Source organism: Vibrio genomosp. F6 (assembly GCF_005146325.1).
Lineage (GTDB): Bacteria > Pseudomonadota > Gammaproteobacteria > Enterobacterales > Vibrionaceae > Vibrio > Vibrio cortegadensis.
Map to the genome: position 1 here is coordinate 1 of NZ_SYUT01000051.1, position 57671 is coordinate 57671.

Annotated in this window: 53 protein-coding genes and 1 pseudogene; 33 read left to right on the top strand and 21 right to left on the bottom strand. The window is 40.1% G+C overall.

What is annotated here, in order from left to right; genetic code table 11:
* Nucleotides 1-827 precede the first annotated feature (827 nt).
* The 3 genes and pseudogenes from FCV43_RS16955 to FCV43_RS16965 all read left to right on the top strand — a co-directional run bounded on the left by FCV43_RS16955 (nucleotide 828) and on the right by FCV43_RS16965 (nucleotide 4245).
* Nucleotides 828-1746 (top strand): annotated as a pseudogene (locus FCV43_RS16955) (IS5 family transposase).
* 125 nt (nucleotides 1747-1871) lie between these two features.
* Nucleotides 1872-2903 carry a GlxA family transcriptional regulator gene (locus tag FCV43_RS16960; RefSeq protein WP_136995838.1) on the top strand — a complete coding sequence of 344 codons (1032 nt, stop codon included), beginning with the start codon at nucleotides 1872-1874 and terminating at the stop codon, nucleotides 2901-2903.
* 484 nt (nucleotides 2904-3387) lie between these two features.
* Complete coding sequence (locus FCV43_RS16965; protein ID WP_017053690.1) at nucleotides 3388-4245, top strand: LysR family transcriptional regulator; 858 nt, start codon at nucleotides 3388-3390, stop codon at nucleotides 4243-4245.
* A 30-nt stretch (nucleotides 4246-4275) separates the two neighbouring features.
* On the opposite strand, the gene FCV43_RS16970 is transcribed toward FCV43_RS16965, so the two are convergent.
* On the bottom strand, nucleotides 4276-4722 hold the full coding sequence (locus FCV43_RS16970) for a prepilin peptidase (RefSeq protein ID WP_040887273.1): 447 nt from the start codon (nucleotides 4720-4722) through the stop codon (nucleotides 4276-4278).
* A gap of 206 nt (nucleotides 4723-4928) precedes the next feature.
* Here FCV43_RS16970 and FCV43_RS16975 point away from each other — a divergent pair, with 206 nt between their 5' ends.
* Genes FCV43_RS16975 through FCV43_RS17035 form a run of 13 tightly spaced genes read left to right on the top strand, consistent with a single transcriptional unit; the run spans nucleotide 4929 to nucleotide 16150 of the window.
* Nucleotides 4929-5168 (top strand): Flp family type IVb pilin, encoded by a 240-nt coding sequence (locus FCV43_RS16975; RefSeq protein ID WP_136995839.1) that lies wholly within the window; start codon nucleotides 4929-4931, stop codon nucleotides 5166-5168.
* 28 nt (nucleotides 5169-5196) lie between these two features.
* Complete coding sequence (locus tag FCV43_RS16980) at nucleotides 5197-5979, top strand: pilus assembly protein CpaB (RefSeq protein WP_136995840.1); 783 nt, start codon at nucleotides 5197-5199, stop codon at nucleotides 5977-5979.
* A 2-nt stretch (nucleotides 5980-5981) separates the two neighbouring features.
* The gene (locus FCV43_RS16985; protein WP_136995841.1) at nucleotides 5982-7322 is read left to right on the top strand and encodes a type II and III secretion system protein family protein; all 1341 of its coding nucleotides are present in this window, start codon (nucleotides 5982-5984) and stop codon (nucleotides 7320-7322) included.
* 3 nt (nucleotides 7323-7325) lie between these two features.
* The gene (locus FCV43_RS16990) at nucleotides 7326-7784 is read left to right on the top strand and encodes a hypothetical protein (protein ID WP_136995842.1); all 459 of its coding nucleotides are present in this window, start codon (nucleotides 7326-7328) and stop codon (nucleotides 7782-7784) included.
* A gap of 4 nt (nucleotides 7785-7788) precedes the next feature.
* Entirely contained in the window at nucleotides 7789-8988 is a 1200-nt protein-coding gene (locus FCV43_RS16995; RefSeq protein WP_136995843.1) for an AAA family ATPase, read from the top strand.
* On the top strand, nucleotides 8985-10253 hold the full coding sequence (locus tag FCV43_RS17000) for a CpaF family protein (protein ID WP_136995844.1): 1269 nt from the start codon (nucleotides 8985-8987) through the stop codon (nucleotides 10251-10253). The genes FCV43_RS16995 and FCV43_RS17000 overlap by 4 nt, the downstream gene beginning before the upstream one ends.
* The gene (locus tag FCV43_RS17005) at nucleotides 10247-11161 is read left to right on the top strand and encodes a type II secretion system F family protein (RefSeq protein ID WP_136995845.1); all 915 of its coding nucleotides are present in this window, start codon (nucleotides 10247-10249) and stop codon (nucleotides 11159-11161) included. Before FCV43_RS17000 ends, FCV43_RS17005 begins: the two co-directional genes overlap by 7 nt.
* On the top strand, nucleotides 11158-12033 hold the full coding sequence (locus FCV43_RS17010) for a type II secretion system F family protein (RefSeq protein ID WP_136995846.1): 876 nt from the start codon (nucleotides 11158-11160) through the stop codon (nucleotides 12031-12033). The genes FCV43_RS17005 and FCV43_RS17010 overlap by 4 nt, the downstream gene beginning before the upstream one ends.
* On the top strand, nucleotides 12033-13133 hold the full coding sequence (locus FCV43_RS17015; RefSeq protein WP_017053700.1) for a tetratricopeptide repeat protein: 1101 nt from the start codon (nucleotides 12033-12035) through the stop codon (nucleotides 13131-13133). Before FCV43_RS17010 ends, FCV43_RS17015 begins: the two co-directional genes overlap by 1 nt.
* The gene (locus FCV43_RS17020; RefSeq protein WP_136995847.1) at nucleotides 13130-13669 is read left to right on the top strand and encodes a TadE family protein; all 540 of its coding nucleotides are present in this window, start codon (nucleotides 13130-13132) and stop codon (nucleotides 13667-13669) included. Before FCV43_RS17015 ends, FCV43_RS17020 begins: the two co-directional genes overlap by 4 nt.
* Nucleotides 13659-14228 (top strand): tight adherence pilus pseudopilin TadF, encoded by a 570-nt coding sequence (gene tadF, locus FCV43_RS17025; RefSeq protein ID WP_136995848.1) that lies wholly within the window; start codon nucleotides 13659-13661, stop codon nucleotides 14226-14228. Before FCV43_RS17020 ends, tadF begins: the two co-directional genes overlap by 11 nt.
* Nucleotide 14229: 1 nt before the next feature.
* Nucleotides 14230-15585, top strand: coding sequence for a TadE/TadG family type IV pilus assembly protein (locus FCV43_RS17030; protein WP_136995849.1), 1356 nt, complete (start codon nucleotides 14230-14232; stop codon nucleotides 15583-15585).
* Nucleotide 15586: 1 nt separating this feature from the next.
* Nucleotides 15587-16150: an OmpA family protein gene (locus FCV43_RS17035; protein ID WP_029203485.1), complete on the top strand. Its 564-nt coding sequence runs from the start codon at nucleotides 15587-15589 to the stop codon at nucleotides 16148-16150.
* A gap of 722 nt (nucleotides 16151-16872) precedes the next feature.
* Here FCV43_RS17035 and FCV43_RS17040 read toward each other — a convergent pair.
* A complete protein-coding gene (locus FCV43_RS17040; RefSeq protein ID WP_136995850.1) occupies nucleotides 16873-17319 on the bottom strand; it encodes an META domain-containing protein in 447 nt (148 codons plus the stop codon).
* 228 nt (nucleotides 17320-17547) lie between these two features.
* Here FCV43_RS17040 and FCV43_RS17045 point away from each other — a divergent pair, with 228 nt between their 5' ends.
* Complete coding sequence (locus FCV43_RS17045; RefSeq protein ID WP_017053707.1) at nucleotides 17548-17790, top strand: DUF1289 domain-containing protein; 243 nt, start codon at nucleotides 17548-17550, stop codon at nucleotides 17788-17790.
* A 19-nt stretch (nucleotides 17791-17809) separates the two neighbouring features.
* Here the strand turns inward: FCV43_RS17045 and FCV43_RS17050 are convergent, their stop codons facing one another.
* Nucleotides 17810-19459: an RluA family pseudouridine synthase gene (locus tag FCV43_RS17050; RefSeq protein ID WP_136995851.1), complete on the bottom strand. Its 1650-nt coding sequence runs from the start codon at nucleotides 19457-19459 to the stop codon at nucleotides 17810-17812.
* A 188-nt stretch (nucleotides 19460-19647) separates the two neighbouring features.
* The gene (locus FCV43_RS17055) at nucleotides 19648-20175 is read right to left on the bottom strand and encodes a type II secretion system protein (protein WP_017053709.1); all 528 of its coding nucleotides are present in this window, start codon (nucleotides 20173-20175) and stop codon (nucleotides 19648-19650) included.
* Between the two features lie 323 nt (nucleotides 20176-20498).
* Here FCV43_RS17055 and FCV43_RS17060 point away from each other — a divergent pair, with 323 nt between their 5' ends.
* The 3 genes from FCV43_RS17060 (at nucleotide 20499) to FCV43_RS17070 (ending at nucleotide 23055) form a co-directional block, all read left to right on the top strand.
* Nucleotides 20499-20861: a hypothetical protein gene (locus FCV43_RS17060; protein ID WP_017053710.1), complete on the top strand. Its 363-nt coding sequence runs from the start codon at nucleotides 20499-20501 to the stop codon at nucleotides 20859-20861.
* A 233-nt stretch (nucleotides 20862-21094) separates the two neighbouring features.
* Nucleotides 21095-22126 (top strand): DUF2804 domain-containing protein, encoded by a 1032-nt coding sequence (locus tag FCV43_RS17065; protein WP_017053711.1) that lies wholly within the window; start codon nucleotides 21095-21097, stop codon nucleotides 22124-22126.
* A gap of 14 nt (nucleotides 22127-22140) precedes the next feature.
* Nucleotides 22141-23055: a sterol desaturase family protein gene (locus FCV43_RS17070; RefSeq protein WP_136995852.1), complete on the top strand. Its 915-nt coding sequence runs from the start codon at nucleotides 22141-22143 to the stop codon at nucleotides 23053-23055.
* A gap of 136 nt (nucleotides 23056-23191) precedes the next feature.
* Here FCV43_RS17070 and FCV43_RS17075 read toward each other — a convergent pair whose 3' ends face one another.
* From FCV43_RS17075 to FCV43_RS17095, 5 genes are all read right to left on the bottom strand, one after another.
* Nucleotides 23192-24610: a YfcC family protein gene (locus FCV43_RS17075; protein ID WP_136995853.1), complete on the bottom strand. Its 1419-nt coding sequence runs from the start codon at nucleotides 24608-24610 to the stop codon at nucleotides 23192-23194.
* A gap of 47 nt (nucleotides 24611-24657) precedes the next feature.
* Nucleotides 24658-25722 (bottom strand): alanine/ornithine racemase family PLP-dependent enzyme, encoded by a 1065-nt coding sequence (locus FCV43_RS17080; protein WP_113796012.1) that lies wholly within the window; start codon nucleotides 25720-25722, stop codon nucleotides 24658-24660.
* Nucleotides 25723-25908: 186 nt separating this feature from the next.
* On the bottom strand, nucleotides 25909-26868 hold the full coding sequence (locus FCV43_RS17085; RefSeq protein ID WP_136995854.1) for a LysR family transcriptional regulator: 960 nt from the start codon (nucleotides 26866-26868) through the stop codon (nucleotides 25909-25911).
* A 151-nt stretch (nucleotides 26869-27019) separates the two neighbouring features.
* Nucleotides 27020-27295 (bottom strand): nitrogenase-stabilizing/protective protein NifW, encoded by a 276-nt coding sequence (locus FCV43_RS17090; protein WP_017053717.1) that lies wholly within the window; start codon nucleotides 27293-27295, stop codon nucleotides 27020-27022.
* 108 nt (nucleotides 27296-27403) lie between these two features.
* Nucleotides 27404-28984, bottom strand: coding sequence for a BCCT family transporter (locus tag FCV43_RS17095; RefSeq protein WP_017053718.1), 1581 nt, complete (start codon nucleotides 28982-28984; stop codon nucleotides 27404-27406).
* A gap of 387 nt (nucleotides 28985-29371) precedes the next feature.
* Between FCV43_RS17095 and FCV43_RS17100 the strand changes: the two genes are divergently transcribed.
* Nucleotides 29372-30094 carry a hypothetical protein gene (locus FCV43_RS17100; RefSeq protein WP_113796016.1) on the top strand — a complete coding sequence of 241 codons (723 nt, stop codon included), beginning with the start codon at nucleotides 29372-29374 and terminating at the stop codon, nucleotides 30092-30094.
* 11 nt (nucleotides 30095-30105) lie between these two features.
* Here FCV43_RS17100 and FCV43_RS17105 read toward each other — a convergent pair whose 3' ends face one another.
* Nucleotides 30106-30969 carry a LysR family transcriptional regulator gene (locus FCV43_RS17105; RefSeq protein ID WP_017053720.1) on the bottom strand — a complete coding sequence of 288 codons (864 nt, stop codon included), beginning with the start codon at nucleotides 30967-30969 and terminating at the stop codon, nucleotides 30106-30108.
* A 113-nt stretch (nucleotides 30970-31082) separates the two neighbouring features.
* Here FCV43_RS17105 and FCV43_RS17110 point away from each other — a divergent pair, with 113 nt between their 5' ends.
* A complete protein-coding gene (locus FCV43_RS17110) occupies nucleotides 31083-31457 on the top strand; it encodes a YybH family protein (RefSeq protein WP_136995855.1) in 375 nt (124 codons plus the stop codon).
* 62 nt (nucleotides 31458-31519) lie between these two features.
* Here FCV43_RS17110 and FCV43_RS17115 read toward each other — a convergent pair whose 3' ends face one another.
* The 3 genes from FCV43_RS17115 to FCV43_RS17125 form a co-directional block, all read right to left on the bottom strand.
* Nucleotides 31520-32620: an alkene reductase gene (locus tag FCV43_RS17115; RefSeq protein WP_113796022.1), complete on the bottom strand. Its 1101-nt coding sequence runs from the start codon at nucleotides 32618-32620 to the stop codon at nucleotides 31520-31522.
* 20 nt (nucleotides 32621-32640) lie between these two features.
* The gene (locus tag FCV43_RS17120) at nucleotides 32641-33309 is read right to left on the bottom strand and encodes an SDR family oxidoreductase (protein ID WP_136995856.1); all 669 of its coding nucleotides are present in this window, start codon (nucleotides 33307-33309) and stop codon (nucleotides 32641-32643) included.
* 273 nt (nucleotides 33310-33582) lie between these two features.
* Nucleotides 33583-34770: an MFS transporter gene (locus FCV43_RS17125; RefSeq protein ID WP_136995857.1), complete on the bottom strand. Its 1188-nt coding sequence runs from the start codon at nucleotides 34768-34770 to the stop codon at nucleotides 33583-33585.
* Nucleotides 34771-34932: 162 nt separating this feature from the next.
* Here FCV43_RS17125 and FCV43_RS17130 point away from each other — a divergent pair, with 162 nt between their 5' ends.
* Complete coding sequence (locus FCV43_RS17130; protein ID WP_113796028.1) at nucleotides 34933-35844, top strand: LysR family transcriptional regulator; 912 nt, start codon at nucleotides 34933-34935, stop codon at nucleotides 35842-35844.
* A gap of 198 nt (nucleotides 35845-36042) precedes the next feature.
* On the opposite strand, the gene rplY is transcribed toward FCV43_RS17130, so the two are convergent.
* Nucleotides 36043-36321, bottom strand: a complete 279-nt coding sequence (gene rplY / locus FCV43_RS17135; protein WP_017053727.1) for a 50S ribosomal protein L25 — start codon at nucleotides 36319-36321, stop codon at nucleotides 36043-36045.
* Nucleotides 36322-36815: 494 nt separating this feature from the next.
* Here rplY and FCV43_RS17140 point away from each other — a divergent pair, with 494 nt between their 5' ends.
* Together FCV43_RS17140 and FCV43_RS17145 are read left to right on the top strand one after the other, a co-directional pair.
* Entirely contained in the window at nucleotides 36816-37544 is a 729-nt protein-coding gene (locus FCV43_RS17140) for a glycosyltransferase family 2 protein (RefSeq protein ID WP_136995858.1), read from the top strand.
* Between the two features lie 88 nt (nucleotides 37545-37632).
* Nucleotides 37633-39015, top strand: a complete 1383-nt coding sequence (locus FCV43_RS17145; RefSeq protein WP_136995859.1) for an LssY C-terminal domain-containing protein — start codon at nucleotides 37633-37635, stop codon at nucleotides 39013-39015.
* Between the two features lie 41 nt (nucleotides 39016-39056).
* Here FCV43_RS17145 and FCV43_RS17150 read toward each other — a convergent pair whose 3' ends face one another.
* From FCV43_RS17150 to FCV43_RS17165, 4 genes are all read right to left on the bottom strand, one after another.
* Entirely contained in the window at nucleotides 39057-40409 is a 1353-nt protein-coding gene (locus FCV43_RS17150; protein WP_136995860.1) for an ATP-binding protein, read from the bottom strand.
* Between the two features lie 34 nt (nucleotides 40410-40443).
* Nucleotides 40444-41103 (bottom strand): response regulator transcription factor, encoded by a 660-nt coding sequence (locus FCV43_RS17155; RefSeq protein ID WP_017053731.1) that lies wholly within the window; start codon nucleotides 41101-41103, stop codon nucleotides 40444-40446.
* Nucleotides 41104-41140: 37 nt separating this feature from the next.
* The gene (locus FCV43_RS17160) at nucleotides 41141-41536 is read right to left on the bottom strand and encodes a PepSY domain-containing protein (RefSeq protein ID WP_017053732.1); all 396 of its coding nucleotides are present in this window, start codon (nucleotides 41534-41536) and stop codon (nucleotides 41141-41143) included.
* Between the two features lie 113 nt (nucleotides 41537-41649).
* Nucleotides 41650-43392: a DEAD/DEAH box helicase gene (locus FCV43_RS17165; protein WP_136995861.1), complete on the bottom strand. Its 1743-nt coding sequence runs from the start codon at nucleotides 43390-43392 to the stop codon at nucleotides 41650-41652.
* Between the two features lie 135 nt (nucleotides 43393-43527).
* Between FCV43_RS17165 and rsuA the strand changes: the two genes are divergently transcribed.
* The 3 genes from rsuA to FCV43_RS17180 all read left to right on the top strand — a co-directional run bounded on the left by rsuA (nucleotide 43528) and on the right by FCV43_RS17180 (nucleotide 46312).
* Nucleotides 43528-44223: a 16S rRNA pseudouridine(516) synthase RsuA gene (gene rsuA / locus FCV43_RS17170; protein ID WP_113796033.1), complete on the top strand. Its 696-nt coding sequence runs from the start codon at nucleotides 43528-43530 to the stop codon at nucleotides 44221-44223.
* A gap of 185 nt (nucleotides 44224-44408) precedes the next feature.
* On the top strand, nucleotides 44409-45653 hold the full coding sequence (locus FCV43_RS17175; protein WP_113796035.1) for a Bcr/CflA family multidrug efflux MFS transporter: 1245 nt from the start codon (nucleotides 44409-44411) through the stop codon (nucleotides 45651-45653).
* Nucleotides 45653-46312, top strand: a complete 660-nt coding sequence (locus FCV43_RS17180) for a DUF2913 family protein (protein WP_017051785.1) — start codon at nucleotides 45653-45655, stop codon at nucleotides 46310-46312. The genes FCV43_RS17175 and FCV43_RS17180 overlap by 1 nt, the downstream gene beginning before the upstream one ends.
* Nucleotides 46313-46509: 197 nt before the next feature.
* Here FCV43_RS17180 and FCV43_RS17185 read toward each other — a convergent pair whose 3' ends face one another.
* Nucleotides 46510-47955 (bottom strand): DUF2867 domain-containing protein, encoded by a 1446-nt coding sequence (locus tag FCV43_RS17185; RefSeq protein WP_113796083.1) that lies wholly within the window; start codon nucleotides 47953-47955, stop codon nucleotides 46510-46512.
* A 125-nt stretch (nucleotides 47956-48080) separates the two neighbouring features.
* Here FCV43_RS17185 and FCV43_RS17190 point away from each other — a divergent pair, with 125 nt between their 5' ends.
* The 5 genes from FCV43_RS17190 to nhaA all read left to right on the top strand — a co-directional run bounded on the left by FCV43_RS17190 (nucleotide 48081) and on the right by nhaA (nucleotide 55528).
* Nucleotides 48081-49463: an MATE family efflux transporter gene (locus tag FCV43_RS17190; protein ID WP_170961684.1), complete on the top strand. Its 1383-nt coding sequence runs from the start codon at nucleotides 48081-48083 to the stop codon at nucleotides 49461-49463.
* A gap of 122 nt (nucleotides 49464-49585) precedes the next feature.
* Nucleotides 49586-50257, top strand: a complete 672-nt coding sequence (locus FCV43_RS17195) for an ABC transporter ATP-binding protein (RefSeq protein WP_017051782.1) — start codon at nucleotides 49586-49588, stop codon at nucleotides 50255-50257.
* Nucleotides 50238-52691, top strand: a complete 2454-nt coding sequence (locus tag FCV43_RS17200; protein WP_170961681.1) for an ABC transporter permease — start codon at nucleotides 50238-50240, stop codon at nucleotides 52689-52691. Before FCV43_RS17195 ends, FCV43_RS17200 begins: the two co-directional genes overlap by 20 nt.
* A 141-nt stretch (nucleotides 52692-52832) precedes the next feature.
* Nucleotides 52833-53912, top strand: coding sequence for a lipocalin-like domain-containing protein (locus tag FCV43_RS17205; protein ID WP_170961685.1), 1080 nt, complete (start codon nucleotides 52833-52835; stop codon nucleotides 53910-53912).
* A gap of 470 nt (nucleotides 53913-54382) precedes the next feature.
* Nucleotides 54383-55528, top strand: a complete 1146-nt coding sequence (nhaA, locus tag FCV43_RS17210) for a Na+/H+ antiporter NhaA (protein ID WP_136995865.1) — start codon at nucleotides 54383-54385, stop codon at nucleotides 55526-55528.
* 89 nt (nucleotides 55529-55617) lie between these two features.
* On the opposite strand, the gene FCV43_RS17215 is transcribed toward nhaA, so the two are convergent.
* Entirely contained in the window at nucleotides 55618-56226 is a 609-nt protein-coding gene (locus FCV43_RS17215) for an OmpA family protein (RefSeq protein WP_136995866.1), read from the bottom strand.
* A 2-nt stretch (nucleotides 56227-56228) separates the two neighbouring features.
* Nucleotides 56229-57545 carry a TolC family outer membrane protein gene (locus tag FCV43_RS17220; RefSeq protein WP_431188300.1) on the bottom strand — a complete coding sequence of 439 codons (1317 nt, stop codon included), beginning with the start codon at nucleotides 57543-57545 and terminating at the stop codon, nucleotides 56229-56231.
* Between the last annotated feature and the right edge of the window lie 126 nt (nucleotides 57546-57671).

Genomic DNA, 57671 nt, shown 5'->3' on the forward strand with positions numbered 1-57671 from the left:
ATACATACATACATACATATAAAAATCGTTATAAGAAAACAATATAATACAAAGCGAATAAATAATTTGAAAAACAGTTAAAAAGTTGTTATTTTGTTACTCGTAGTGATTAATTATCAGCTGAAATTTAGCTTTTATTGTGATATGGGTTCTATGTTTGTTAGTCCGTATATAGAGAGGAACAGTACTAGTAGAAAATTGTAATTATATAATATTAGAAATGATGCGAAAATGCATCTTCGGCTACTTGTTGATGAAAATACTTTGATATAAATGACGGGAAGATATAATTTGTATATCTGATGATATTCAACAACTCTGACAAGTCAGAGAGTATGTTATTTCCTTTTCGAAAGGAATTGAAAAACTTAGTATGGTCTCTAAGGAGGCAATACATCAATAATTAATTGTTATTTTGCGCATAAATTGAAATCAGATAGCGATAATATCAGTGTTAAGTTATAAAAACTAGCCGAAAAACTTAAAAATAAACTTCTAAATTGTATAGAGTAGTTGAATTACGCCCCACTTGATTAATTAAGATGGTAGCAATTGAGTTATATTGATAATTTGGTTAAACCACGAGAAAAATTAAATTGTTTGAAATAATAAAATGATTCATTTTGTTCCAAGTGAACTATCATCGATAGTTTTGAATGAAGATGTTAGGCAAAGTGGTGATTAGTTAAGGCGCAGTTATGAGCTGGCAATTCAGCTAATTGAAGCGTGTAACAGTGGTAGAGTGGTTCGCTTTGTTGCGTAATTCAGTGGAACTAAATCCAGAACCTACGATCTGATCAGCTACATTCACTCCCTCTCGTAGCCCTATGCCTAAACCTCGTTATAAAACAACCAACTGGAAGCAATACAATCAATCACTTATTAACCGTGGCTCTCTGACCTTTTGGATTGATGAAGAGGCGATAAGCGGTTGGGCGAAAAGCAAACAGAATAAGCGCGGGAGGCCACGTCGGTTCAGTGATTTGGCTATTACGACAGCACTCATGGTGAAACGAGCTTTTTCTATGCCACTGAGAGCGCTGCAAGGATTTATCGACTCGATATTTAGGTTAGCCCATGTACCGTTAAGTTGTCCGCATTACACCTGCATCAGTCGTAGAGCCAAGCAAGTTTAGGTCTCATTTAAGACTAAAACGAGTGGAGCAATACAACACCTAGCCATTGATGCAACTGGCCTTAAGGTTTATGGCGAAGGTGAATGGAAAGTCAAAAAACACGGGACGGATGGTAAGCGTAGAGTCTGGCGAAAGCTTCATATTGCCGTCGATACAAGCACTCATGAGATCATTGCCGCCGAGCTAAGTTTATCAACGGTCACAGATGGAGAAGTACTCCCGAACTTACTGAAACAAACACGCCGAAGTATCCTTGAGGTGTCTGGTGATGGCTTACGACACAAGAGCATGTCACGCTGCAATTAAGATTAAGGGAGCCATTGCTCTTGTTCCCCCACGAGAAGGGGCAGCCTTTTGGGAGCGTGGTCACCCTCGAAATCTCGCCGTGGGTTGCCAGAAGTTATACGGCTCAAATAAGTATTGGAAAGAGCGGTATGGATACCACAAACGCTCATTGTCAGAAACAGCGATGTATCGAGTTAAACAGTTGCTAGGAGGACGATTGAGCTTAAGAAATTACAATGCACAGGTGGGCGAAACTTACGCGATGATAAAAGCGTTGAACAAGCTTACTGGGTTAGGTATGCCTGAAACTTGTCGTATTGATTAAGAAATACGCGAAACGGGGTAGTTCTATCTTTAAATTTAATTACGCAACAAAGCCAAGTGGTTCACTCGCACCGTGAGTTATTTTTGGACATTAATAATAAGCCCTAATTTTTATAAGTGGAGTAAATGTGTTTGAAGCATATCGAAAATAACAATATAAATGTGGTTGCTCTTTGCGCCTCTGGTCAATTCTTTTCGTCAATCACAGGCCCATTGGAAATTATTGAAACTGCATGTAATATATCTGGGAATGCGAAATTAAATACAAGTATTGTTTCTCCAGATAATAGATCCTTACAAGGAGTTGGTGGAGTACATATTGAAATAAGTAAAAAGTGGGCTGATATACCCTCTACTGATGTACTATTGATTGGTTCGATCGGAGACCCTAATGATGGCCTTAACTGTATATCATTAGATTTAATGCTGTGGATAAAAAAACAATCAGATTCTGGTGCGAGAATTATAAGTATCGATACAGGGATATTTATCCTTGCTAAATGTGGAATTTTAATGGATCAAGAGATTGTTGTACATCCTTATTATTCATCGTTGTTCAAAAAAATGTTTAACAATATAAGGATATTAGAACAAAAAAAAATAATGATTACTGATAAATTGTATATTTCTGTAGGAGTGCATACTTATCAAAACGTGATGATGTCATTGGTCGAGAAGCTCTATGGAAGTCAAGTTAAATATACTTGCCATGAATTAATAAGTGCAAATGGATGTGACAAGGAATCGTTGAGATACAGTGATATTCTTGAGTATATGCAACATAAAGACATAGTTATTCATGATGTTCAGAAGTGGATCATTACAAATGGAACTAAATCAATAACGATAAATCGACTTGCTATAAAGGCTAATTTATCTGAAAGGCAGTTTAAGAGACGATTTAAAGAAGTTACAGGTGTTACACCGCTGAAGTTTATCCAATTTGTACGATTATCTTTAGCTAAGAGTTTACTTAGAACGACCAATTTAACCGTTGAATCCATTGGTCGAAGAGTAGGCTATGAAGATGTGAAGTTCTTCAGGCAAATATTTAAGAGAGAAAACGAATTATCGCCATTAGAGTATAGAAAATACAGAGGTAATCATTCTAATAATGGGATGGCGATGAGTGAAGAATCAGTGTTGTTTGAAGGTTAGTATTTATAAAGATATATCTAATTAAGATTCTTAAAGTGAATAGGCATGATGTCGTGTTTATAATTAAATAAAATGACCAGATAACTAATTGTTATAGTTTAATCTTATTTTATATCGTGAATATAGTTTGTTGATAATATTGAAATAAAAGGGCCTCAGATAATATTAGAGTCATAGCACTATAATTAATGGGGGGGGGTGTGTTTTTTTTTGGGGGGTGTTTGTGCCATACTTAAATATTTTATAACAAATGTACATATTAATTCATAGTGTTAAATAATATTAAAAACAGATACTTATGTCTAATGTTTATGAATTCATCGTATTTGCAATGTCTTTCTTAGTGGTCTAGTTGCATATGTAATTTATGAATGGTAAGGCGTAAGATATCGACCTGAGCATATGAGGTCTCGTTATATCCTCTCCCCCCCGGTATAGCTCTATGCGATAACAATCCAATTATAAAAAATGACGGAATAATTCGATGAACGCCATTAATAGAACTATTGATGCAAAATACCTGCGAACATTTACGCATGTAGCTAGGCACCGCAGTTTTACAGCTGCAGCCGAGAGTTTGTACTTGACTCAACCGGCAGTTTCTCAACATATAAAAAAAATAGAAAAAACAATTGGAGCTCGAATCTTCGATCGGAAAGACGGGTTTATGTTGACAAGTCATGGAAAAATTTTATTAGAATATGCAGATCAAACGATGTTTATGTATGAAAGGCTGTTTAAAGATTTAGCTGAAATAGATACTTGCAAAAAATATTCTATAGCTATCTCCGATTCTTTTAACACGGATTTAGTAGAAAAAGTGGTTAATACATTCTTAACATACAATGATACAGAGTTAGCCATTACAGCGTATAGCAGTTTAGATGATATCAATACTTCGAATTATGATTTGGTGTTTGGTTCAGGAAAGCTAATGTCAGATGAAGGAAAAATTTTCCCTCTAAACAGGGTTAAGTACATTTTGGCTTACAACGAATACATACCGCCAAACCATGAACGCCCAAAAAGAGTCGTATTTTGCAACTCTTTAACGCGCCGTGAAGCTGAAACATTGATTGATTATTCAGGAGTCAATTTATCTGAAATTAAAAGTTGGCTTACAACATCATCGTCACGTTTGATGACAAATGAATTAAAAACTAAAAATACATACGTTATTTGTCCAAGCTGGGCTGTTAGTGGAAAGGGATGCTACCAAGAACGTTTACATAAAGAGTTGGACATGTATGTATGGTGTAATGAATCTGCTGCCCAAAAAATTGATCAAGAAGGTTTAAAACGTTTGATTGCTGATATCTTTAATGAAAATATCAAAAAATAGACTTCCATTCGTAAGTTAATCACCTTATCGCTAACATAGCGATAAGGTGAAGAAAATCCAACCAGAAATTCCTATTGGTATAGTATAAGGTACACCATGCTTGAATGCGGACCTTCTTCTTATCGTGCCATATACCCACATAAGTATTATCTGAACCCCTCCAAATAGCCCTATAACAAGCAATGTTATTTGAGAGTACTCCGGTTTTATACCAATGAAAACACTTCCAATAAGCTTTACATCGCTCCCCCCTAAAACATTCATCAACCATAGTAAGAAAAAAATGGAAAATACAAAAAATGCTGTAAATAGTTGATTAAAAATATTAGCTGAATTTATGATACAGCTCACTGTACAAAGTAATAGTGTGACAAAAATTAATCGATGTTTAACAACTCGGTATATAACATCAACATAAAAAATAGCTAAAAAGTTTGCAAACACCACCAAAGATAAGAATATGTTGAACTTGCTCATTATTAGTGCGAAATATTAAATAAATAGGATTTCGATATATTGACGGTATTGAAGTGTTTAATCAATTGTTTATTTACGACTACAAGAAAAATATAAATAAATTAACCTTATAAGTGCATAATAAATATTAATTGGAGGTGGGAGGGGAATAGGACTATAGTGACGACTGTTTTAATTATTCAATACACATAATAGAGAGAAACACAATGTTTTTAAATATAAACGCTAAAGTTCGTCAAGTTTGTAAGAAGTTCAAATCCGACAAGCGTGGTGTAACAGCAGTGGAATATGCAATTATCGCAGTAACAATGTCGGGTATTATTCTAACTATGCTTAATACTAGCGGACTCGGAGACAGTCTGGAAAGTGCGATGAAAGAAGTAACTTCATCTATGAGTACCAAAGCTGAAACACCAGAAACACCACCAACACCACCAAAGTCATAGTACTATATTAGTTTAAATGAAGTTAATTATGAGAGGCCTAGCCTCTCTATATGGTCGCAATCTAATGAGCAGAATATTTATTTTTTCGTTGATCGCAATTTCTGTTTTTATTTCATTTTTTTATATAAGTGGAGTGCTAACTCCAGAAGAAGTAGTTGTTGAAAAAAAAGAAATAATGATAGAGGTGGCATTCTTAAAACATGATGTAGAAAAAAAACAACCAATTAAAAATGATGATTTTGAACTAGTATTAATACCAGAATCGGAAATGCTTGAAAAAGAAGCGTACTCAAGTATTACTTTAAGTGATGGAGCTCTATGGGCGAGTGATACTTCTGGGGGAGTAAATTTGAAGCAGCAACAAGTTTCAAATCCGGGCGAACGCGATTATATGTTCCTTTCTCTGAGTAATGATCAAGTACCCTATTATTACAAGTCTACTGGTAATAGTATTGTTGAAGCATTGCCTATTAAACCAGGAGATAAAGTAAGCTTCGTAGCGACAACATCTTCGAAATCGAATCTTCTAGAGGATGGCTATTCGGATATTGATAGTCTAAGCAGTGATGTGATTATCAATGATGCGAAAGTTATTCAAGTTATTGAGTCTGCGTTAGAAACTGATTCAGAGAATGAGAACTATAGCCTCATTATTGCATTAACGGTAAAACAAGTTTTGCAGCTGGAAATGGCACAAAAAATAGGTGCGGTTACTTTAGTTCCGGCTAAGTTGGCCTATAAGTACTTGTCAGTAAAAAGTAGTGATCTGATTGAACATCGCTACGGTGTACGTCAGCTTAGAGGAAATTAATAATGCAGAGTATTAAAGTAACTGCGAAAACCTGTTTTATTGTTTTATTGGCTTCATATCAAGTAAGTGCTGGCGAACTTCTCAATTTGGATCTTGGTGCGGCAACAACTGTAAATATTAAACGAAAGATTGATACAGTGTTTGTAACAAATCCTGGAGTTGCCGATTACAAAATTATAGCTAATGGAAAGTTGGTTGTTTATGGCGTGGCTCGAGGTGGAACTTCCATAATTGCATACGACAGAGCAGGAAATGAAATATACAACGCAGAAGTAATTGTTAATAAAAGCCTACGACTATTAAAGCAAATGCTAGTTGCACGTTACCCCGATGAAAGTATTCAGTTGACTAACATTGGTGAACAAGTAGTGCTAGATGGAGTTGTAAGTAGTGAAGAAACAAAAAATCAAGTGTATAGATTAGTTGGTGAAATGCTTAAAAAAAGCAAAGAACGTCATACTTTTGAATTAACAGGAACTGATGGAGAATCAGTAGACGCACTGGATTACACTGCAACATACGTGTTCGATGATATAATAAATAATCTAAAAGTACTCACTACAACTCAGATCAACGTTAAACTTACCGTCGCTGAAGTATCAAGTTCATTCCTTACCGAACTTGGAGTCTCTTATGCTGAAAGTAATGGTAAAAGTATTGGTGATGCAGGTAAATTTGTAAATAAAATTCTTGATTTTTCTGCAGAAGATATTGTGGCTGTAATTTCGGCTAGTGGTAATGATAACATAGGGCAGGTTTTAGCTGAACCAAACCTCTCAGTTATCTCCGGCGAATCTGCTAGTTTTCTCGTCGGTGGAGAAATTCCAATTGCTGTTCGTGATAATGATGGAGTATCAATTACCTATAAAGAGTACGGTGTTAAACTGTCGATGATTGCGAAAGTTACCGATTCAGAGAATATCCGTTTGTCACTACTTCCCGAAGTCAGTTCTATTGATAAAACAAATGGTGTTAATTCAGGCCTTGTTAGTGTTCCATCGTTACGCACTCGAAAAGCACAGACAACAGTACAATTAAAGGATGGGCAAAGCTTTGTTTTAGCGGGTTTATTGACATCAGAAGAACAAGAGTCTCTGAGTAAAATTCCAATTCTTGGGGACATACCGATTTTAGGTGCTTTATTTAGTAAAGCAAACACTGAACGTCGAAAAACAGAGCTTATCATTGTAGCCACAGTGAATTTAGTTGATCCGGTGAAAGAAAATGAAATTAAGCTACCAAAATTCAAACGAACAAGTGATTTAGAGCGTTTACTCAGGATTGACTTATCAAATGTAGATGACGATGAACTTGAAAGTACAATGAAATCTGGAGGTTTCTAGTTTATGAAAATTTTATTACTTATGTGCAGTATTATATCTCTAAGTGCTTGTACAGTAATTACTCCAGAGAACAAAACTGTAGTAAATACTTTAAAGGAAACGTTCGAATTTTCTGCTATTCGTAAAGAAGAAGCGATGAATAATTCATTGGGTTTTATAAAGCGAATTAACAGCAAGCATACCAAATCAAATTTTTTAATTGAATATAATACTGATGAAAGTCAGTTTATCGATGAATTTGTTATAAAAATTAAAAAGTTAGGTGTTAATAAGTTGCGATATAATTTAAAAGTGATAAATAAAACTAGTAGTGATGAGATAAAATTAACAGCTACGTACTATCAACTAGAAGATAAAAACTGTGGGGCTACTTCTTTTTCTAATATTAATAATTACGCATTCGGGTGCGCATTAGAATTTAATCGAAAATTAAGTTTAACGAAACCAGTGAAAGGCCAGTAATAAAATGGATTTAGATAATTTATTCAAAAGCTCAATGTCCAAGGCCGAAACAAAAGTTAAGACCACAGATTTAATAGTTTCTGATGACATTTGTTTTTTAGAGTCAATTGATGAACTTTATGCTATCGAAGGGTTCACCACTCCATTAAAAGTGGCTGATATAGATGATGACAGTTGGCATAAGAATGATTTGACAATAAAGAATGTAATATTAGATTTACGTGAGACTAATGATATTGTTTCAGAGGTGTCTGAGATTTCGTCTAGGCTAGATGTCAGCATCTCACTTATTGTTGTTACTTGTTTAGACTCGATAGTAATGCGCGATCGTGTTTTAGCATTAGGCGCTAATTATGTCCTATGGGATGATGAATTAGATGGTCTTTTAGGTGCAATAAAAATTGAAACTGATGAAACTACTTTTAATGTAAACAAGAAAAAATCACGCGTTGCTAAAAGGGTCTTAATTCTTGGAAGTAAAGGTGGCATCGGCGTGTCATCAATTGGATCTTACTTATCTTATAGCTTGAGTCAACAGGCTAGCTTGAAGACCTTACTCGTTGAACACGATACAACAGCACTTAATTCTGATATTTTTTTAGCGGTTAAGGGACTTAAATCTAAACAGAGTAGTATTGATCTTAATCAATCAGAGTTAGATGCTGCGATAGCTAGTGCTTATGTGCATCGGGTGAAAGACAAACTGGACTTCTTAGCTTTGGAAAAGAATCCAGCATGTTTAATTGATCATGCTGATTCTTTATATAGAATATCTAGTGAACTTATAGATCAGTATAACTTCATCATAGATTCCGTACCATTAAGTGCTCTAGATGAGTTACATGCTGACAATTTTGTTGAACGTTACCATAGAATTTTTGTTGTCTGCGAACCGTCAGTTTCTTCCTTGCGCTCATACAATACAATAAAGAAAAAAATTGGGAAAACACCGCACCAAGTTATATTCTCGATGACTCGTCATCAAAAAGATTATATGGTTCCTTTGCAAAGTGCGAAAGAAAAAATAAAAGCAAAAGAGTCTATAGATATAGCCTATGAGGCCAGTTTAGAGAAAATAATCATTCAGGATGGAATTCATTGTTTGGCTAAAACAAAACTCCACTCTGCGATTGCAATTATGGTAAATAACTTGTCTGGAAAGAAAGTTAAAAAAGAATCTCGTTTAAAGTGGCTTAAAAAATGAACCAATTAAAAACGATTTATATTGAAATTAGAGATGAAATATTTGATGCATTAGATGCAGCATCTTTAGTTGAAATTGAAAATGCTGAACTTGAATTACAGTTAAAAGAATCAGTAAGCATATTGATTGAACGCAAACAGTTACAAATCAGTAATGTAAAACGGTTAGATCTTGTAAAAGCTCTGTTAGATGAGTTGAAGGGGTTAGGTCCATTGCAGGCCCTGGTTGATAATGATGATATATCAGACATCATGATTAATGGACCATCGGATATATTTATTGAGATTAAAGGGAAAATAGAAAAATCTCCTATTCAATTTGTGAATGAGAAACAGTTGAATACGATAGCGAAAAGAATTGCATCAAATGTTGGACGACGTATAGATGAATCTAAACCGTTGTGTGATGCTCGCTTAGAGGATGGGAGTCGTGTAAATATAGTCATTCCACCCCTGGCAATTGATGGAACATCTATTTCAATTCGTAAGTTCAAAGAACAAAAAATTAAATTGGAAAATTTAGTTGAGTTTGGTGCTCTATCCGTTGAGATGGCAAAATTGCTTTCTATAGCAAGTCATTGTAAATGTAATATTCTTATTTCTGGTGGTACAGGCTCGGGTAAAACAACCTTGCTTAATGCATTATCTGGTTTTATTGGAGAAGCAGAGAGAATAGTAACAATAGAAGATGCTGCTGAGTTGCAATTGCAAAAACCACATATCGTGAGATTAGAAACTCGAGAGGCGAGTGTTGAAGGTTCTGGGGCTATAACTGCACGGGATTTGGTTATTAACGGTCTGCGTATGCGACCAGATAGAATAATTGTTGGCGAGTGCCGTGGCGGAGAAGCTTTTGAAATGTTGCAAGCGATGAATACAGGACACGATGGTTCAATGTCTACACTCCATGCCAATACTCCTAGAGATGCAATTGCTCGAGTCGAAAGTATGGTAATGATGGCGACATCTAATCTGCCACTTGAAGCCATACGCAGGACCATTGTCAGTGCAGTTGATTTGATTGTGCAAGTGAGGCGATTACATGATGGCAGTCGTAAAGTTCTGTTTATTAGCGAAATTGTTGGGTTAGAGGGCGATAATGTAGTCATGGAAGATATATTTCGTTATGAAAATACGGGTGGTATGAGTGATGGTAAAATTGTTGGAGAGTACCGAACACCCGGTCTATCAAAGCGTTCAGTGATCTATGAAAGAGCTAAGTTTTTTGGTTTGGACGGTGCTTTACAGGAGCTATTTTCATGTTAGCGCTTCTAATTGGTGCTTGGTCGTTACTTGTTATGGTATTAGTTTTTTCTCACTGGAAGAAAAACCGGAAAATCACAGAACTTATTGATAATAGTGGAAGCTTCGACGGCGTTGTTGGAGTGCGTGCAGTAATCGATTCAGAAAGTTTTAACATCACGTACAAGAAGAAAATTAAAGATAAGTACAAGCAATTGAATAAATTACTTTATCCAAATGGTTTGATAAAACTAATATTGTTTTTTTCGATTAGTTCGACTGTGATTTATTTTATTAATGTTTGGTTTTTCCGACAAGATTATATTCAATTATGGCTTATTTTAGAGCCGATACTTCTTATTGTTTTTTTTGTTAAATTAAGTGCACTTCAAGCTAAGAAATTTCAAGATAATTTCCCTGATGCTCTTAACATTTTAGCCGGAGCATTATCTTCTGGTCAGAGTATAGTCCATGCATTTGAGTATGTAGGTACTCAGTTAGATAATGAAGTAGGCAAAGAATTTAAAAAAATGGCAGAGCGCCTTCTTATTGGTGAGGACCCTGATGGAGTACTGGCTAGAAGTGCTTCAACATTTCCATATGTAGAATACTTTTTCTTTGCTTCTGCTATTAGGATTAATCTTAGCCGAGGTGGGCAGTTAAAAAACGTAATTAACAGAATAAACCGAATCATGTTTGAAGCAAGAGCTATTGATAAAAAGAAAAATGCTCTTACATCAGAAGCTCGTTCATCAGCAAAAATAATTGCAGCACTACCTGTAATATTTCTTATGATATTGAAATTCACAAGCCCGGAAAATTATGATTATGTTATGTTTGAAGATGCAGGTAGACCTCTTTTTTATTATGTTTTGACCAGTGAGTTAATTGGCTTTGCTCTTATATATATGATCCTTAGGGGTGTTAAGTGATTGATTTTACATGGAAAAGAATGATAATTTTAGTTTTAGCGATGTTTGTGTCATTAATTGTAGCAAAATTTGTTCTTAAATTTTTTGATAATACAAAAGCCAATTTATCTACGAGAAAAATAATAGGTTCAACACAAGATAAAGTGTCAATTAGTGAATATATTCTAAAGTTATTATCAAGACTATCTTTTAATAAAGAAGAGACAAAGAATAACCTCATAAAAGCAGGTATACATAATGATGTTTTTTCCCAAGTGTACTACCTTATTAAGATAGTACCTACTGTTATATCTTTATTTGTTGTTTTGTTTTTATATTTTACTGGTGAGGTTAAGTTAGTTAATTGTTTTATATATTTTTCCATCACAATGGTATTCTGTCTCATAGTTCCTGATATGTATATCTCTATGAGAAGTAAAAATAATATTTCTCATATAAGTGGACGATTGCCTTTTTTATTGGACCTAATGAATATTTGCGTCCACACTGGTATGACCTTAGAGGCAAGTCTTGAATATCTTGCCGGTGAATTAAAAATGGTCGACACAAGCCTTGCCTTTGTCGTAAAAAAAACGTCAGAAAGGTCAAAAATAATAGGCTTAGATAAAGCTCTAGGAGAGTTTAGCGACTTGGTTCCGACTAACGAAGCCAGAAGCTTTGTTATGACATTAACGCAAAGCTTAAAATATGGATCTTCTGTTGGTCCTGTCCTTGCTTCTCTAGCATCAGATATACGTGAGATAAATATGCTTCAACTTGAAGAAAAAATTGGGAAAATGGGAGCGAAAATGTCGATACCTATGATTGTTTTTATCATGGTTCCGATAGTTATCTTGATTGCTGCTCCTGGAATTATGAGGATGTTAGGGTAATGATTAAAAAAAGTATAGTTATACTATCATGCTTTGTTTTGTTTGCTTGTTCGTCTATAAATAATGAACTTTTAACCAAAGAAAGACTGCTGGTTAACTCCTCCCAGAGTGAGCAACTTATTGAATTTTATAAAGTTAACCTATCAAAAGTTCCTGAATATAAAGTGAAGTTAATTAATTTATATTTAGACAAAAAAGATAATAAGTCTGCTGAGTTATATATAAATACCTATGGGAAGGATGATTTAGACGAGCCCGAAGTTATTTTAACATTATCTAGATTAGAGTATATAAAGTCCAACTATTCATCAAGTAAGAAATATTTAGATAATTACTTAGACGAAGGTGGTAGTAAATCTGAATATTATTTGCTTAATGGGAAAATTCTAGCTCAACAAAAGCAATATGATTTGGCTATAGAAAGTTTTGATAATAGTAAAAAGAATGGAGCTTCAGATAGAGAGGCTAACAACAATATAGCGGTTGTTAATATGCTTCAAGGTAAGCATGAACAGGCAATGGAAGCATTATATGGTTTATTTGCAATTGATCCAAATGATCAAAAAATTCGTTCAAATTTAATGATGGCGTCAATAAGGGCACAGCGCCCTGATGTAACGCTAGAAGTTCTTAAATTTAGTAATACAGAACAAGAAGCTCGAATTAAATTAGCTAAATTGTCAAAGTCAGTAAAGACAATAAAAGAAAAACAGAAAGTACCACTAAAGCTTAAATCTATTAAACGTATAAAAAAGTCGGCAAAAAAGGATGTTGTAAAAATGGATTCAATTGCCCTTGCTAAAGAAACAAAGATCTCATACATGGAGAATTCTATGTTGGATCCTAATAATCTAAAACCTAAAGCGCCAGCTATTTATAGAATACAAGTTTTAGCAACTTATAAAGTGATACCAAGTGATTATTTGTATTACTTAAAAAGTAACTATGGGAAAGTTTATTCATACACTCATGGCTTATGGAAACGTTACTGTATAGGGGAGTTTAACGATATTGATAACGCAAAACTGTTCTTAGAGAATATGAATGTAAAAGGAGCGTTTATCGTTGATTATACTAAAAAGAGGTATTTGGAGTTGTGATTAAAGCTAACAAAGGAGTGATTACAGTTGAAGCAGCACTTGGGCTACCTGTTCTACTCATGGTTTTATTTACATGGCTTGATCTATCTGTATTAACATATTCAATGTCTTTTATTGATCATGCTTTTACTACAGCCGTAATGAAAAACAAAAAACTCGGTGATTCAAGTAATTCAGTGAATGTTGATTACCAAAAAACACTTCTAGCTTCATTAAATGAAAGTGGTGGTCTACTAGGGAAGGCTGTTGTGGATCAATCATCTATATCTACAAATGTTTATTACTTTAAAAATTTGGATACTTTCACAGAATGCAACATTTCGCACAGTCAGCTATCAGCATGTGCAGATGCGTTTGGTGATAAAGCTGAAAATTCAATAAATATGCCAATTGCTGTTTATAATCTTACCTTTGAATATAATCCACTTTTCAATTACGCACTGCCTAAAATTGACATAAAACGAGAGATTATTGCAGTACAGGAATATGAAAGATGCAGATTTAAATTAGGAAAAGGAGCTGGATGTGGTCATTAAGCAGAAGGGCTCATTTTCAGTCGAACTTGCACTTGTGTTGGTCTTTTTTAGTTCGTTTTTAGCTATTCATATTAATTATACGATTGCTATTAATAAAAAAGGTCAATTAGATAGAGCTACATATTCGTTACTTTCACTTTTAAGCGAAAGAAAGCAGTTTTATTCTGGTGAAATTAATATGTGTGGATTTAATGGCACTCACTGTAATAGTGAAATTAAAAAAGTATTTGATATTGCGAAAAATTCAATGAAGCGAATGGTGCCAAGTTTCGATGAGTCAGAGTTAGGGTTAAAAGTAACACAAGTATCCATATCTTCTGAGGATAAGTTGATTGTCAATTCTGAGACTAGTGGGAATGTAGATAAATGTGAGTTTATGGATTTTAGTAAGATGAATTTAACTAAGGCTAAACAACTACTACCGACTACTACACGAAATCGTAGGCTACCCATGTATCATTTATCTTTATGCTATGTTACGCCATTCAATATTATAGGAGCTGTACGGGGTGACCCTATGAGAATTGTATCTAGCTCATACGCATTTGCGAGGATCTAATATGAGCACCATTGCCAAGCAGAAAGGTGTTGCTGCTATTGTATTTATGCTTTTCTTACCATGCCTTATTATGACCTTTGCGTTTGCTGTTGGATATTCTCAACGTTTGCTTGCACATGCCAAGTTAGAAGAAGCTACTGAAGTGGCGAGTTTAGCGTTAATTGCCAGCCCTAAAAAAAATAATGAGGAAGACAAAGAGTACGCTCGATCACTAATTGATTTGTATGTTGCAGATAACATAAATAATATCGATGTTAAAGTCACGACTGAAACTTGTAAAACGACACAGTGTGTTGAAGACAAGGGAGAGTTGTCACCTTTTACTGACTTCGTTGTTTCAGCATCAACCGAACATAAATCGTGGATCGTCCACAATGATATTGGTGTTAATCCGCAATTTAAAGTATCGGGTTCCTCTGTCACGCGGAAGTTTTTACCTCAACCTGTCGATATCTATTTTATAGTAGATATAAGTCAGTCTATGCATAATATATGGAGTGGTGAAGCAAAGACACAAATGCAAGTTGTTAAAGATACCATCGATAGAGTGGTGAAAGAGCTAAGCTTACTTAAAACAGACAAAAAAAGTAAAGTATCTTTGATTACATACAATGCTTATAACATAAAAGGTGTTTCAAATTCTCGTGAAAGGCAGTTGTATAATTATCGTGTCAATGAAAAAAATAAAAGCCGCACTCCTGCAGAGGTTGTTGAGGCTATGTTTAAACCGGGGGCTCCAATTAAAAATTACCCTTACGCTCACATGTATAATACAGCTGAAGATATTCCTTTAACTGATAAATATATATCATTTAGAGATATGATCAAGTCTAGTAAGATAACTCAAGCTACTGGTGGCGGAACTGAATCTTGGCAAGGAATAATTTCAGCTGCGCAAGAAGCTAATAATGTAAACACTGATGAACGTAACCCTGAGCAAGTTTTTATAATTTTATCTGACGGTGCCGATAGTGAAGTTACTTATACGGATACACACCGAACCAAACAGTATGAAAAAGAGAACCATGTAATCAGTAAATATGATAAGTATAATGGGCGTTGGTATAAGATTTATGATAAATATTTGAAAACTCTAGTTGTAGATAATAAATTATGTGAAAAAATTAAAGAAACAATTGGGAAGAAAAAAAATAGATTTACAAGTGATAATAATAGAAAAACAGTAAAAACAAAGGTTACTATGGGTGTTATTGGTATTAACTATACTGTCAAAGAAGATGATGGTTTCGGTGACTGTGTAGGTAAACAAAATATTTATCATGCGGAAAAAGGAAAAGATGTGTATAAGCATATTTTAAATTTAATTAATGAAGAGACTGGGCGGCTTAAAGACTAATATGAAATGTTTAATAACGATTTTATTTTTTGTGATGTCAGGTAATGCATTGGCAAATTGTGTTAATTATACTAATGAATATACTATCACCAAAGAATTGATAGCCGTCAATACGACGATTACTCAGGTAGCAGGCGCTATGTCCATACATACAACTGATAATAATAGTATTATTCAGGACAGAAAGGTTATAAGAAATAGCGCTATTAATAAAACAGATTATTGTATTTTTAATCAAAAAGCAATGGTGTTAACACTTATTTATCAGACGGATAAATACTCTCTTACACCTCAGCATTACCAGGCTATTAACGAATATTTAGATCTTGTCGATATAGATAAAAGAATTTTAGTTGAAGGGCATGCTGATGATGTAGGCTCAGTATCATATAACGAAAAGCTTTCTAAAAGAAGATCTGCTGAAGTAGGTAAATACCTCAAATCAACCTTAAGTTTAGGTAATAGGATTATTGAAAAATCATTCGGTGAATCTATACCGTTCTGCAATAGCGAAGAAAATAGTATTTCGGGTTGTAATAGAAGAGTTTTAATTAGGGTTTTGTAGTGGGAGGTGTGATTTTTATAACTTTAATCCTTATAATCATGTGTGGAGCACTTAGTGGTGTCTATGTGTAGCTGTACTTGATTTTTCGTTGTGAATTTTTAATTTGCGTTGAGGCTGTAAATGCACATAAATTTTCGAATGTTATGTCTATTCTTTTTGTTATGTTCATCTTGTCTACGTGCAGATGAGAGTATAGTTTCATTTAATGTTTCGGTTCCAAAAATAATCAGTGACTTTGATGTTAGAATAGATGTTAGCAGTTCTCTTGTTGGTTTTGATGCAAATCGTAATAATATAAGAGATGATATAGAGTTTATTCTTAGCAAGTTGTATCTACATGGGAATAGAAAAAAAATTATAGATCGATACGTGAACTATTCATTCAGAATATTATCTCACGACTTTAGTTCAGCTAATATAAGTAACGAACAAATAGCTAATAAGCTATATGATGAATATCGATACATTCGTCATTGTTATCAGAGAGCTGAAATAGATGGAAAAGAACTTTATGATTCGATTAATATCATTGATAGTTTGATATTTAATACTGATGCACGAATTACTGCTTATTTAAATTATGAAAAATACATTAATATACATGCTGTTTACAGTGATGTTACCTATTTGTGTTAATTTATACTTATAAAAAATAAGCCTACTTAATCTTCTATGTAGTAAGGCAGAAACTTTTCTGCCTTAAATTTACATTATTAATCTTATCAATTCTTCCAATCTCGTAATGTATATGTGAGGATATGTGAGTCATTTTTGAGTATGAGTGACTCTTTTGTGAGAGTTAGTTGTGACCAATCTGATAACGTTTGAGAAACGGTACTCTCTATCGCCATCGATTCTTCAGGACACATCTTCATCGTCATCCCCATCTGCTTAATACGAAACTTGCCATTCTCAAGTTCGCTTTGGCCGAAGAAGTTATTGCATCCGGCATTTCCGTTTGCTGTCATCTTTTCGCCTATTTCTAAACTTGCGGCAGGTACTTTCGAATCAGAGTTTACTTGTTTTCCATCAATTTTTGTCAGTTCCCAATGGTGATGCTGCAAATCTTGTTCTGTAACAATACTGTTATCATCCGCATTGCCAGTGCACGCTGATAGCATGATTGGAAGAGAAACTGCTGCGAATAATGTTTTTGAGCTAAACTTCATAGGATGAACTCCAGTAAATATGGCTAGCAAATGCTATTGATTATTATGCTATTTATGTATTAACAATATAGTGGAATAAGTTATCTTGGTGTCAGTATATCGTCATTATTTTTTATAAACTATTTTAGTGCAATGGAAATTGTATTTTGAGAAGTAAATATTAGCTTTATCCGTTTAATGTCATATTTATGGTGTATGAGATTGAGCACTTAGTTTGGGAGGGAAGATATGGAGCAATTGGAGTTTTTTACTGTACCTAACCCTTGTGTTGGAGTTTGTACCGTCGATCCAAAAGGCTATTGCCAAGGGTGCATGCGCAAGCGTAGTGAACGGTTTGAGTGGCTGTCCATGACACCTGCTCAGCAGTTGAATGTTATCCGGTTATGCCGTCAACGCTATCAACGTCAAAAGCTTAAGAAGAAGATAAGCACTGAAACGGAAACCAGTCCTCAGCAGCGCTTATTTGATTGATGAGTGTTTAAAATAATGACTAAAAATTGGCATCAGCAGTGAACACCATTACTTTTTTAGTTACAGGGTGAATCAGACGTAAATATTCAGCATGTAAGTGGAGGCGGTCTTGTTTATAGCCATACAAATCATCGCCAACAATTGAGCAATTAAGCCCTAAACGATGTGCACAGTGGACTCTGAGTTGATGGGTACGGCCTGTTTTCGGGTAGAGTCTGACTCTTGTTCTGCCTTCTATTCGGTTAAGGACTTGCCAAGTCGTTTCCGCTTTTCTTCCTTCCTCAAAGCAGACTAACTGCCGAGGTCGATCGCATAAATCTCCCGCTAGTGGCAGCTTAATGACACCGGACTCTTCTTCTACTTCGCCTTCCAACAGAGCAACATAGTGTTTTTCTACTGTTCGTTCAATAAACTGCTTCTGAATAAATCGATTAGCTTCAGAGGTAAGGGCCAATACAATTAACCCTGATGTAGACATATCAAGTCTATGGACAATCAGAGGGCCAGTCGCATTAGGGTAACGCGATTTTATGCGTGTATAGACAGAATCTAAGATGGTTTTTCCAGGAACAGATAGAAACTCTTCAGGCTTATTTACGATAACCATCACGTCATCTTCATAGATAATATCGAGTTCTTTGCCTTCAGCGGGGTTAACTGTCAATGGACTGGGCTCTGTCTCAATACCATCTAACATATGATTGAGAATTTCATAGCACTTACTTTTGCAGACCGGGTATAAATTTTTATGCTGCCTGATCTCTTTTTCAGGCGCGGGGCCCCACCAAAACTCAGCAAGCGCGAGTGGTTTCATTTGATGTTTGAACGCATACTGCAATAGTTTCGGGGCATTCTCATGCTCTGAATTCACAATAGGTTCGAGTTGTGTATTATCTTTAAATAAATGGTAGAGACTTTGTGTTATGCCATGTTGGTTTAAGAATGTACGTTGCTGTAGGTTTAGTTTTGTTAACTTGCCCAGTTCTAGTCTACAGGCATCTTTTTGAGCATTCACAGTGGCATTCTGATTTCTTAGTTGCTCTTCTACAAACGCAATCTTCTTTAACCATTCATGTTTTAATTTTTTTAGCTGTCGTTTTTCTTGGCTACTTTGTTCACCTAAGGACTTAATGAATGATGCTAGTTGCTCAGGTGACATCTCAGCTTCTGCTTCATTTCGCTGTAACTTCCGATCTTTCTTAGCTTCCTTGATCCGTAGTTGATGACTGTCGAGAGCGATACTCGATTCTGATTTAATGCTCATTAGCTCTAAGTTAAGCTGATGTAAGTCAGGATCATCATTTAATTTATCAAGCTTACAACGAAGGTTATCAATCTTGTTCTGAATGTATTGCAGTTCAGGATTGGTTGAGTCCAAAATGCTAGGAACAAATTTTTCTAATGCAGTAGGTTTTTCACCAGAGACGCTAGATAAATAGCCTACAACACCATCTTGGTCTTTTACGACCAGAACACCAAACATTCGACCCATGTGGAGAACATCTTCTAAAGCGTTTGATTGATCGGTAAGGTACCGTTGTAACCCTTCGATAGCTTGATTCGCTAAAGGGTGTGGTTCGTAATAGTATGGAAAAGTAAAGCGTTTCGGTAATGGTTGAGTTGCGGGATCAAACGCTAGCTGAGAAAAACGTGGGTTAAATGGGAGCATTTCAATATCTGTATCTGAGTTCAGCCCTCATAGAAAGAGGAATGAAAGTGAATGAGTCATCAGATGATGAATATTTGCATTATCGATCTGTTTTTAAGTCGAGCATTTTTATTTCATGCAATGATTAATACCAAAGCCTACACTCTCAGCAAGTATAGGCTTTGATTCATTTTATGGGTATCGAATAATTAAAGGCAAGGTAACACTTCAAGTTGATATTGAGGTGTTGTAGACGTCGGTGGGGCGTAGCGCACAGCACAGGCCGTCATGTCGGTTTCTCCTCTAACTGTGACAAAAAGCTCACGACGAGGATCGCCATCAGGATGACGCAAAATAATCCAATCGGAATCATTTGTTGCAAGCTCTTGAACTAACTGACGAAGGCTGGTGCTATCGGCATCAGGGTAGCCATATATGAAGGTGCAACTTTCAGAACCACCAATATTACAATCGGTAAAAGGAAGGTCATGTTTGGGGGTCTTACCATCTGCATTTATATTTGAGACGTATCTTAAATGCTCTAACCCTTCTATCGCCATTTTTCCATACCCGATGGCCAGTGCTCCTTCGATAGCTCCTTTCATGCCTTCTAATCGAGCATTGCGCGCGTCCGTTTGTAAATTCAAAAATCGAGGGGCAGCTGTGACCGCTAAAATGCCGAGAATGACAATCACGACAACGAGCTCTATAAGAGTAAAACCATTATTTTTTTTCATAAAATTGTTTCGCAGAATTTTGGTAAGGGGTAATGGTGCTGTTTGATTGCCGTATTATACAATAAAGTTCCTATTTTGGTATTTATGAAAAATAATTTTAGGTATTAGTTTTTATTAATTACCCACAAGAGCGAGGTTCGCTTCGATAACCAGAAGAGCATTGCCATGATGAATGTTTTAGTTTTGGCTAGATATGGTATCTATGTCGACAAATGTAAGCTAAAGTTTTGCTAAACCAAGCAGATACATAACTATTCTTATTACAGCGTAGAACCTACGAAGTCAGTTTGAGCGAAAGGGATTGGAAGGAATATTAAGCCCCCATGGAAAAAGAAGTAGCTGAGCAAAAACGTCAATATTATCGGTTAAAATACCCGAAAAAAGCACGACCTTTGATAAGAATCGGAGATCAGTTGATCCCTGTGAGTGAAGTTTCTGAAAAAGGTATACGCATTGTTAGACATGATTTTTCAGCTTTATATAAAGGGCTGATCATGGCTGGAATTTTACGTTTGCATGGTGATCGTCAGATTCCTGTTCAAGGGCCAATACTGCGTTTTGATGGTAATGAAGTCATCATTAAACTAGATGAAGGTATAACCTTTAAAGATATGTTTGAAGAACAGCGTTATATTCGACAAAAATACCCGGTTCATTTTACTAATCAAAATAGGCAAACAGATTAGGTAATGATTGTTGTTTCAAGTCTCTTCAACCTCCTACCGTTCACCTCAGGCCATAAATAAATGTGATTGGGAGTCGCTTTTGGTCATCTTATGAGAGCGTTTCCCCGTTAGCCAAGGTACATGAGTGAATATTTGTGACTCTAGCCCTGCATATTTCAAATAAAAATCTGTCTAAAAGCACAATTAAGCATCAAAATACTGTTATCAAAATGTAAATGGAATTTGATGTGAGCATGAGAATTACCCAAACCGCTCCTAAAAACTTGATGGATAGCTCTGGAAAACCGATGGTTGGTCAATTTGATGGCATACCACAAGATCTTGGTGTTGAGCTCTTTCGCTATAAGAATGAAATGGATAACTCCGCAAGTCGTTGGAGACAATATTTCGATTATAAGCAATTTCAATTTGTTAGTGTGATTTCTGATAATTACATTATCGGAGTCGCACTTGCAGACATTCGTTACCTCGGTTCTGCTTTTTGTTATGTGTATGACATTCAAAATAATGCACTCATCGAGGAGACTTGGCTTCGACCATTTTCTATAGATACGGCAACGTCACCTTCCCCCTACTCATCGGTCGCACACATTGGCGGAAAAGACGTTCAATTTAACATCGTTGACGGACAATGGCAGGTGGTCCTCAACACTAGGAATGTGAAAGCAGATCTTCGTTTACTCCCTTTTCCAAATCAAAGCTTACCACTATCGATGTGTACACCAACTGGCTATAACGGTTGGACCTATACTCAAAAACACAATGCTTTACGTATTGAAGGCAACTTATCGGTTTTAGATAATAACGTTGATTTGACTCGATCATTGGCTAGTTATGACTTCTCTGCTGGTTATATGCGACGTGAAACGAGTTGGCGCTGGGCAAGCATTAATCACAAAGCAAAAGGCACTACATTAGGCTTAAATTTAGCGGCTGGCGTGAACGAAACTGGTAGTTGTGAAAATGTATTTTGGGTGAATGGTGAGCGTCATTTGTTGGGGCCTGTCCATTTTGACTTTGTTCGTTCAAATGATAAAGAAGCTCAAGAACCAACACGGTGGCGAATCTATTCTGATGATGGGCAGGTTGACCTTGAATTTCAATCCATTAATTGTCGCTCAGAGAAACTCAACCTGTGGTTGCTTAAAAGTAATTTTCGCCAGTTTATCGGACACTTTTCTGGATATATTCAAGATGACCAAGGAACGATTCATCGCTTGAATAATGCTATAGGCTTGACTGAAGATCATTTCGCTCGTTGGTAAAAAAGGAGGTTAAAATGGACCTTAACCGTTTGATAGATAATCCTGAGTGGCTTCTAATGCTGCTTGCTCCTCTATTTGTAACGTGCATTTTGGCTGAATATTTTTTGGGTCAAAAAAGAGGAAGCTTGCCAGAAAATGCTCGCTATCATTTCGCAGAGGTAGCATGTAATTTTATGTTAGCTGGAATGCACCAAGCGACAGATATTCTTCTTGGCCTTGCTGTTGCTGGTATCTATTTATGGCTTTTTGATTGGCGTATTTTCGATATCAGTATGAACTGGCAAAGTTTCATTGTTCTGATGATTCTGCAAGATTTCTTCTATTATTGGTTCCATCGTGCAAGCCACCGAGTCCGTTGGATGTGGGCCGCGCATGTTGTACACCACAGCTCTGAGCGAATGAATTTTAGTACGGCTTTTCGTCAAAGCTTAATGTACCCATTAGCCGGAATGTGGATGTTTTGGTTGCCGCTGGTCGTCATCGGTTTCGAGCCTAAATGGGTCGTTTTCGTAGTATTACTGAATCTTGGACTGCAATTTTTCGTGCATACTCAATGGATCAGGTCGTTAGGGGTATTGGAGTATATTTTTAATACACCATCACACCATCGGGTTCATCATGGACGCAATGCTCAATATATCGATAAAAATTACGCGGGCGTGCTGATCATTTGGGATAAAGTGTTCAATACATTTGAGCCTGAAGTTGAAACGGTTCGCTATGGTATTTCAAAACCCGTTAATAGCTTTAATCCTATTGTTGTCACGTTTTCTGAGTGGAAAGCGATGTTCCAAGAGTTGTTCGCGAGTCAGGGTAAACTGAAACATAAGCTGGGAATACTGTTTTCACCGCCATCGGATCATCCTCAAGATCAGCAAAGAGTTGAAGAGGTATCGTCATCAAAAGAACTTGGTTGCAAACATGAGTAGAACTTAGCTTAATGAGGTCGACTTTGGAGTGATACAGCATGAAGCTTTCTGAGTGATGATAAGGCCATGCCGTGGTAATCCATAGCATGGCCTTACTTATGATTGGTGTAATGATTCAATGACTAAGTGTGATCACCTAGCTGTACAGTCCAGCTCCTATAGACAAGATGACGCAGTTTAGAGCAATGAAAAATACCACTAGCGGTGCAATAAATTTCAGCCAAATAATGTAAGGGATACGTGCAATCGCCAGCCCACCCATGAGCACCCCGTAGGTTGGTGTGATGAACAGAATGGTACCGATACCACTCATAAACGCGGTAACCACTAACTCTCTTCCTGTATTTGCAAAGTCACTCAATGGCGCAAGAATTGGCATACTCATTACCGCTAGGCCAGAAGTGGATGGAACGATGAAAGAGAGAAGCATTTCAATCGCGTAGACGGTGTTGATGAATAGAATTGAACTCTTACCTGCCACAATACCTTCAGCGTAATGAAGAATGGTATCAGTGATGTTTCCTGCTTCCATTACCACTACGATCCCACGAGCAACGCCGACAATTAATGCAACGCCAATGAGATCTGCCGCGCCCGCTACAAAAGAGTTAATGAGGTCATCTTCACTCAGGCGGCCAATGATGCCACATAAAATCCCCATAAAAATAAATAGGGTAGCCATTTCGGCCATCCACCAGCCGAGAAGGGAAACGCCATAAATCATGATGCCAAAGGTAAGAATGAAGAGGAAAAGTACACCTTTTTGTGAGCCAGTCAGAAGGGGAAGGGTATCTGTGTTCTCTTTACCACTCAAAAAATGCGCTTCATTATCTTTACGCAGGTGAGCAAGTAGAGAAAGCTCAGGATTGTTCTGAATCTTTTTCGCATAACGCATCACATAACCAATCCCAACCACAAGAGCAATAGCAAGAATGGCAAAGCGCAACTCAACGCCACTCAAAAAATCGACGCTGGCCGCATTGGAGGCGATAACTGTACCGAATGGGTTGATTGTAGAACCTAATGTGCCAACGCCTGTTCCCACAAAAATAACAGCGACTGCCACCAATGGATCAAATCGAGCCGTCATAAAAATGGGGATAAGAAGACCATAGAAGGCGAGAGATTCTTCAGCCATACCATAAGAAGTACCGCCTAGTGCGAACAGAACCATGAGGATTGGGATCATGTAGATCTCTCTGCCTTTTAGTCGCACCATTACTCGCGCAATGCCAGTATCAATAGCGCCTGTTTTAGTCACTATTCCCAGAAAGCCACCCACCATCAGCACAAACAGGCTGACATCGATAGCGCCAATAACCCCGCTGACCGGATCATAAAAGCCGGAGATGGGAGCCATTAAAGTATCGAAGAAACCTTGAGGCGAGGATTCGATGACATGATAAGAGCCTGGTAGTGGAACTTCACGCCCCAATTGCTCATTCATTTCACGAGTGTATTTGCCTGCTGGTAATAGGTAGGTCAGTGAGGCAAAGAACGCGATCAGTAGAAATAAGATCGTGAAGGTGTTTGGAAACTTCTTAATTTTGAACATGTTGTATCCTTAACGAGGCGTTTCTGCTCGCAGTAGTCATAGGGACATTAGATAAAGTGTTTGGTGATATATTCAGAGGTCATGCACTGCAATACACCGCCATAGGAGAGTTCGAAGTCAATTAAACTTCCGATGTGATAGTTGTCATCACAGTCAGTAATATCGAGAATCAAGTGATCGCTACTACCGCCAATGACAATAATATTGCTGTCTTTTGGGGTCATTTGGTCGATATCAATATCTTGTTTACCAATGGCACAAATCGCGCGTTTGCGCAGGCCTCTGTCGATAAACTCAGGTCGTTGACCGAAAGCATCCAGAGCCGTAGAAAGAGTTGGAACAGAAGGTTTAACTTTGATTTCCACCACTTCTGCGGAGAGATCAAACGTATCTTGGCGAGTGTTTGGAATTGGATCGTCATTTAGTCCAATGCCCATCAAAATTGAAGCACCAAGCCTTAGCTGATTAATACCCTGAGGAAGTGCTCCACTTAGCATCAGAGGTAAACCTGCTGAGCTGGCACCAGAGAGGTACATTAAATGGATCTGATGTTCTTGCTCAATCTGTTGGGCTAAAGCGATCAGTTGTTTTTGATTATCGACACTCGGTTCAACTCCGCCATAACAAGCGAGATTAGTCCCAAGTCCGACAAGCTTTAAGCCTTCGAATGTCATGACTTGCCGTGCGAGAGCCAAGGTCTCTTCTTGGTAGAAAGCCCCTTCGCGTAGATCGCCCATGTCATGCATAAGAATCACTTGGTGAATTCTCTGTTGTTTAATGGCTTCAACTGAAAGGGCCTGAAGGGTTTCCAATTCAGAATTGAGAGAGATGTCGGCGTAACGAACCACATCACTGACGTCGCTGATCGCCGGGATTCTCAGTAGCATGGTTTCTGCTTGTAAATGGCGTAACTTTTTCAAGTTTTGCACTCGAGAATCAGCAAGAATACGAATGCCGCCATTCAGGATCGCTTGTCCAACCTGTGGGTATGCGCAGGCTAACTTTGTGACTCCAGTTGGGAAGACACCATATTTTTTGCTGGCGGATACAAGGTTTTTGGCGTTTTGAGTAATGGTATCTAAGTGGATATTAATGCATGGGTAGTCGCTCATGTAATTACCTTTTGGTAACGATATTATTTATATGCATTGAGCGCTTTTTAAGATTGAAGTTAAATAATCAGTTTTAGATACTTACTTTGTTGAAATTCGATGTAATAAATCGCAGTGAATAAAATTCACGGGATAAGCGTAATTATCCCGAAAATATTCATAAGGAGAAGTGGTACTTGAATTGAATTAAGTCGTTATTGCGTGCTGGTTTTCAGGTTTATTTATGTTTTTAGATGTATTTGAATCGTTATTTAAATGCACATTGTAAATTGCAGACATTAATTCTTTTGCCGCTAACGATAACTCTTTTGAGTTTAAGGTGGTTAAATGAAAATCGGCTAAGTACTCCAAAGAGGGGGCATTGATTTTTACCATTTCTCCTCGTTGCTCCCAAATAGCGGCGTAATGATCGGGTAAATACCCGACAAACGTTCCTGATAAAATCAGGTGAGCAGTGGCTTCCATGTTGGTGCTGCTGGCTAAGTGGAGTAAGTTTTCAGTGTCACTGAATGGCGTTATTTTATGGGTTAATCCGCGATCCACAATCGGAAATTGCAGAATGTCTTCAGTGGTAATTTCTCCGAGATTGGCAAGAATTGGGTGTTCAGGGGCACAATATAGACACTGTCTTTCATTAAATAGAAACTGATAATTTAAGCCATCTTTTTGTACTTCAGAGGAAGTAACCCCAAGTTCTATCGTACCTTCGAGTAACATCATTTCAATTTTGTAAGAGTCTAGAGCATCGGTATCGAGAGTCACCTTAGGGTGTTCACTGCAAAACAAACGAATCGCTTGTTGAATTTTGCATTTAGGATTGGTGGCAAGATTATCGGTGAGCGCCAGTCTAATATGACCGTGAGAGACTTTTCGAATGCAATCGAGTTGTTCTTCAAACTCAGAGATATGTTCAAAGATCCCCTTACTGAGTTGATATACTTTTTCACCATCGCTGGTTAAGCGAAACCCACGTCTTCCACGGTGACAGAGTGTCATACCGAGTCGTGTCTCTAAGTCATTCATGCGGGTGCTGATTGTGGATTGATGCATGTTCAATTTAAACTGAGCTGCTGAAAAACCACCTGAGTCTGCAATAGTTAAAAATAGCTGAAGAAGCTTTAAATCAATGTCGTGTATTTTACGCATCTAATATCTCTGCTTTTATCATTATAAGTATCCGAGTGATGGTAATGGTTTAATTAATGAAATTCTGAGAGATATCGCACTGGGTTATAATTATGAATATAGTGAAAGGTTAGAAAATAAATACAGCGGGTAGGGAATCAAAGTGGAACAATTATCGACGTTGACAAGACGTACAGCCTCGGCAAGCGGATCGAGTATGGCGATCCAAACGGCTTCGCTGAATTTTACAATATGCATTCTTTAATGCTCGGCGAGCAGAAAACCAATCATCTGGCTTTTCCAGTAGCAAATTTCCATTGAAGCGTTTTATCAGCGGCAGGCGGTACTCATCAATGAATTGGCTATCAAAACCTATATCGAAATAATCTAACGCTTGCTCAATAGAGGTAAAGCTAGCAATTTTTTGTTGAATATTTATCTGGCTCATATTGATGGGCTACATGAAATAGAAGGAGGTTTTGATGAGGCTAAAGAAAAAATCAGCCTCAGTCAAATGACAGAGGCTGATTAATATTAAGTGTGTTTAGCGTTGCTATTATCGATACATGGAGTATTCAGAGTTCAAACCTTTGATTAGGCTATAACACATAATGAGCAGAACAAAAGTGAAAGGCAAAGCGGTCGCAACAACACCCGATTGCAGTGCTTGAAGTGCTTCTTTACCACCAACCCAAAGTATCACAGCCGCGATAGAACCTTCGACACTTGCCCAGAAAATTCGCTGTGGGATTGGTGTTTCAACTTTACCGCCAGAGGTAATGCTGTCGATAACCAGTGAACCGGAATCTGATGATGTCACAAAGAAGATCAGGATCAATACAACCGATAATATTGAGATCACATTGCCAAATGGTAATACATCGTACACATGGAATAGACTCAGTGAGATATCGGTTAAACCATTGGCTCCAAGTTCACCGACTTTATTGATCATCTGATCAAGAGCAAGGCCACCAAATACAGCCATCCAAATCAATGTTACCAATGTTGGGATAAAGATAACTGCTGCTAAGAACTCACGAACAGTACGGCCTTTAGAGATTCGAGCGATGAACATGCCGACAAATGGGGACCATGAAATCCACCATGCCCAATAGAATACTGTCCAACCATGCATCCAAGTGGTGTCTTCACGGCCATGTGGGTTACTTAGAGGGAAAAAGTTTTCTGCATATGCCATTAGAGTCTCAGGTAATGAGATCATCGCAACGTCAAAGCTCACAACGGTCACGAAAATGAGCAAAGCAAACGCAAACAGCATATTGATGTTACTTAGCAGTTTTACACCACCATCAATACCACGAACCACCGACATAATGGCGACAGAAGTAACGAATGCAATCACAATGAGTTGCATCCCGATGCCACCGTCAGTGCCAAACACGTGGTTAATACCACTTGTGGCTTGTTGTGCGCCTAAACCAAGAGACGTTGCTAAGCCAAACAAGGTGGCTAGAACCGCCATAATATCAATGATATGACCAACCCAGCCCCAAGCTCTATCGCCAAACACAGGATAGAACACAGAGCGAATCGACAGCGGCAACCCTTTATTAAAAGAGAAAAACGCAAGCGCGAGGGCCACGATAGCGTAAATTGCCCATCCGTGAATTCCCCAATGGAAAATCGTTGCACCAAGAGCGAGTGATTTAGCTTCTTCGGTTAATGGTTCAACATTAAATGGCGTTCCCCACCAATCCGTGAAGTAAGCAGCAGGCTCTGCAACTCCCCAGAATAGAAGACCGATACCCATTCCGGCAGCAAATAACATCGCCATCCAAGAGACTCTAGAGTGTTCAGGCGTTGTGTCTTTACCACCAATACGGATTTTACCAAAAGGTGAAACAATCAAAGCAAGGGTGAAGAAAACAAAGAAGTTGGTTGCCCACATAAAGAACACATCGAAATCTTCGATGATGCCATTTTTGAGGTTGTTAAGAACCTCTTTTGCGGTACTAGGTTCAACAATAAGCATTGCTGAAAGGAAAAGGAAAATAAGTCCAGCACTAATGCCGAAGACAGGGTTGTGTATATCAAATCCCCATTTTTGAACGTTATCTTGCCCGACTTGGTAATCGGTTGTGTCGATACTGTATTTCTTAAAACTGCTATCCATAAATGATACTCAAACGTTTAATCCGTAATGCTTTTTGTTCAAAATTAAAAAGCGAAATGGTCTGTAAAAGTTAAAATAATTAGACCACTAAATAAAAATCAGCCGGGATATTAACAATAACCACATTATTATTCAATAAAAACCAGTTTTAGCGCACGTTTTGACTGTTCTATATGCTATTTAATGAAATAAAATGTTATGAGTTCTAATTATTAGTGGTCTATGGTTTGGGTGCGATTGGGCTCGGCCTGGATCAGTGGGCTGCGGTTGGCTAGAGGTAAATTGAGCTCAGAGTTGTTAGGCTATCGAGATATCCACATGGTTCATTATCGCTGCAGCAGAGCGTATACTCTTAAATCACAGACTAATGTAATAGAGTATTGTTATATGAATATTCGTAAGTTAAGTGGGATGCTTTTTCTACTCTCTTTTATGGGCTGTTCTACCGTTGAAACTACGCCGACTAACACCTCTCCTTCTACGGTTGCTGCTGATCCCGATAAAGCAGAAATTGAAACTTGGATAGATAAGAGCATCTTGGCTCCAGAAGGTTTATCGATAGAACAAAATCAGATTAAGTACCTAACGGGGAGCGTAGATCTGAATCGTGATGGAGACGTTGAGCATCTTGTATTAATACAAGATCGTTATTTCTGTGGTAGCGGTGGGTGTACCGCAGTTATGTTCGATAGTGTAGGTAAAGTGATTAATCGAATCACTGTAGCTCGAACGCCAATCACGTTAGCCAACAGCTATCGTAACGGATGGCAAGATTTTATCGTGTGGAGCAATGGAGCTTATCGATTGATGAGCTATAACGGTGAATCGTACCCGAGTAACCCTTCCCTAGAACCTAAAATAGACAGAGAAACAAGCGAAAAACTAGCTCAGATGAAAGTTGCCGAGACAGAATTGTATGCGCAAGATGGATATGATCTTCAGCCTGCCGATTCGACTGTTTTATGGACGCCCGCAGAAACTTATTATTTCACATTCAAACATTATGGTGACCCGTTTAGTTTCTATGATGCGACAGTCAATTTGGAGAGTGGAGAGATCGATATTGTGATAACACCTAAATCGGAATCAGACCTAAACATCAGCCAATAGCATCGTATTGTCTATAGCTCCGCCTCAATAGCTTCTATTGCCATCTTGACACTGATGGGGATTTGGCTGTGGAAAGGGTGTAGCGAATAGACATTGGATGGTGCCATTTCAAAGTTCGGCAGTACTTCTCTTAATCTATCTTGGTGTTTCAAATAGATTAATTGCGGCAATATACCTATACCTAATCCATTCTGAATTAGCGCTAAACTATTTTGAACCGTATTCACTTGGTGAGAGACGGTGAAAGCCAAAACATGAGTCTTGTCAGACCTTTTATTACTCAATTTATGAGTGATTTGTTTTGATTGCCAGTGATTAGCAATGTAAGGCTGCTTCTCTATCTCACTGTCGACAAATGTTGGATAATCTTGAGAAACACATAGCACATCTTGCACCGAACCAATCTTCTTCTGTTTCAAATTACTTAGCTTTGATTCGCCAACTCGAATAGCTAAATCAATCCCTTCTTGCATTAAGTCTAGGTGGCCATCATGGGCGATGAGATTGAGCTTTACGTCTTGATATTGCTTAAATGCAGAGCTTAGAGCAGGGATCACAATACTATTCATCAGCGCGTGTGGGGCCGTCACCGTCAGTTTTCCTTGAGGGGAATCTTGTTGATGTAAAATATCGCTCCATGCTTTTTCGGCTAACCGGTGCATTTCACAACATTGTCGATAAAAGTGTTCACCTGAAGCGGTGAGTATCTGTTTTCTCGTTGTTCGTTTGAGCAGCGGGACATCAAGATCGAGCTCTAATTGTTTGAGATGTTGGCTAATGACCGATTTAGAAAGGTCGAGTTTTTCTGCCGCTTTAGTGATTGAACCTGTCTCGACGATAGTCATGAAGAGAGTCATTTGTTTGAGTTTATTCATGCTAGCTAAATTCCATTGTTCTGTTTTATTAAACAGTATTTTCTAATTGGTCTGTTTTTCTTGCTTAATGATGCGCTTATAGTTGGCTACATACAAACATTTGGAGAAGAATAATGACTCAAGAACAAATTTTATCAGCATGCAAAGCTGGGATTTCAGCATGGCAACAAGCATTTAACGCTCAAGATGCAGCAGGTTGCGCTGCCCAATATGCGGAAGGAACCGTAATGGAAGCACGTCCATTCGGAACGTTTACTGGTCGTGAGGAGATCCAAGCTTTTTGGCAAAATATCATGGACCAAGGGTTTTCAGATGTGGATTATACGGATGTGACATGGGAGCAAATTGGTGATGGTGGCTACCTGTTAAGTGCAAACTGGACGATGAACAAAGCATTTGGCGTTGTTCATCGTGAACATTGGACGATTCAAGAAGATGGAAAAGCACGCTTGGTTGCTGATGACTTTGAAGTACAAGGCGAACGTTAATTACGATTTATGGTTTGAGTACAACGCCTAAAGTGAGAATCTTTAGGCGTTTTGGGTGGGTATTAAAGATCACCACAGTAACGTGGGTAATCAGTATAGCCGTGCTCACTTCCACCAAAGAGAGTGTTACCGTCCAACTCTGCGAGATGGTAACGGTTCTTTAGTCGTGATACCAAATCTGGGTTAGAGACAAACGGGCGACCAAAAGCGACAAGATCAGCATAGCCTTTGTTAAGGATCTCATTAGCGCGTTCTTGTGTGTAACTGCCTGCGACGATAATCGTATTGGTAAATATTTTTCGTAGCTCAATACGGAAGCTTTCAGGGATAATTGGTGCATCGTCCCAATCGGCTTCTGATAAATGTAAATAAGCAATATCACGTGCTTGTAATTCTCTTGAAGCTTCAAGAATAGTTGGCACAATATCTGGACAATCCATGTCTTTAAACGTGATGAAAGGAGCAAGGCGAACCCCAACTTTGTCAGCCCCAATCTCTTTGCTTACCGCATCAACCACTTCAAGCAGAAAACGAATACGGTTTTCACGAGTTTCGCCATATTCATCGATCCTATGGTTGGAGTTAGTTCGAAGGAATTGATCAATCAGGTATCCGTTACCACCGTGTATTTCTACACCATCAAACCCCGCTTCTATTGCACGTCTTGCAGAGTAGGCAAAATCTTGGATGACACGATGGATGTCATCGTGCGTCATTGCCCTCGGCTGAATGCAATCGACCATATTGCCGTTGCCTTGTTCATCTGCAATCCATACTTTGGTTTCAACAGGAGCAAGAGCAGAGGGGGCAATAGGTAATTCCCCTTTCTGGAACGTCGGGTGAGATACTCTTCCTACGTGCCATAATTGACAGAACATCGCAGCACCAGCTTGATGAGCCGCCGATGTGATTGGTTGCCATCCTTTGACTTGTTCATCTGTGTAAACACCAGGAGTGAATGAGTAGCCTTGAGAGTCGTCTGATATTTGTGTTGCTTCAGAAATAATTAACCCTGCAGTGGCTCGTTGCTTGTAATAAGTCGCCATCATTTCATTTGGAATGTTCCCCGGCTGGCTCGTACGTGCCCGAGTCATTGGAGCCATTACGACTCGATTTTGCAAGCCGATGTTTTTTAAGTTGGTTTTCTCAAATAATGTGTTCATGTTATTACCTTTCGCTCGTATTAGTTAATTAATGCGCCGCCATCAATATCGATGATTGAACCTGTCATATATGGATTTGTAATCGCCATCACATAAGCCATCGCAATATCTGAGGCTTGGCCAATGTGACCAACAGGCAAGCTCTGTTTTGCGTTGTCATACATAGATTCACGAGATTTTGTATCCATATTTTGATAAGCGGCTGTTGCTGTTAATCCTGGGCTTACAGCATTCACTCGAATTGGAGCCAATTCTTTGGCGAGCACCTTGGTCACCGCTTCTAAGGCGGCATTTATTGCTGATTTTGTATAAGTGTTGGCCACCACCTTTCGAGATAACATGCCCGTGGTAAGGGTGATTGAGCCATTGGGTTTTAGATAACGAGCTGCATGTTTAGCCGCGTGAATTGAGCCCCAAAATTTGGTATCAAAAGCTGATTTTGCTTCTGTGATAGCAACATCAATTAACCTCCCGGAGGGAGCCGATGACCCTGCTGTAACAACAAGATGATCAATTGGCCCAATCGACTCAAAATAATGATGAACTGATTTTTCATCACTGATATCTAGGCCAGTAGAGCGACTGACCACATGAACAGTATTATTTTCATGAGTGAAGTACTGAGCTACCGCCTCGCCAATCCCAGAAGTGCCTCCAATGATGACAAATGTGGTTTTTTCTTGATTCATAATGTGTACCTTCTAAAAATCGTAATAGGATGATGCGGTTAACCGCTGTTGATTAGAGTAAAAGGAGAAATAGAACACCTAAGAAAATAATAACGAGACTCTCTATTCTCTGAACTAATTTATAATCAAAAATATCGATATTCTTCTTTGAGAAGCAAAAGGGAATGTCGTTAATAGCGAATTGATTTAATGAATTTTTTGTCATTTTTGGATTTAAAACCATCGAACGGCTCCTTTGTAATGAGGCTCAGGTTATGAGCCTTTCTAAAAGAATTAATTTGCGAGACTTGGTGTAACTAGTGCTGATGTTTTTTCTTTTTGATTGGCTTTCGCAATGAATAGTAAGCCTATGACGGGAACTACTACGGCAGCAAAAGGAATCATGCTTGCTCCTAATTGGCTATCGAGTACCATGCCGCCTAGGAAACCACCGAATGCATTGGCTAAGTTGAATGCCGATATGTTTGCTGTTGCTGCGAGTTCTTGGCCTTCACCGCCGTGATTCATCACTCGAAGTTGCATGGCCGGCACGTTTGCAAACGACGCAATCCCAAAGATAAATGCGGTGATGACAAAGAGAATTTTGTTATCAACCACCAAGCCAACGGCAATTAATGAAATAATCATGGCGACAGCCCAGAACATCGATGCTTTTCCTAAGTTTTTGTCAGAAGAGCGGCCACCTAAAATATTGCCAATGATTAAACCAACTCCCACAATAACCAGAATCCATGTCACAGCAGACTCACCATAGCCCGTGATATGCATAGCAATTGGCGCGAGGTAGCCATACAGAGCCATAAAACCAGACCATGATAATGCGGTGATTGCTAAGCTAATGAGCAGCATTGGGTTTTTAAATGCCATCAGCTGAGTTTTAATATCTTTTGCTTCGCTATGACCTGTTGAATTTATTGAAGTTAAAATTGAAATCATAGCGACGGCACCAAATGCAGCAACCGTAAAGAAGGTGGTGTGCCATCCGAACTGCAAACTGATCCAAGTACCCGCGGGAACACCAAGAACATTGGCAAGCGTTAAGCCCGCAAACATTTGGCCAACAGCACGACCTGCCATTTTTTCGGTGACTAAATTGGTTGCGACAACGGCACCAATGCCATAGAACGGCCCCTGAACAAGGCCAGCAATGACACGGCTAATCAGTAATAAATGGTAGGTTGGTGCTAGCGCCGATAATACGTTGCCAATAATAAATAGTGCCATTAAACCAGTTAGAACGACCTTCTTATTAAAACGGGCTAAATAAATGGTTAAGACAGGGCCGCCAATCACAATGGCTAATGCATAGGCGCTGATTAAGTAACCAGCTTGACCTTCAGTGATCGAAAGGGATGTTGCAATTTGCGGTAAGATGCCAGCAATCACAAATTCGGCAGTACCGATGGCGAAAGCAGCCAATGTGAGTATCCAGACTTGAAAGGGCATTTTTTCTTTATTCATGATGTTACCTTTAGCTTATTCTTTGTTGTAATTAACTTATGGCAACTATTTTATCTGTTCGACTTAAATTGATAATTGGGTAAAATGTAAAATCATTATTCGGATTTTCTGAATAGTAGTGATTGAGCGGTAATACTGGCACGAGAAATGAAGAGGTAAGAGATGGATAAATTCTCTGATATGGCGATGTTCGTGAGTGTGGTGAAGCATCAAGGGTTAGCGGCGGCAGGGCGTGAATTAGGGCTTTCTCCTGCAACAATGACGGCAAGGCTACAAGGATTGGAAGAACGCTATGGCGTCAAGTTGCTCAATCGAAGCACAAGGCATATATCTCTCACTGATTCTGGTGATCTTTACCATAAAGCGTGTCTTGAGATCCTTGAAAATGTAAAAGAGACAGAGAATCTCATTTTGAATGGGGTGAAAGAAGTCAAAGGGTCACTTAAAATCAGCGCACCAAAAGACATAGGTAAACAACATATCCTTCCCATCTTGTCTGAATTTTGTGAACAATTCCCAGATGTGGTGCCTTACTTATATTTGAATGACGATGTCTCAAACATCGCTGAATCGGGTATCGATATTGTTATACGTTATGGTGAGCTTGCCGATAGCAGTTTGATATCGCGACGATTATCGTCAAGCCATCGAGTCCTGTGTGCATCACCGAAATACTTAGCGAAGTATGGCACGCCATTAACCCCGCAAGATTTAGTAAATCATCGCTGCCTTGCGATGGTTCGTAGTAATGAAGAGCTTAAAACGTGGCATTTTCAAGATACGGATAAAAAGAATGTAATAACAGTATTGCCTAAACGATTTTCAGATGACGGCGAAGTGGTTCGGCATTGGGCATTAGAAGGTGCGGGGATTGCTTTGAAATCAATACTAGACGTGCAGGACGATATCGATAACTTACGCTTGGTTACGGTACTGAATGGTTATATGACCAATTTTAACACATCGACATCAGTATCAAGTGCTGACCTGAATGTTGTCTATATGAGTAAGAAATACCAGCCTAAGCGAATTCGGCTATTTCTAGACTTTCTTTTTGATAAATTTCGTAAGTAATGAAATGAGCCATAGTCGAAGATAAATACGACAGCATGATTAACTTAATATTTATTAATGAAATTTTAGGCTCTAAAACGGCGAAACCCCGATGTTGGTAGCATCGGGGTTTCTAATTTTTAGATTTCTCGGTTGGTAATGCCGATTATCTTTCTATGCAGCAGGTAATGGTTTTATCCACTTAATTCCAAAAAGGAATTAGATGCGGATGAAATCCATGTGCTCAACTTTTGGCTTGTAAGCGTGACGTTGAACGTCTTGTGGCTTAACCTTAACTTCTGCGCCGTCGATCACTAGAGTGATTTCTTCGTAGAATTCAGGTTTGTCCATTTGGTTCATTACAACGTGGTGCTCAAGCGCGATAGCTACTGCAGCTGCTTCGCCACCGTAAACTACTGCTGGGAATTTACCCGCGTGACGTAGGCGGCGGCTCGCACCCTTACCTAGTTCAGTACGTACTACTGCTTCAAATTTCATAGGTTTTACTCTCAAATAGTAAAATTAAACTTCATCACCAACATAGCGACCTAGTTGATGCGGTATTGCAAGAATAGAAAATTGGTAGTTACTATTCTTGCGAGCGCGGATACTACCATTCTCTATTGGTTCGGGCAAGAGTATTGTCCTGAATCCTTCTCTAATTGAACGACTAATGGCTTAGTTTTTAAAATATGTCAGTAGAGAACTCGTGGTTAAAGCGAAAGGGATGATTATTTAGGCATTGTGATTCGATTTTACTCGTTGTCGTAAGCTGTTTTACTTTCTCAATACTCAATACTCAATACTCAATACTCAATACTCAGTGCGAACTTCAATTTGAATGCTGGTAGGTTGGTGTACGGTATTGATAATCAAACTCAAAAGCATGAACTGAACCTGAATGTCTTACTCACGATAGGTTAAGTCACCGCACGTTAATCTCTTCATCAGAATATAAAAACCAAACATTATTTCAATCGATGGAGAAGATTATGAACCCGATTAGCATTGTTGTGATTACCCTAAATGAAGAAAAACGAATTGGCCGTTTAATGGATGACTTAAGTAAACAGAGCCATCGTGACTTTGAAGTGATTGTGGTGGATTCGAATAGTGACGATTCAACATGTGACGTTGCCGCAGCCTATGAATCAAGCTTGCCTGAGCTTTCCATCCATAAAATGAGCACACGCGGAGTCAGCTTAGGACGAAATACAGGAGCATCATTAGCCAAGCACGAACGTTTACTGTTTCTAGATGCCGATGTTCGTTTGAGTTCAGATTTTCTAGCCATGGCGATTGCTCAGTTGAATGAACGGAAACTTGAAGTTGCTGGTGTCTACATGGGGTCTAAAAATCTGCCACTTTTACATAAAGCGGGTTATGCGATGTTTAATGGTGGCTTATTTATTACGCAGTTCTTTTTTCCAACCGCAGTCGGCGCGTGTATTTTCTCAACAAAAAGAGTTCACCAAGCCTTAGAAGGGTTTGATGAAAATATCACGTTGTGTGAAGACTGTGACTACGTCAAAAGGGCCAGTAAAACGTGGCGATTTCGTTTCCTCTCACTTCGCTTCGAATTCGACCCACGACGTTTAGATCAAGATGGGTTGTTCAAAATGGGACTGACTTACCTTAAAGCGAATGTGCGCCGCTTCTTCATCGGTGAAATGCGTAATAACGAGATGGAATACAAATTTGGTCATTACTCTGAGGGCTAATCAATATTGGCTGCACTGAATGTGTCGGTGTGGCCAGTATCGTAGAGTGGTTTAGAAAGAAGAGAAACAGTAGAGTCATGAGGTGGTTATGTGGGAAAGCGCGGGTTTATTTCTGGGTGCATTGTTAGATGCACTCATTGGCCCTAATTTATTTGTCCCAGGAGAGCCGTTTTTAATTGCGGCGGGTTACCAGTTATACCAAGGCGTATGGCTTGGTGTTATTGCCGTACTATGTGGAGCTCTGGTTGGTGATCAGGCCAGCTATTGGATTGGCCGAAAAGTTGGGAATTCAGCGCAACGAAAATTAATGCGTTTTCAGCCTAAGATTCGTCGTCCTATTGCCCGCTGTCGGATATTGATGCAGAAACGCGGCAATTATGTGCTCGCTTTCTCTCGTTTACTTGGTCCTGTTTCGTGGGTGGTCCCGTTTATGGCGGGTACACAGAATATTGAGTGGCGTAGATTCAGTCTATTTGACACTTTTGGTGTAATGCTTGGCGTTGGGCAGTTTGTCTTTTGGGGTTACCTGTTAGGTGCTGGTATTGAACAAGTCCCTTTTGTTGACGCTGCCAAAACTTTTGTGTTGGAACATCAATATTTGTTGGTGTTATTTGCATGTACCGCTGTTGTGGCTTTTATCGCATACAAGAAAAATTGGCGATTCCCCGTGACTAAAAGTATCGGTTTTTTGCTTATTGGCATATTAGGTGTCAACTATAGCCATTTCTTTTGGTTCAGTGATGATGCAGTGGTAACACCTGGGAATACTCAAACTATGGAGGTCGTTTCTCAGTATAAAGAAAACGCAAACCCTTCCCTTATTTCTATAAAAACAGCATTTCCAGTCGCGTCCGTTACTTTTAGCGACGATTTAATGCCGGCACCGTTGTTGCCATCAGACTTTAAAGTGTATCCGGGAAAGTCTCCCTTTTTTGATGCCCAAGCTCTGAATCTAGTGCTCATTGGTGAGTCACCTCGTACATTAATGGCACAGCTTGGTTGGATTGAGAACAAAACCTTTTCCCGTGATGAGATTGAGTGGAAAGATTACTTACAACTTTTAAGCGATAAAACACCGCCCGTGTCGGATCTTTTTTGGAATGAAGAACCTCAACATATGGCGTTTCAACTTCCAGGAACATTGATGAAACGGAGTCATGTTCGCTGGTGGAAAGCGGGTGTTGATCCTATTAGCCAACAACCTCATTGGGTTGGCGCAATCAGTTATGATGATGGGTTAATACTGACGCCCTATAGCGGTATTGTGACGGTTTTGCACAGCATTGATCCAAATGTTGACCAAGAACGTGACCAATTCGCGGCGAAGGTTGAACTGGCTAACCTTAACTGGAGTACCGAAATGCAAGCTTTAGGGCAAGCCACGGTGTTAGATGACCAGCATGATTATTACAGTGATGGACAAGTCTTAGTGATTAAAGAGAAGACTTTATTGGCAAAAGTGACGAAGTAAGGCTTCGTCACTTCTTTCATCATGTGGAAGGTATGATTCTATCAGTCTTGGGACACTTTCAGTGTGAGAGTGGCTTTTAAACCGCCCATATTACTTCTTTCCAATTCAAGTGAACCGCGATAACTGTGTGCCATTTCACTGACGATATTTAAGCCAAGCCCTGTTCCCGCTGTGGTTTCATCTAATCGAACACCACGTTTGATTACCTGATCTATCTGATCATTTGGAATTCCAGGGCCGTCATCTTCAATCATAATGGTCGCGTTGTCGTCACTGGTTTGAACGGCATGAACACGGATAATAGAATGAGCCCATTTGTAACCGTTCTCGAGTAAATTACCGACCATTTCATCAAGATCAGTTTTATCCACGTTAACAAAAAGATCACTATCTAGTTCATTCACGAGCACGACATTACGTTCAGCAAACACTTTATCGAACGCCATTGAAATCGCATCGACACGCTCACTGGGTGAGGTTCTAACTGCGAGAATATTCATTGATCCCGCCATTCGAGCGCGGCTTAAATGGTAATCAATATAATCTTGAATCTGCTTGATGGGAGGGGTGAGCTTGGCCTTTGGTTCTGACTCTAAGGTATCAATTTCATTTTTTAGAATGGAGAGAGGCGTTTTCAGTGCGTGAGACAAGTTACCTGCATGGTTTCGAGCGCGTTCAAGCAGTTCTTGGTAATGAAATAGCAGAGCATTGAGATCAGACACCAGCGGAGAAACTTCTTGAGGGTAGTTATTACTCAGCGCTTGCTGATCGCCGCTACGTAACATCGCAAGTTCTTGCTGCATTTTCGTCAATGGCCTGAGTGACCAACTGACCTGAGCTCCAATTAAGATTAAAACACCGGTAAACAGTAGACCTAAAATAACCCATAACTGACCAGTAAGCCTGTGTAAGGTCTCTTCAAGTGGATCTTCATCTAGCCCGATCAAAATGGAAATGGGTGTCGAAAGCTCAGGGAGATAAATCTCTCGTTCGATGTAAATCAGCTTCTCATCTTGAGCGCCACGCGCAATGGTCTTTAGTCCTGTTTTTTCAACTTGTATGCTTTTATCCCAAAGAGAGCGAGAACGTAAAGTGTGTGATTCAGCAGAAGCTGTCCAATATAAGCCACTATAAGGTTGAATAAAACGAGGATCAGATAAGCGTGCGCTCATTGATAAACTGCCATTATCATCCGCTTCTATGTTCGCGGTGATCTCATCCATGCTTCGGTTAAGTTGGTTGTGAACGTCTTCTAATAAGTAATCGTTCACCAGTTTCGGTATACCAAGTCCTGCGGCCAAAATCATAGCGGACAACCATAAGGCAGCCGCTAATAGTAGGCGGCTTTTCAGGCTGATATTTTTTAGCCTCTGCTTAGAGGTTCTATGATACATAGAGGTTCTGTTATGCATAGAAGCTTTGTGGTGCTTAGTTGGCATTGAGTCTGTACCCTAAACCTCGCACTGTTTTGATGACCTTAGGTGCGATTTTTTTACGGATCCGACCTATGAATACTTCGATGGTGTTTGAATCTCGGTCAAAATCTTGTTTATAGATATGTTCAACTAATTCGGTGCGAGAGATGACTTTCTCTGGGTTATGCATAAAGTAAGCGACCACTTTATATTCTAGGGCAGTAAGGCTCATGGCTTGACCTTGCCACATTACTTTTGAGCTTCGAGTATCAAGGCTAAGATCGCCTATTTGCATGATTGGAGAGGCATTGCCAGATGCGCGACGAAGCTGCGAACGAATTCGAGCAATCAGTTCTATCATTTCAAACGGCTTGGTTAAGTAATCATCCGCGCCTGCATTCAAACCTTCAACACGTTGAGTCAGCGTGTCACGCGCACTTAAAATAATGACCGGAGTATTAATATTTTCATCTCGAATACTTTTTAAAACCGTTAAGCCATCGAGTTTTGGCAATCCAAGGTCGAGTACAATCGCGTCCCACTCTTCAGATGTGGCGCGGTATAAAGCATCAATGCCATCTTGTGAAAGTTCAGGTACCCAGCCAGTATTTTCGAGGGTTTCAATTATTTGCTCACCAAGACGTGGTTCATCTTCGACAACTAAAATTTTCATTATTGTTTTTCTCTTTAGGATTGGATTTCAGTTTGGATTATTTCTTAATGACATCGTGAAGGTTGCGACCTTTTATCTCAATCATTTCTAAGGTGGCAGCATTGTATTCAACTTTGATGACGCTGTTTTTATGCACTAATTTTAATTCATACACCCACTCATCGTCGTCTTCTTCTAATTCGACTTTGATAAGACGGCCGTTTAATTGAGATTCAACTGCCGCATAAAGCTCTGAAAAGGGTTTAATTAAGCCTGCTTGTACTGCGTCGTAGACTTCGTCTTGATCTTCATCGATCTCCACGCGAGTCCCTGCTTTATGCTCATCTAGAACGATGTTATGCCCATTTTGATGATCTTTTGCGAATGCTAATGGACCTGAAAAAATGGATAAAATCAGACAAGATATAAGCGTATGTTGTGCCTTGTTTTTCATACAATTTCCTAAGCAATAACCTGATAGGGCAGCGTTGATATTTCCATACTCAGTATAATTAAACATAGATGAACATAAAGTGAATAAGTGGTTTGTAAGTTAAATCTGTAGACTTAACGGCTTTGCATTTCATCTTCAAATATTTTGTCGCGCATTTTCCAAAATCGTCCGACCTTTCTTGCTACCACAAATTGGGGAGGGCGAAAGCGATGTTGGTTAGCGACGACGCGAGTGGGTGAACTCTCTTCAAATGGTCGATGTCTATCCGCAAGGTGAGGTCGAACAAATTGATCTTTAAACAGTTGTTTTTGCTTCTTCGTGGTTAATGGCCAAAACTCATGAACTTGAGCTTGGTTTTCACCTAGATAGGTGACTTTAAGCTGAGATTTTCCTGTAGAGTCTTTATGAACATTTAAGTCCATCTCAAGACACTCAAATACTAACGCATCTTTTAAGTTGAGAGCCTCTTTTAGTTTTTTATCAGGGTCAACTAAAGTGGCATCGCACTCATGACAAATACGCGCGGCAATGTCATTGTCTGCTCCGCAGTTACCACAATATTTAGCTCTGAATCGGTATCCACAATGCTCCCGTTCTTGAGTCTCTTCATCGGTAAAATAACCTTGGCAGCGACGTCCAAAATGCTCTAGTAGGAAACCATTACTGTCTAGCTTTCCCCAGAAGTTATTATTGAAACCGCAAGCCGGGCAAGGGATGGTGACGATTTCGCTCTCAGAATCTGGTTTTGGATCGCCCACTTCTGGTTGATAAAGGTCGTAGCTATTACCTGCATAATCGAGTACTAAACATTCGGTTTTTCCCTCAGATAGGCGTAATCCTCGCCCTACAATTTGCTGATAAAGACTGATTGATTCTGTTGGTCGTAAAATAGCGATTAAATCCACATGAGGCGCATCGAAACCAGTGGTTAACACCGAAACATTGACGAGAAATTTGATATGGCGATTTTTGAAGTCATTTATGATCTGATCGCGCTCTAATGTAGGAGTATCACCGATGACAATTGCGGACTCTCCAGCAGGCAGTAGGCCTAAAATTTCCTGCGCGTGACGAACCGTTGCCGCAAATACCATTATGCCTTGTTTGTCTTGTGCCAGTTGAATGATTTGGTCGACAATCTGCGGTGTGGCGCGTTTAGATTGCTCAATAACCATGTCCAGTTCCGCTTCTTTATATCGCCCGGTGTTTGCTGGCTTAAGCTTAGAGAAATCATAACTGAGTACAGGAGCATCAATCATTCTGGCGGGGGTCAAAAAACCTTCATCAAGTAGGTAACGAATCGGCAGTTCAAAAATGCAGTCACGGAAAAATCTTGGTTCTTCAGAGCGAACTTGGCCGCGAGTATGGTATTGGTATAACCACCCCATGCCTAGGCGATAAGGCGTGGCGGTCAAGCCTAACACTTTAATGCCGGGGTTTATCTCTCTTAAGTGGGAAATGACTTTTTGGTAGCTGCTTGTTTTCTCATCGGGTACGCGATGGCATTCATCAATGACCAAGAGTGAAAACTGATTCGCAAAAGCGTCTAAGTTTCTAACAACGGATTGTACTGAGGCGAAGACGACCTGCTGATCGGTCTCTTTACGACCTAAACCCGCCGAGAATACGGCCCCTTTTAAGTCATAACCTTCGTATTTCGCGTGGTTTTGCTCAACTAACTCTTTTACGTGCGCCATCACCAAAACTCGTCCTTTAGCGAGACGGGCGAGTTCTGCAATGACTAAGCTTTTTCCTGCTCCAGTGGGCAGTACGAGAACTGCTGGTGTGCTGTGCTTACGAAAATAGTGGATGACCGCTTTAACTGAATCAGCTTGATAAGGGCGAAGTGTGTACATAGGGATGTGTTTATTAACCTTTCAAATGAAGCAAATAGAATAAGAGCAGCGGCGGTTTACACAAATAATGTGAAATAGCTCAACTATTGAGTAAAACAAGACTATAATACCTGACTTAATTTAGTCGAGGTATTCATGCGTTTAGATAAATTTTTGTGTGATTCATTAGGTGTTACTCGTAGAGAAGCGACAATCCTTCTTAGAAAAGGCGAAGTAACCGTAAATGGCGAGAAGAAAAAAAGCGGTTCTGTAAAAGTAACAGAGCAGTGCTGTGTTGAGTGGCAAGAGCGCGAAATAACGGTGAAAGGCCCTCGTTACATCATGCTATACAAACCGGAAGGCTTTGTTTGTTCACATGAAGATGGTTCTAATCCAACCGCATTTGAATTGCTTGATGAAATCAAAATGGACGAACTTCATTTTGCTGGCCGTTTAGATGTTGATACGACAGGTTTAGTTCTGATCACCGATGATGGCCAATGGTCTCACCGCATTACATCGCCTAAGCGTAAATGTGAAAAAACATACCGCGTATGGCTGGTTGAACCTGTTGAAGATGACTATGTTGAGAAGTTTAAGCAAGGTATTGAGCTTCGCAGTGAAAAAGAGCCAACACTGCCTGCACATCTCGAAGTTCGTGCCGAAAAAGAGGTGCTACTGACTATCCATGAAGGCAAATACCATCAAGTAAAACGTATGTTTGCTGCTTTGGGTAATAAAGTAGAAGCACTTCACCGTGAAAAAATTGGTGAAATTGAATTAGATGAAGAGTTAGAGTTAGGTGAGTACCGTTATTTAACTCAAGAAGAAGCGGATTCTATTTGGAAATAGTGGCGTAGGTTAAAGCCTGACGTTTATTTTCATGTTCGCGTATTAAAGTCATGGCCCATTTGGTCGTGGCTTTTCTTTAGTTTCGAAGTTCTGATTTATTTTTATTGCAATATCTGATGATAGTTTTCGTTTGTAATACTTAGTCTTACGCCTACTTATCACCTCCACTTCCGCATAGGAGAGTTATGACCACAACCACTGAACCAAGCATTTCACAGGGAAATACTCAGCCGACAAGCGTGAACCCCAATGAGCCGCCTAAATTAGGGTTGTTGCTATTTTTAATTTTGGGTGCGATTGGTGCGCTGACACCTTTAGCTATCGATATGTATTTGCCAGCAATGCCGACGATCGCTAAAGATCTTGGCGTGTCTGCTGGTGCGGTTCAGATTACGTTAACCGCTTATACTGCTGGTTTTGCGTTTGGTCAGTTGCTGCATGGCCCTTTGGCCGACAGTTTTGGGCGTCGGCCTGTGCTCATCATTGGTGTGCTCTTTTTTGGCATTGCTGCAGTAGTGAGTGCGACAACGACGGGTATTGAAGCGCTAACTTATGTTAGAACCGCGCAAGGCTTTGCGGGAGCAGCGGCGGCTGTGGTGATACAAGCTCTGGTTCGCGATATGTTTGATCGTGAAGATTTCGCTCGTACCATGTCGTTCATTACCTTAGTGATGACGATCGCGCCGTTAGTTGCGCCTATGGTGGGGGGGTATTTGGCTCTGTGGTTTGGTTGGCGTTCTATTTTCTGGGTGCTCGCGATTTTTGCTGCACTGGTGATTGCTGCGGTGTTCTGGAAAATTCCGGAAACATTGCCAGTAGAGAAGAGACAACCATTACGCTTTAGAACCACCATTCGTAATTACGCTCGGTTATTTAAGAATCCAGTGGCAATGGGGCTGATATTTTCAGGTGCATTCTCTTTTGCCGGGATGTTTGCTTTCTTGACCGCTGGCGCATTCGTCTATATTGATATTTATGGCGTACGACCTGATCACTTTGGTTATCTGTTTGGAATGAATATCATTGCGATGATTTTGATGACGAGTATTAATGGTCGTATGGTGAAAAAAGTGGGTTCACATAATATGCTGCGCTTTGCTTTAACCATTCAACTGTTAGCGGGTGTTGGCCTATTTACAGGTTGGGCGCTCGATCTTGGGTTGTGGGGAATTGTTCCATTTGTCGTTCTATTCATCGGAACACTCTCAACAATCGGTAGTAATTCTATGGGGTTATTACTTAGCGGTTATCCGAAAATGGCGGGTACTGCTTCTTCGTTAGCTGGAACACTTCGTTTCGGTACTGGTTCTGCTGTAGGTGCTTTGGTAGCAATGTTCCCATCCACAACCGCAGTACCAATGATTTTGGTGATGACAGCCTGCTCTGTGCTGTCAGCATTGTTATATTGGACATTAGGGAAAAAGGCGTAATGTCGAAATACCATATTGAAATTCAAGCATTAGTAAACGCTGCATTAGAAGAGATGGCAGCGGAACACGAAAGCGGAAAGTTGGTCAATGCTCCTGTTGCAAATAACCACTTTCTGGTTCGTTGGGTAACGAAAAACATTAAAACCAAAGTGTTTAATAAGTGTATTAGCAGCGACATGATTCGCTGGCAAAAATCGGGTCGTTCTAAAGGTAACCAATCTGATCTTCTGTTTACGTTCAAACGCATTTCGGCCTTCTACGGAAAGATGTTTCCACAAGGTGACGACACTAAACCATTAAAAGACAGCGATGTTGAAGCGTTCATCGATAAAATGGATGAAGCGGGTTGGTGTGTAACGAATACAGAAGTGCTAACTAATGGTGAGAAGATTCAGTTCTTTACGGATGGCGCAGACTCTTTCGCGATGTGTGCTGATCAATGTGATGACTCTTTTGACGGTGAAATCATGGCACGACCAATGAATTGGTTTGTTCGTGGCAATCACGCGAAGTTTATTGAGATGGCCGCAGAAGCTGGTTTCATGCTGCACAAACGCACTGACTACAAATCATTGGTCAAATACCATGGTGAGTATATTGTTTACCCTGGAAATCACGGCGTTGAATTAGCTGAAATTCCGATTAGCGTCATTGGTTAATTGATTGGTTCATCGGTTAGCGGATTCGTTTTAATCGTTGAATTATAATGCCTCTTTTGAGCTTTATTGGTAAGGTTTCAAAAGGGGCATTTTTATTTTCTGTTATCAGCTATCAACTGTTTACACGACATGCCTCATTGTTTGTGCATGCCTAATAGTTTGTGCATGTCTAGCTGCTCGTGCATGTCTATGGTGAATTAGCTCTTCTCCGCTTGTTTACCGGAGGCCTTTTTACAGATAGCCTTTACCATGCCTCTAAAAATAAATAGATGGGCAGGCATCATGGCAAACCAGTAGAGTAATCCTAAAAATCCTTGCGGATGCCACCAAGCGGTTAAGTTCACCTCTCTATAGTCACCATGATCAGTGATGGTGCACTCAAGACGTCCTAAACCGGGTCCTTTCATCCCAAAAAATAGAGAAAGAAACTGATTTTTTTCACAGCGAATCACTTTCCAAGAGTCAATAAAATCACCCACTTTTAATTCAGGCCCTTCAGGAGAGCGACGTATCGGCCTCTGACCGCCAAAGAAGATGTCGAGCCATTCCCGTGTGCGCCATAACCCATTAGCAAAAAAGTACCCCTCTTCTTTGCTTCCTATTTTTTGTGCAACTTCCCATAGTTGCTCGCTCGATAAGTGAGTATGTGCACTTGCCCCAGCTTGTTTAGGGTAATAGCCGTAACCAGGCTGCCAGCGTTGTAAGGCTGCGGGTTCAAATCCCCATACATTACTGCGGACAAATGTACCTTCTTGCTTAATCGTCTCCCTTACTGCGTCTTCATAGGAGATAAGATCTTGCGGGTATAGTTTGCGTATTGGTTGAGCGTCGGCAATGTAGTCGTGTTCCAGTCCAGCCAGCAGCGCTTTGCCAATATTAGAGGGGACGGAAGTGACTAAGCTGAGCCAATATGAGGCCATTTTAGGTGTAAGGAGAGCGGTAGACCATAAACGGAGTGGCTTTTTGACCGCCTGACAGATCACTTTAAATTGCTCGCGGTAGCTCAATACATCGGGCCCACCGACTTCAAATGTTTGAGACTCTCTCGGTGATGCTTTCGCTAATTCTAATAGGTAATGATTGAGGTTAGGTAGGGCAATGGGGTTTGCTTTTGAATCAACCCATTTAGGCGCGATCATTAGAGGGAGGTTGTAAACAAAGTCGCGCATAATTTCAAAAGCGGCGGAACCTGGGCCAATAATGACGCCAGCGCGAAGTTCTGTCACGGGTATACCACTAAGTCGAATGATCTTGCCTGTCTTTTTCCTTGCTAATAAATGTTCAGAATTCCCCGTTTGTGGCTGAAGTGCGCTTAAGTAAATGACATGTTTAACTCGGCTATTAAGCAGAGCTTGAGAGAAGTTTTCCGCCAGTTGCAGTTCATACTCGATAAAGTCGTGCCCCTCAGCCATTCCGTGAACGAGGAAGAAGACCAGATCGAAATCATCAACAAGCTTATCGGTCTCATTCTTATCCGCTAAATCTAGATAATGCATCGTAAGGCTAGGGTGGGGAGCGGTTCTCTGTTTGAGATAATCGATATGACGAGCTGCGGCCGTGACAAGATGGCCCTCTGCTAGTAACTTCGGGATTAGTTGTGATCCAATGTAGCCTGACGCACCTAATATAAGAATTTTTTTCATGCTCATCCATCAGCCTTTTTAGTGGTCGAAATATGCACTAAGGGCTATAGTATCAGATTATTATCGAGTTCTATCAATATGTTGTGATTTGGTTACGATTACTCGGTTTTTGTGTATTAAAGGTGATGTTCTTGGCTCTTGTCTCTCAAATAATTTTCCATACCAAAGGTGATTTTTTACGCCGCTTAATTGCGATTGCATTACCTATTGCCCTTCAGAGTATTATGTTCTCAAGCCGAGGTTTGGTGGATGTACTTATGCTGGGACAGCTAGGTGAAGCGGATATTGCCGCGGTGGGTGTGGCGAGCCGAGCCATGTTTGTTACAACCATAATGTTAGTGGGTGTAAACACTGGAGGCGCACTATTAACGGCTCAGTTCTGGGGCGCAGGAGATAAAAAAGGCGTTAGGGAAAGTACCGCCCTGACTTGGATGATTGCGGTGGGTTTTGCTCTATTGACCATCGTCTTTTTTGTCTTATTTCCAACTCAGATTATGTCACTGACCACCGATTCGAATGAAGTTCAGCAACTGGGTCGTGACTATATTGTTATCACATCGTTTAGCATGATAGCGGTGGCTTGTGTGAGCAGTATGGCGGTAGGTTTACGTGCGATGCACAAGCCGGGGATAAGTACCTTTTTTAGTGGAATCGGAATCCTGTCGAACATCTTCCTCAACTGGGTGCTTATTTTCGGTAAGTTTGGATTCCCAGCTATGGGGATCACTGGTGCAGCAATCGCGACGGTCTTAAGCAGCGCAATAGAGGTGATGTGTTTATATGGTTACCTATATAGCAAAAAGCATCTTCTCGCTTTTGGTATGAATGACATAAAAGCCGCGTGTTATTGGGACAATATTGTTCGCTTCTTAAAATTATCAATGCCGACAACGTTCAACTTTCTTGCGTGGGCTGGTGGTTTATTCGCGTACCATGCCATTATGGGACAAAGTGGTGTTCAAGGCCTTGCTGCACTCTCTGTCATGACGCCTGTTGAGTCGATCTCACTAAGCTTGCTCATCGGTCTATCGAATGCCGCGTCAGTGTTAGTCGGCAACCAGCTAGGTGCTAAAAAATACGATGCCGTGTATTACCAGGCGCTGGGTTTAACTTGTTTAAACATCATCGTTGGTGTTTGTGTGGCTATCTTGCTCTTCTTCATTCAGATCCCGATTTTAAACGCTTTCTCTGCGCTGACCCCTGAAACAAGGGAAATGGCAGAAAAATTCATTGTTATCTTAAGTTTCGGTATTGTCCTTCGCTCCGTTCCTATGGTGGTGATCGTTGGAGTACTGAGAGCGGGTGGTGATGTGAAGTTTTGCTTGTATCAAGATCTCATCGCCCAATGGTTGATCGGTATTCCGCTGGCTGCTTTTGCGGCTATCAAGCTAGGGATGTCTCCGGAGTGGATTTATGTGCTGTTTCTCACAGAAGAAGTGGTGAAATGGGGAGGCTCACTTTATAGAATGAAAAGCAAGAAGTGGATGAAAAATTTGATTGAAAATTAGACATGTGAATTATTGATGCTGCAATGAGATGCGTATATTGTGATCTGTACTTCAAAACACTTCCTACTAACAAGGAATTAGTGTAGATTCTGAATCCAATTTAGAGTTCATGTGGTGATTTAATGCTAAGACTGTCGGACCTGTGCAAAGGCTATGTAGATGGGGGGGAATTTCACCCTGTACTGCAAGGGGCAGAGCTTCACTTAAATCAAGGGGATCAAGTTGCTTTAATGGGAGAAAGTGGTTCAGGAAAGAGCACTTTACTTAACCTTATTGCTGGTCTCGATACGGTAGACTCTGGTGAAATTGAGTTCCCTCATTTGCAAATGCACAGTGCTTCTGAGTTTAACCGTACCGCTTTTCGTCGTAATAATATTGGTAATATATTCCAACAGTTCAACTTGCTCCCAACGCTTAATATTGCCGACAACATCCGCTTTTGCCGTCAATTAAAAGGCCTACCTGAAGACAAAGCTCTATGGCGTCAGATTTTATCTGCATTGGATCTGATGGCACTTTTAGGGCGTTACCCAGAAGAGGTCTCTGGTGGTCAGCAACAGAGAGCGGCGATTGCAAGGGCTTTATATATGGAGCCTCAGTTACTACTGGCAGATGAACCAACGGGTAGCCTTGATGAACGTAATGCGGAAGCGGTAATGCGTTTATTAACCTCACTTACTCGTCAGCTAAATTGTACGCTGCTACTTGTCACTCACAGTGAAAAAGTTGCTCAGCACATGGAAGGGCGCGTTCGCCTTCAAGGAGGGCAATTGCATGTTATGGCCCGTAGTTAAGGCGCTACTAGGTCACTACCGTCGGTATCCTTTACAAATCATTCTAGTTTGGCTTGGTCTTACTCTTGGCGTATCACTTTTGGTGGGTGTTACGGCGATTAATGATCATGCAAAACAGAGCTACGCGAATGGTGAGAAACTTTTTTCAAACCCTCTTCCTTACCGTATTCGCCCAAAGCACAACGCAAATAAGATCCCACAAGGGTTTTATATTCAACTCCGCAGAAAAGGCTTTAACCAATGTGCGCCTTTTGATAATCATCGCTTAACAACCAGCAATGGTACTAGCTTGATGCTGATGGGGGTCGATCCTATTGCGATGATGCAGTTCAAAGATGATATTCACTTAGAAGATTTGACCACGTTAAGCTTGATGAAGCCGCCTTATCCGCTGCTTGTGAGTCAGCAATTTGCGAAACATATGAGCTGGTCAGAAAATTCATACATAGAGTTGAATGATGGTTCAAAGCTTGGGCCCATCACCATAGATAGAAAAAATCAACTCCATGGCACCAAAGTCGTCGCTGATCTGTCATTACTTCGCATGCTAAAACGAAGCTCTGGGCTGTCTGTTATTGCTTGTGGTGAAATGCCAGCGAAAAAGTTGCAAGCGTTAAGATCCCTATTACCCAATGGCATGGCGATCTCGCGTAGTACAAAAGCGGAACTTGAGTCATTAACGAATGCTTTTCATATGAATTTATCAGCGATGGGGATGCTCTCTTTTGTCGTTGGATTGTTCATATTCTATCAAGCCATGTCGCTTTCTTTTATCCAGCGTCAGCCTCTTGTCGGAACATTACGCCAAATTGGCGTGTCAGGTTGGCAATTGGCAAAAGCGCTCTCTTTTGAGTTGGTTTTGTTGGTCCTCATTAGCTGGCTTTGCGGTAATGTACTCGGCTTACTCCTTGCTAATCAGCTTATCCCTGCTGTATCGGCTAGCTTGGGTGATCTCTACGATGCAAATGTAGGTTTATCGATAACGTGGGGTTGGAGAACAAGTTTATATAGCCTAGCGATGGCATCATTTGGGGCGTTCATTGCTTGTAGCTGGCCTTTGATTCGCTTACTTAAATCACAGCCTATTCGTCTAACGTCGCGTTTATCACTGGTTCGCTTTGCTGGTACGGAATTTAGTTGGCAAGCGTTGATCGCCTGTGCGTTTTGTGTCGCTGCGATTGCGGTGTACCAAGCGCCTAAAACTCAAGAAACAGGTTTTGCGATAATTGGTCTGATGCTTGTGAGTGTCGCTTTATTCACGCCATACATCATTTGGAAACTGTTTAACGCGCTGTCTTACTCTTTACGCTGGGTTAAAGCTCGCTGGTTCTTTGCTGATGCGGCTGCGAGTATGAGTTATCGTGGGGTAGCAACGATGGCGTTTATGCTTGCTTTAACTGCAAATATTGGCGTTGAAACTATGGTAGGCAGTTTCCGTGATACGACGGATAAGTGGTTAAGCCAGCGATTAGCAGCGGATGTTTATATCTACCCAAGCAATAATTCTGCGGCGCGAATGAGTACTTGGCTTACTGCTCAGCCTGAAGTTAATACGGTTTGGTGGCGTTGGGAAAAAGATGTGTCAACGGCTGGTGGCCCTATACAGGTCGTGAGCTCCGGTTCTTCAGAAGGTGAGCTTGATGCGTTAACCGTTAAACTAGGGATCCCAAATTATTGGTACCAATTGCATCAGTCCAAAGGTGTGATGATCAGTGAGTCCATGTCATTGAAATTAGACATCAGACCGGGTGACTACATCGATTTAGGCGAAAGGCTTGGCAAAAAATGGCAAGTGGTTGGAGTGTATTATGATTATGGCAACCCGTATCACCAAGTGATGATGTCACATCGCAATTGGTTGAACTCCTTTGCTGGTAGCGGCAATGTCGCTCTTGGCGTCGTGCTAGAGGATAATGTGAATGCATTGGGTCTTAAGCGTCGTTTAGAGAGTGTGTTTAGGATGAGTTCTGAACGTGTTTTTGATAATGGCAGCATCCATAGTCAGGCCATGAGAGTTTTTGATCGCACTTTTGCTATTGCTGACACTTTAGGCAACATCACACTGGTGATCGCGGTATTCGGCATTTTCTTCTCGACCTTAGCTGGAGAAGTTTCAAGGCAGCGTCATATTTCTTTACTCCGCTGTTTGGGTATGTCAGGGAAAGAGTTGATCGCCATGGGGAGCTTGCAACTGGTGGTATTCGGTTTGATTTCGGCGATAATTGCGATGCCTCTAGGACTCGCATTAGCTAACTTGATTGTGGATATTATCATCAAGCAATCCTTTGGTTGGTCCTTGGAGTTACAGGTGATTCCTTGGGAATATATGCAAACTTTTGCTTGGGCGATGTTATCGCTAATTGTTGCAGGTGCGCTACCTGTTCTTCGAATGGTTCGTAATACACCGATCAGTTCACTAAGAGATGCGTTGTAAATGAAAAACAGAAAAGATTCGGATACGACGAAGCACTCTAGTCAGACTACACATTCTGGTCAGAAGTCGGACTCAGGTGAGTTACGCGTTCAAGATCTAGGTCGTCACCACCATTCTAGTCGCATTATCACGGCCTCTGTGATGCTGTTTGTTATGATTCTTTTGACTTGTGGTGTCTATTTTTCATTTTTTGACTCCTCAAATGAAACTAAAGCAAGTAACGTAAGCCCGTTATTTCATAGTGAAGAGCGAAAGGTTTACGACCCAGTGCTTCCAGATAAAGCAGTTAAACTACCAGCAGACTTTCAACTTCATCCCGACTTTCAGCATGAGTGGTGGCACTACTTTGCAAGTGTTGTGGATGCTGAGGGTCAAGAGTATGGGATCCAGTGGAGCTACTTTAGGGTTGCCACAGATGAAAGGGAAACATCTGGCTGGCAAAGTCCACAGCTATATATCGCCAATGTTGTTATTAGCTCTGGAACAAAAACGTGGAAAGAGCAGCGTTTGGCTCGCGGTGGAATTGGCCAAGCGGGAATGCGCAATCGTCCTTTTAGGATCTGGTTAGATAACTGGAGTTGGCGCTCATTAAGTTCTACGCCCTTTCCTGGTTTGTTAGATGTTCAGTCAGATGAGTTTGGCATGGTATTGACATCTAAGACCATAGGACCTTATGTCTTAAATGGAGATAAAGGCTATCAAATTAAGCATGATTTACTGCCTATCGCTTCTTACAGTTTCAGTGCTCCATTTTTGAGTGTTCAAGGACAACTTCGTTTAGAGGGGCAACCAGCGTTCGCAGTTAAAGGCAAAGCTTGGCTGAATAAAGAGTGGGGGAGCGCTCTACTTGCTGAAGGAAGAAGAGGTTGGGATTGGTTTGTGTTTGACCTTGATGATGGTCGGACATTAAGCGTGACTCAATCTCGACATGATCAACAATTACCTTATACGTATGGCACTTTGGCGGATAGATCGGGGAAAGTAATCAGTTTGTCTGATTCAGATATATCGATCACGCCATTAAATACCAGCACTTTGCCGAATGGACGCAGGTTGCCATTACAGTGGTCGATAGAGGTGCCTGAAAGCAATATTAAATTGATGACCAAAGTGGTTCGCAGGGATATGTGGCTGCCTTTTGTCATTCCATATTGGGAAGGCCCAGTGTCCGCTTCTGGTTCCCATGAGGCAAAAGGCTTCATGCAATTGACGGGATACTAGTGACTAGCATTCACTGAATAAGATCGTATGAACAAAATGCGCTGATGAAATTATTGTTTACATGATCTGAGCCTTCGTCGCTTTATCTCATTACGTCAGATCTTGCCCATGTATGTTGTATTTTGGGGGTAAGGGTGGTTTTTCTATCTTATTTTTCTACTCTCATGAGCCAGTCGGCCTATTATAAATGGGCTGCCTGTGTTTTCATGATTATCCGCATCCTTCACTTTTCGTATCTTTCTGATTGATAAAATATTAATCGGGTGCACTCAGTTGCATTTCTAATCTATACTCCCACTTATGAATAAAAATGTAACTTTAAGGAATATACGCTGTATTGTTTATTAAACATCGGAAATTCCGAAGTTAAACATCTAAACAATCGATTATTCCAAACTGTCGGTGATCTATAAACTCAGATCTATTCTTTGTTATCAGATTATTAACATAATAAATATAAGGACGATATCATGAGTGATGTCATTCGCGACTTCTTCAAAATGGAGTCAGCTGGTGGAATTTTATTAGTCATTGCTGCTGCGATTGCAATGACGATTGCAAACTCGTCGTTTAATGGTGTTTATCAAGAGTTTCTTCATACCTACGTGTTCGGCATGTCTATTTCGCATTGGATCAATGATGGTCTAATGGCGATTTTCTTCTTTTTGATTGGTCTTGAAGTTAAGCGTGAATTACTTGAAGGTGCACTGAAGTCAAAAGAGACGGCAATATTCCCAGCAATTGCAGCTGTGGGCGGTATGTTGGCACCTGCACTGATCTATGTACTGTTTAACTCTGGTGACCCACAAGCAATGCAAGGTTGGGCAATTCCGGCTGCGACTGATATTGCATTCGCGCTAGGTATCATGGCTCTGCTAGGAAAGCGTGTTCCTGTTAGTTTGAAAGTTTTCCTACTCGCCCTTGCTATTATCGATGACCTTGGTGTTGTTGTGATCATTGCGCTTTTCTATAGCGGTGACTTGTCAACGATTGCATTAACGATTGGTTTTGCGATGACTGGCGTGCTCTTTATGCTTAATGCCAAACATGTGACTAAGATAAGTATCTATTTAGTTGTGGGCTTCATTTTATGGGTGAGTGTACTCAAATCGGGAGTTCACGCGACGCTTGCTGGTGTGGTTCTAGGCTTTGCTATTCCATTGAAAGGCAATGAAGGTGAGCGATCTCCACTCAAACACCTTGAGCATGCACTTCACCCATATGTCGCGTTTGCAATTCTTCCTCTGTTCGCATTTGCTAACGCAGGTATCTCATTGGAAGGTGTTTCAATGGACGGTCTGACATCGATGCTGCCACTAGGTATTGCGTTGGGGCTGTTAGTTGGCAAACCTTTGGGTATCTTTACTTTCAGCTGGATTGCGGTAAAAGCTGGCGTAGCGAAGTTGCCTGAAGGCATTAACTTTGTCCATATATTTGCAGTATCAGTGCTATGTGGTATCGGTTTTACCATGTCTATATTCATCTCATCACTTGCATTTGGTTCGGTGAGTGCTGATTTTGATACTTACGCAAGGTTGGGCATTTTAATGGGATCTACAACTGCGGCAGTGTTGGGTTACGCACTATTAAGCCTATCATTGCCTAAGAAAGCATAATGGTTATGCTCTTCTAGACAAAAACCTAGACAAAAAACAAGCCCTCTAAATGTAGAGGGCTTTGTTGTATTTATGAGTCCAGAAAAATGTTACTTCTTGATGGTGGTGAAAATAGTCCACTCTTCAATCACTGCTTCTTTAAGTCCAACAACGGTCGCGGTAACTTTACGGTTGATTGCATGAGATGTCGGGTCATCACCTTGGCTTTCTAGTTTGGATTCACCATACCCAACGATACGAGCGCGATCTCTGCTTATACCATAAGAGATAAGCCGCTTTTGAACATTGTTCGCTCGCTTCTTCGAAAGTTCGAGATTATATTCCGGTGTCCCGATTTTACTGGCGTAACCTTGGATCTCAATTGATGCCGTTTTATAGGTTTTCAAAAACTCCGCCATCGTACGAATTTGCTCAGAAAAAATGGGGTTTATTTCGAAAGAGTTATGAGCAAAGAGAATCTTGAGTTGTCTTACCTCCTCTGAGCGCATGAGTTCTCCACAGCCATCATTATCGACTTGTGACTCTCTTGGCGTTCCCGGACAAATATCACGAGCATTCACGACGCCATCTCGGTCGTCATCTTGTAAATCTGAAATTTGAACGGCTGTTGGTGTATCGATGTAGGGGTAGTCTTGCTCAGCCCAGACCATAGTCGAAAAGGACAGAACTAAGCTAGGGACTACAAGAATAAATTTCATAGTTAGTACTCCATCTCTTTCGTCCACTCTTCAGGTATATCTACCAGTAAAGCATCCAGTAAGCTCCCAGTGGCATTCATCACTCTATACTTTGCATATTGCTCGGAATAGTGCGCGTCGAGGTAATCTTTTCTCGCTTCAAATAGCTCATTTTCAGTGTTGAGGAGATCAAGCAGTGTTCGTTGACCGATTCGATACTGTTTTTCGTAAGCAATCACGGTCTGAGAGGCTGAATCTACATGATCCGCTAAAAAGTTTTTCTGTTGCAAGGTCAAATCAAGCGCACTCCAAGATAGACGAAGCCCTTCTTCAACTTGTCGGAATGCGGTATCTCGTAGATCTTTTGCTTTGTTCAATTGGTATGCGGCAGATTCACTACGGGCGCTGTCTGACCCGCCGTTGTACAGATTGTATCGGAGTCTAAGCATCGCAAGGGTCTCGTCACTTCGGCCTTCATCACCGCCAGCATCATCTCGCCATGTCTGCGAAGCTTCAAAAGAGAGAGTAGGGTAATTATTGCCTTTCGATTGCTCATATTGGAAGCGAGCAGAATCGATATCAGCATTAGCAACTTTAATGACAGGGTGTTTTTCGAAAGCAAAATCGATGGCTTCAGTTAAAGCAAGAGGGAGTTTGGAAATATCGGCTCTAGGGTAGATAAGCCCTAAAGGCGCTTGGCCCACTTCACGTTTAAATTGGGTATGAGTATCGATTAAGTTGTTCTGCGCAGCAAGTAAGTTTCCGTGAGCCTTGGCTATTCGAGCTTCAACCTGAGACAGGTCTGCTGTCGATCCTAATCCTGATTCTGCACGGCGTTTAATATCTTTATAGATCTCTTTGTGAGTCGCGAGGTTACTTTCAGAAAGAGCGAGAACTTCACTCGCTTTCACCGCATCTAAATATATTTGGGTAACATTGAGTGCTTTATTTTCAGCGTCCGCTAATAGTTGCAATCGTACCGATTCAGCATCGGCAGCGGTTCGATCAATGTTATTCAGCGTTGCCGAACCATCCCAAATAAGTTGTGTAAGCGAAATCGTCGCTTCTTTACGTGTTAGATCGGTGGTTGGATCATTCTGTTGAGCGGGGTTAATCCTTTCATAGCCAATACCAGCATCTAGATCGATACTCGGCCAATAGTCTCCTTTTGTTGCATCGTTGTCTTTACGTAGACTGATGTATTCGTTAAACACACTTTTTATTTGTGGATTGGTTGCAAGAGTATACGCAACTGCCTGCTCTAATGTTTGGCTATTTGCGAAAAAACTCGACACAATCAAGCAACTAATTAGATTGAGATTGGTCCATTTCAAGGTCATTCTCCTCTTTCTTTTCTCGCTAAAAATGCAGTCGATCAACCTAAAGTGTGTGATCGCCCTAGTATCAAAATGCGACTTTATTATCAGCAAGCTTAGTTTATAGAGTGAGAAAAACGAGAAATTTAT

What these genes read in the sequence shown, in the direction of transcription:
- FCV43_RS17115 (WP_113796022.1), bottom strand. Translation starts at nt 32,620, where the DNA reads ATGAACACATTATTTGAGAAAACCAACTTAAAAAACATCGGCTTGCAA.
- FCV43_RS17085 (WP_136995854.1), bottom strand. Translation starts at nt 26,868, where the DNA reads ATGCGTAAAATACACGACATTGATTTAAAGCTTCTTCAGCTATTTTTA.
- FCV43_RS17050 (WP_136995851.1), bottom strand. Translation starts at nt 19,459, where the DNA reads ATGCTCCCATTTAACCCACGTTTTTCTCAGCTAGCGTTTGATCCCGCA.
- FCV43_RS17155 (WP_017053731.1), bottom strand. Translation starts at nt 41,103, where the DNA reads ATGAAAATTTTAGTTGTCGAAGATGAACCACGTCTTGGTGAGCAAATA.
- FCV43_RS17045 (WP_017053707.1), top strand. Translation starts at nt 17,548, where the DNA reads ATGGAGCAATTGGAGTTTTTTACTGTACCTAACCCTTGTGTTGGAGTT.
- FCV43_RS17190 (WP_170961684.1), top strand. Translation starts at nt 48,081, where the DNA reads ATGTTCTTGGCTCTTGTCTCTCAAATAATTTTCCATACCAAAGGTGAT.
- FCV43_RS17120 (WP_136995856.1), bottom strand. Translation starts at nt 33,309, where the DNA reads ATGAATCAAGAAAAAACCACATTTGTCATCATTGGAGGCACTTCTGGG.
- rplY (WP_017053727.1), bottom strand. Translation starts at nt 36,321, where the DNA reads ATGAAATTTGAAGCAGTAGTACGTACTGAACTAGGTAAGGGTGCGAGC.
- FCV43_RS17110 (WP_136995855.1), top strand. Translation starts at nt 31,083, where the DNA reads ATGACTCAAGAACAAATTTTATCAGCATGCAAAGCTGGGATTTCAGCA.
- FCV43_RS17055 (WP_017053709.1), bottom strand. Translation starts at nt 20,175, where the DNA reads ATGAAAAAAAATAATGGTTTTACTCTTATAGAGCTCGTTGTCGTGATT.
- FCV43_RS16970 (WP_040887273.1), bottom strand. Translation starts at nt 4,722, where the DNA reads ATGAGCAAGTTCAACATATTCTTATCTTTGGTGGTGTTTGCAAACTTT.
- FCV43_RS17175 (WP_113796035.1), top strand. Translation starts at nt 44,409, where the DNA reads ATGACCACAACCACTGAACCAAGCATTTCACAGGGAAATACTCAGCCG.
- FCV43_RS17060 (WP_017053710.1), top strand. Translation starts at nt 20,499, where the DNA reads ATGGAAAAAGAAGTAGCTGAGCAAAAACGTCAATATTATCGGTTAAAA.
- FCV43_RS16960 (WP_136995838.1), top strand. Translation starts at nt 1,872, where the DNA reads ATGTGTTTGAAGCATATCGAAAATAACAATATAAATGTGGTTGCTCTT.
- FCV43_RS17165 (WP_136995861.1), bottom strand. Translation starts at nt 43,392, where the DNA reads ATGTACACACTTCGCCCTTATCAAGCTGATTCAGTTAAAGCGGTCATC.
- FCV43_RS17070 (WP_136995852.1), top strand. Translation starts at nt 22,141, where the DNA reads ATGGACCTTAACCGTTTGATAGATAATCCTGAGTGGCTTCTAATGCTG.
- FCV43_RS17035 (WP_029203485.1), top strand. Translation starts at nt 15,587, where the DNA reads ATGAAATGTTTAATAACGATTTTATTTTTTGTGATGTCAGGTAATGCA.
- FCV43_RS17000 (WP_136995844.1), top strand. Translation starts at nt 8,985, where the DNA reads ATGAACCAATTAAAAACGATTTATATTGAAATTAGAGATGAAATATTT.
- FCV43_RS17005 (WP_136995845.1), top strand. Translation starts at nt 10,247, where the DNA reads ATGTTAGCGCTTCTAATTGGTGCTTGGTCGTTACTTGTTATGGTATTA.
- FCV43_RS17030 (WP_136995849.1), top strand. Translation starts at nt 14,230, where the DNA reads ATGAGCACCATTGCCAAGCAGAAAGGTGTTGCTGCTATTGTATTTATG.
- FCV43_RS17105 (WP_017053720.1), bottom strand. Translation starts at nt 30,969, where the DNA reads ATGAATAAACTCAAACAAATGACTCTCTTCATGACTATCGTCGAGACA.
- FCV43_RS17130 (WP_113796028.1), top strand. Translation starts at nt 34,933, where the DNA reads ATGGATAAATTCTCTGATATGGCGATGTTCGTGAGTGTGGTGAAGCAT.
- FCV43_RS16975 (WP_136995839.1), top strand. Translation starts at nt 4,929, where the DNA reads ATGTTTTTAAATATAAACGCTAAAGTTCGTCAAGTTTGTAAGAAGTTC.
- FCV43_RS17220 (WP_431188300.1), bottom strand. Translation starts at nt 57,545, where the DNA reads ATGACCTTGAAATGGACCAATCTCAATCTAATTAGTTGCTTGATTGTG.
- FCV43_RS16965 (WP_017053690.1), top strand. Translation starts at nt 3,388, where the DNA reads ATGAACGCCATTAATAGAACTATTGATGCAAAATACCTGCGAACATTT.
- FCV43_RS17145 (WP_136995859.1), top strand. Translation starts at nt 37,633, where the DNA reads ATGTGGGAAAGCGCGGGTTTATTTCTGGGTGCATTGTTAGATGCACTC.
- FCV43_RS17040 (WP_136995850.1), bottom strand. Translation starts at nt 17,319, where the DNA reads ATGAAGTTTAGCTCAAAAACATTATTCGCAGCAGTTTCTCTTCCAATC.
- FCV43_RS17075 (WP_136995853.1), bottom strand. Translation starts at nt 24,610, where the DNA reads ATGTTCAAAATTAAGAAGTTTCCAAACACCTTCACGATCTTATTTCTA.
- FCV43_RS17205 (WP_170961685.1), top strand. Translation starts at nt 52,833, where the DNA reads ATGCTGTTTGTTATGATTCTTTTGACTTGTGGTGTCTATTTTTCATTT.
- FCV43_RS17090 (WP_017053717.1), bottom strand. Translation starts at nt 27,295, where the DNA reads ATGAGCCAGATAAATATTCAACAAAAAATTGCTAGCTTTACCTCTATT.
- FCV43_RS16995 (WP_136995843.1), top strand. Translation starts at nt 7,789, where the DNA reads ATGGATTTAGATAATTTATTCAAAAGCTCAATGTCCAAGGCCGAAACA.
- FCV43_RS16985 (WP_136995841.1), top strand. Translation starts at nt 5,982, where the DNA reads ATGCAGAGTATTAAAGTAACTGCGAAAACCTGTTTTATTGTTTTATTG.
- FCV43_RS17080 (WP_113796012.1), bottom strand. Translation starts at nt 25,722, where the DNA reads ATGAGCGACTACCCATGCATTAATATCCACTTAGATACCATTACTCAA.
- FCV43_RS17065 (WP_017053711.1), top strand. Translation starts at nt 21,095, where the DNA reads ATGAGAATTACCCAAACCGCTCCTAAAAACTTGATGGATAGCTCTGGA.
- nhaA (WP_136995865.1), top strand. Translation starts at nt 54,383, where the DNA reads ATGAGTGATGTCATTCGCGACTTCTTCAAAATGGAGTCAGCTGGTGGA.
- FCV43_RS16980 (WP_136995840.1), top strand. Translation starts at nt 5,197, where the DNA reads ATGAGAGGCCTAGCCTCTCTATATGGTCGCAATCTAATGAGCAGAATA.
- FCV43_RS17100 (WP_113796016.1), top strand. Translation starts at nt 29,372, where the DNA reads ATGAATATTCGTAAGTTAAGTGGGATGCTTTTTCTACTCTCTTTTATG.
- FCV43_RS17015 (WP_017053700.1), top strand. Translation starts at nt 12,033, where the DNA reads ATGATTAAAAAAAGTATAGTTATACTATCATGCTTTGTTTTGTTTGCT.
- FCV43_RS17180 (WP_017051785.1), top strand. Translation starts at nt 45,653, where the DNA reads ATGTCGAAATACCATATTGAAATTCAAGCATTAGTAAACGCTGCATTA.
- FCV43_RS16990 (WP_136995842.1), top strand. Translation starts at nt 7,326, where the DNA reads ATGAAAATTTTATTACTTATGTGCAGTATTATATCTCTAAGTGCTTGT.
- FCV43_RS17125 (WP_136995857.1), bottom strand. Translation starts at nt 34,770, where the DNA reads ATGAATAAAGAAAAAATGCCCTTTCAAGTCTGGATACTCACATTGGCT.
- FCV43_RS17140 (WP_136995858.1), top strand. Translation starts at nt 36,816, where the DNA reads ATGAACCCGATTAGCATTGTTGTGATTACCCTAAATGAAGAAAAACGA.
- FCV43_RS17185 (WP_113796083.1), bottom strand. Translation starts at nt 47,955, where the DNA reads ATGAAAAAAATTCTTATATTAGGTGCGTCAGGCTACATTGGATCACAA.
- rsuA (WP_113796033.1), top strand. Translation starts at nt 43,528, where the DNA reads ATGCGTTTAGATAAATTTTTGTGTGATTCATTAGGTGTTACTCGTAGA.
- FCV43_RS17195 (WP_017051782.1), top strand. Translation starts at nt 49,586, where the DNA reads ATGCTAAGACTGTCGGACCTGTGCAAAGGCTATGTAGATGGGGGGGAA.
- FCV43_RS17150 (WP_136995860.1), bottom strand. Translation starts at nt 40,409, where the DNA reads ATGTATCATAGAACCTCTAAGCAGAGGCTAAAAAATATCAGCCTGAAA.
- FCV43_RS17200 (WP_170961681.1), top strand. Translation starts at nt 50,238, where the DNA reads ATGTTATGGCCCGTAGTTAAGGCGCTACTAGGTCACTACCGTCGGTAT.
- FCV43_RS17160 (WP_017053732.1), bottom strand. Translation starts at nt 41,536, where the DNA reads ATGAAAAACAAGGCACAACATACGCTTATATCTTGTCTGATTTTATCC.
- FCV43_RS17095 (WP_017053718.1), bottom strand. Translation starts at nt 28,984, where the DNA reads ATGGATAGCAGTTTTAAGAAATACAGTATCGACACAACCGATTACCAA.
- FCV43_RS17215 (WP_136995866.1), bottom strand. Translation starts at nt 56,226, where the DNA reads ATGAAATTTATTCTTGTAGTCCCTAGCTTAGTTCTGTCCTTTTCGACT.